General features: G+C 61.9%; 63 protein-coding genes and 2 tRNA genes (1 of these 65 only partly in view). 11 read left to right on the top strand and 54 right to left on the bottom strand.

The window, feature by feature from the left end; translation table 11 throughout:
* The 15 genes in view from ACFQU0_RS08545 to ACFQU0_RS08475 are tightly spaced (at most 25 nt apart) and all read right to left on the bottom strand, a layout consistent with a single transcriptional unit that may run on beyond the window.
* Nucleotides 1–319, bottom strand: partial view of a hypothetical protein gene (locus tag ACFQU0_RS08545; protein ID WP_382199765.1) — the 5' portion only. The gene continues 71 nt to the left of window position 1, outside the view; the window shows 319 of its 390 coding nt (coding positions 1–319); its start codon is at nt 317–319; its stop codon lies beyond the left edge, outside the window.
* A complete protein-coding gene (locus ACFQU0_RS08540) occupies nt 319–1,053 on the bottom strand; it encodes a phage tail tube protein (RefSeq protein WP_382199764.1) in 735 nt (244 codons plus the stop codon). The genes ACFQU0_RS08545 and ACFQU0_RS08540 overlap by 1 nt, the downstream gene beginning before the upstream one ends.
* A gap of 6 nt (nt 1,054–1,059) precedes the next feature.
* Nucleotides 1,060–1,260, bottom strand: coding sequence for a DUF7210 family protein (locus ACFQU0_RS08535; protein ID WP_382199762.1), 201 nt, complete (start codon nt 1,258–1,260; stop codon nt 1,060–1,062).
* 4 nt (nt 1,261–1,264) lie between these two features.
* Entirely contained in the window at nt 1,265–1,702 is a 438-nt protein-coding gene (locus tag ACFQU0_RS08530) for a hypothetical protein (protein WP_382199760.1), read from the bottom strand.
* Entirely contained in the window at nt 1,702–1,992 is a 291-nt protein-coding gene (locus ACFQU0_RS08525; RefSeq protein WP_382199758.1) for a head-tail joining protein, read from the bottom strand. The genes ACFQU0_RS08530 and ACFQU0_RS08525 overlap by 1 nt, the downstream gene beginning before the upstream one ends.
* Nucleotides 1,993–1,997: 5 nt before the next feature.
* Nucleotides 1,998–3,002 carry a major capsid protein gene (locus ACFQU0_RS08520; protein ID WP_173067090.1) on the bottom strand — a complete coding sequence of 335 codons (1,005 nt, stop codon included), beginning with the start codon at nt 3,000–3,002 and terminating at the stop codon, nt 1,998–2,000.
* Nucleotides 3,003–3,015: 13 nt separating this feature from the next.
* Nucleotides 3,016–3,408 carry a head decoration protein gene (locus ACFQU0_RS08515; RefSeq protein ID WP_382199756.1) on the bottom strand — a complete coding sequence of 131 codons (393 nt, stop codon included), beginning with the start codon at nt 3,406–3,408 and terminating at the stop codon, nt 3,016–3,018.
* Between the two features lie 3 nt (nt 3,409–3,411).
* A complete protein-coding gene (locus ACFQU0_RS08510) occupies nt 3,412–4,689 on the bottom strand; it encodes a S49 family peptidase (RefSeq protein ID WP_382199754.1) in 1,278 nt (425 codons plus the stop codon).
* Between the two features lies 1 nt (nt 4,690).
* Nucleotides 4,691–6,193 (bottom strand): phage portal protein, encoded by a 1,503-nt coding sequence (locus ACFQU0_RS08505; protein ID WP_382199752.1) that lies wholly within the window; start codon nt 6,191–6,193, stop codon nt 4,691–4,693.
* On the bottom strand, nt 6,193–6,414 hold the full coding sequence (locus tag ACFQU0_RS08500) for a phage head-tail joining protein (protein WP_382199750.1): 222 nt from the start codon (nt 6,412–6,414) through the stop codon (nt 6,193–6,195). Before ACFQU0_RS08500 ends, ACFQU0_RS08505 begins: the two co-directional genes overlap by 1 nt.
* A 6-nt stretch (nt 6,415–6,420) precedes the next feature.
* On the bottom strand, nt 6,421–7,017 hold the full coding sequence (locus ACFQU0_RS08495) for a hypothetical protein (RefSeq protein WP_382199748.1): 597 nt from the start codon (nt 7,015–7,017) through the stop codon (nt 6,421–6,423).
* A 14-nt stretch (nt 7,018–7,031) separates the two neighbouring features.
* Nucleotides 7,032–7,823 carry a hypothetical protein gene (locus ACFQU0_RS08490; RefSeq protein WP_382199746.1) on the bottom strand — a complete coding sequence of 264 codons (792 nt, stop codon included), beginning with the start codon at nt 7,821–7,823 and terminating at the stop codon, nt 7,032–7,034.
* Nucleotides 7,824–7,844: 21 nt separating this feature from the next.
* Nucleotides 7,845–8,210 (bottom strand): hypothetical protein, encoded by a 366-nt coding sequence (locus ACFQU0_RS08485; RefSeq protein WP_382199745.1) that lies wholly within the window; start codon nt 8,208–8,210, stop codon nt 7,845–7,847.
* Nucleotides 8,211–8,235: 25 nt separating this feature from the next.
* Nucleotides 8,236–10,203, bottom strand: coding sequence for a phage terminase large subunit family protein (locus tag ACFQU0_RS08480; protein WP_382199743.1), 1,968 nt, complete (start codon nt 10,201–10,203; stop codon nt 8,236–8,238).
* Nucleotides 10,203–10,754 (bottom strand): elements of external origin, encoded by a 552-nt coding sequence (locus ACFQU0_RS08475; protein ID WP_382199741.1) that lies wholly within the window; start codon nt 10,752–10,754, stop codon nt 10,203–10,205. The genes ACFQU0_RS08480 and ACFQU0_RS08475 overlap by 1 nt, the downstream gene beginning before the upstream one ends.
* Before the next feature lie 115 nt (nt 10,755–10,869).
* Here ACFQU0_RS08475 and ACFQU0_RS08470 point away from each other — a divergent pair, with 115 nt between their 5' ends.
* From ACFQU0_RS08470 to ACFQU0_RS08445, 6 genes are all read left to right on the top strand, one after another.
* Nucleotides 10,870–11,055, top strand: a complete 186-nt coding sequence (locus tag ACFQU0_RS08470; RefSeq protein ID WP_382199739.1) for a DUF6900 domain-containing protein — start codon at nt 10,870–10,872, stop codon at nt 11,053–11,055.
* 92 nt (nt 11,056–11,147) lie between these two features.
* On the top strand, nt 11,148–11,702 hold the full coding sequence (locus ACFQU0_RS08465; protein ID WP_382199737.1) for a DUF3489 domain-containing protein: 555 nt from the start codon (nt 11,148–11,150) through the stop codon (nt 11,700–11,702).
* A gap of 243 nt (nt 11,703–11,945) precedes the next feature.
* Nucleotides 11,946–12,191, top strand: coding sequence for a hypothetical protein (locus tag ACFQU0_RS08460; protein WP_382199735.1), 246 nt, complete (start codon nt 11,946–11,948; stop codon nt 12,189–12,191).
* Between the two features lie 179 nt (nt 12,192–12,370).
* Nucleotides 12,371–12,565: a hypothetical protein gene (locus ACFQU0_RS08455; RefSeq protein ID WP_382199733.1), complete on the top strand. Its 195-nt coding sequence runs from the start codon at nt 12,371–12,373 to the stop codon at nt 12,563–12,565.
* A 113-nt stretch (nt 12,566–12,678) separates the two neighbouring features.
* Nucleotides 12,679–12,882: a hypothetical protein gene (locus ACFQU0_RS08450; protein WP_382199732.1), complete on the top strand. Its 204-nt coding sequence runs from the start codon at nt 12,679–12,681 to the stop codon at nt 12,880–12,882.
* Nucleotides 12,883–12,893: 11 nt separating this feature from the next.
* Entirely contained in the window at nt 12,894–13,067 is a 174-nt protein-coding gene (locus tag ACFQU0_RS08445; protein WP_382199731.1) for a hypothetical protein, read from the top strand.
* On the opposite strand, the gene ACFQU0_RS08440 is transcribed toward ACFQU0_RS08445, so the two are convergent.
* The 21 genes from ACFQU0_RS08440 to pdxR all read right to left on the bottom strand — a co-directional run bounded on the left by ACFQU0_RS08440 (nt 13,008) and on the right by pdxR (nt 28,929).
* On the bottom strand, nt 13,008–14,306 hold the full coding sequence (locus ACFQU0_RS08440) for a site-specific DNA-methyltransferase (protein ID WP_382199730.1): 1,299 nt from the start codon (nt 14,304–14,306) through the stop codon (nt 13,008–13,010). The two genes, ACFQU0_RS08445 and ACFQU0_RS08440, sit on opposite strands and share 60 nt — an antisense overlap.
* Complete coding sequence (locus tag ACFQU0_RS08435; protein WP_382199987.1) at nt 14,303–15,697, bottom strand: site-specific DNA-methyltransferase; 1,395 nt, start codon at nt 15,695–15,697, stop codon at nt 14,303–14,305. Before ACFQU0_RS08435 ends, ACFQU0_RS08440 begins: the two co-directional genes overlap by 4 nt.
* A 339-nt stretch (nt 15,698–16,036) precedes the next feature.
* A complete protein-coding gene (locus ACFQU0_RS08430) occupies nt 16,037–16,435 on the bottom strand; it encodes a DUF6362 family protein (RefSeq protein ID WP_382199729.1) in 399 nt (132 codons plus the stop codon).
* Entirely contained in the window at nt 16,428–16,631 is a 204-nt protein-coding gene (locus ACFQU0_RS08425; protein ID WP_382199728.1) for a hypothetical protein, read from the bottom strand. The genes ACFQU0_RS08430 and ACFQU0_RS08425 overlap by 8 nt, the downstream gene beginning before the upstream one ends.
* A 1-nt stretch (nt 16,632) precedes the next feature.
* Nucleotides 16,633–17,097, bottom strand: coding sequence for a crossover junction endodeoxyribonuclease RuvC (locus ACFQU0_RS08420; RefSeq protein WP_382199727.1), 465 nt, complete (start codon nt 17,095–17,097; stop codon nt 16,633–16,635).
* A gap of 140 nt (nt 17,098–17,237) precedes the next feature.
* Entirely contained in the window at nt 17,238–19,520 is a 2,283-nt protein-coding gene (locus ACFQU0_RS08415) for a phage/plasmid primase, P4 family (RefSeq protein WP_382199726.1), read from the bottom strand.
* Nucleotides 19,513–19,728 carry a MerR family transcriptional regulator gene (locus ACFQU0_RS08410; RefSeq protein WP_382199725.1) on the bottom strand — a complete coding sequence of 72 codons (216 nt, stop codon included), beginning with the start codon at nt 19,726–19,728 and terminating at the stop codon, nt 19,513–19,515. The genes ACFQU0_RS08415 and ACFQU0_RS08410 overlap by 8 nt, the downstream gene beginning before the upstream one ends.
* The gene (locus ACFQU0_RS08405; protein ID WP_382199724.1) at nt 19,725–20,462 is read right to left on the bottom strand and encodes a PD-(D/E)XK nuclease family protein; all 738 of its coding nucleotides are present in this window, start codon (nt 20,460–20,462) and stop codon (nt 19,725–19,727) included. The genes ACFQU0_RS08410 and ACFQU0_RS08405 overlap by 4 nt, the downstream gene beginning before the upstream one ends.
* Entirely contained in the window at nt 20,459–20,953 is a 495-nt protein-coding gene (locus ACFQU0_RS08400; protein ID WP_382199723.1) for a DUF6511 domain-containing protein, read from the bottom strand. Before ACFQU0_RS08400 ends, ACFQU0_RS08405 begins: the two co-directional genes overlap by 4 nt.
* Nucleotides 20,950–21,162, bottom strand: coding sequence for a hypothetical protein (locus tag ACFQU0_RS08395; protein ID WP_382199722.1), 213 nt, complete (start codon nt 21,160–21,162; stop codon nt 20,950–20,952). The genes ACFQU0_RS08400 and ACFQU0_RS08395 overlap by 4 nt, the downstream gene beginning before the upstream one ends.
* A gap of 10 nt (nt 21,163–21,172) precedes the next feature.
* On the bottom strand, nt 21,173–21,793 hold the full coding sequence (locus ACFQU0_RS08390) for a hypothetical protein (protein WP_382199721.1): 621 nt from the start codon (nt 21,791–21,793) through the stop codon (nt 21,173–21,175).
* Between the two features lie 46 nt (nt 21,794–21,839).
* A complete protein-coding gene (locus tag ACFQU0_RS08385; protein ID WP_382199720.1) occupies nt 21,840–22,643 on the bottom strand; it encodes an ATP-binding protein in 804 nt (267 codons plus the stop codon).
* Nucleotides 22,643–23,392 carry a BRO-N domain-containing protein gene (locus ACFQU0_RS08380; protein ID WP_382199719.1) on the bottom strand — a complete coding sequence of 250 codons (750 nt, stop codon included), beginning with the start codon at nt 23,390–23,392 and terminating at the stop codon, nt 22,643–22,645. The genes ACFQU0_RS08385 and ACFQU0_RS08380 overlap by 1 nt, the downstream gene beginning before the upstream one ends.
* Nucleotides 23,389–23,679, bottom strand: coding sequence for a hypothetical protein (locus ACFQU0_RS08375; protein ID WP_382199718.1), 291 nt, complete (start codon nt 23,677–23,679; stop codon nt 23,389–23,391). The genes ACFQU0_RS08380 and ACFQU0_RS08375 overlap by 4 nt, the downstream gene beginning before the upstream one ends.
* Complete coding sequence (locus ACFQU0_RS08370; protein WP_382199717.1) at nt 23,676–24,179, bottom strand: hypothetical protein; 504 nt, start codon at nt 24,177–24,179, stop codon at nt 23,676–23,678. Before ACFQU0_RS08370 ends, ACFQU0_RS08375 begins: the two co-directional genes overlap by 4 nt.
* Nucleotides 24,176–24,454, bottom strand: a complete 279-nt coding sequence (locus ACFQU0_RS08365) for a helix-turn-helix transcriptional regulator (RefSeq protein ID WP_382199716.1) — start codon at nt 24,452–24,454, stop codon at nt 24,176–24,178. Before ACFQU0_RS08365 ends, ACFQU0_RS08370 begins: the two co-directional genes overlap by 4 nt.
* A 182-nt stretch (nt 24,455–24,636) precedes the next feature.
* A complete protein-coding gene (locus tag ACFQU0_RS08360) occupies nt 24,637–25,122 on the bottom strand; it encodes a hypothetical protein (RefSeq protein ID WP_382199715.1) in 486 nt (161 codons plus the stop codon).
* The gene (locus ACFQU0_RS08355; protein WP_382199714.1) at nt 25,119–26,537 is read right to left on the bottom strand and encodes a recombinase family protein; all 1,419 of its coding nucleotides are present in this window, start codon (nt 26,535–26,537) and stop codon (nt 25,119–25,121) included. The genes ACFQU0_RS08360 and ACFQU0_RS08355 overlap by 4 nt, the downstream gene beginning before the upstream one ends.
* The gene (locus tag ACFQU0_RS08350) at nt 26,534–27,004 is read right to left on the bottom strand and encodes a DUF2924 domain-containing protein (protein WP_382199713.1); all 471 of its coding nucleotides are present in this window, start codon (nt 27,002–27,004) and stop codon (nt 26,534–26,536) included. The genes ACFQU0_RS08355 and ACFQU0_RS08350 overlap by 4 nt, the downstream gene beginning before the upstream one ends.
* The gene (locus tag ACFQU0_RS08345) at nt 27,001–27,228 is read right to left on the bottom strand and encodes a hypothetical protein (RefSeq protein WP_382199712.1); all 228 of its coding nucleotides are present in this window, start codon (nt 27,226–27,228) and stop codon (nt 27,001–27,003) included. Before ACFQU0_RS08345 ends, ACFQU0_RS08350 begins: the two co-directional genes overlap by 4 nt.
* A 39-nt stretch (nt 27,229–27,267) precedes the next feature.
* Nucleotides 27,268–28,929, bottom strand: a complete 1,662-nt coding sequence (pdxR, locus tag ACFQU0_RS08340) for a MocR-like pyridoxine biosynthesis transcription factor PdxR (protein ID WP_382199711.1) — start codon at nt 28,927–28,929, stop codon at nt 27,268–27,270.
* Here pdxR and ACFQU0_RS08335 point away from each other — a divergent pair.
* Both ACFQU0_RS08335 and glyA read left to right on the top strand, forming a co-directional pair.
* Entirely contained in the window at nt 28,928–30,154 is a 1,227-nt protein-coding gene (locus ACFQU0_RS08335) for a benzoate/H(+) symporter BenE family transporter (RefSeq protein ID WP_382199710.1), read from the top strand. The two genes, pdxR and ACFQU0_RS08335, sit on opposite strands and share 2 nt — an antisense overlap.
* An 88-nt stretch (nt 30,155–30,242) precedes the next feature.
* On the top strand, nt 30,243–31,538 hold the full coding sequence (glyA, locus tag ACFQU0_RS08330) for a serine hydroxymethyltransferase (RefSeq protein ID WP_382199985.1): 1,296 nt from the start codon (nt 30,243–30,245) through the stop codon (nt 31,536–31,538).
* 66 nt (nt 31,539–31,604) lie between these two features.
* Here the strand turns inward: glyA and ACFQU0_RS08325 are convergent, their stop codons facing one another.
* Nucleotides 31,605–32,519: an ImmA/IrrE family metallo-endopeptidase gene (locus ACFQU0_RS08325; RefSeq protein ID WP_382199709.1), complete on the bottom strand. Its 915-nt coding sequence runs from the start codon at nt 32,517–32,519 to the stop codon at nt 31,605–31,607.
* A gap of 3 nt (nt 32,520–32,522) precedes the next feature.
* The gene (locus ACFQU0_RS08320; RefSeq protein WP_382199708.1) at nt 32,523–32,858 is read right to left on the bottom strand and encodes a helix-turn-helix domain-containing protein; all 336 of its coding nucleotides are present in this window, start codon (nt 32,856–32,858) and stop codon (nt 32,523–32,525) included.
* Nucleotides 32,859–33,103: 245 nt separating this feature from the next.
* Here ACFQU0_RS08320 and ACFQU0_RS08315 point away from each other — a divergent pair, with 245 nt between their 5' ends.
* From ACFQU0_RS08315 to ACFQU0_RS08305, 3 genes are all read left to right on the top strand, one after another.
* Entirely contained in the window at nt 33,104–34,339 is a 1,236-nt protein-coding gene (locus tag ACFQU0_RS08315; protein WP_382199707.1) for a hypothetical protein, read from the top strand.
* Between the two features lie 3 nt (nt 34,340–34,342).
* The gene (locus ACFQU0_RS08310) at nt 34,343–35,296 is read left to right on the top strand and encodes a hypothetical protein (RefSeq protein ID WP_382199706.1); all 954 of its coding nucleotides are present in this window, start codon (nt 34,343–34,345) and stop codon (nt 35,294–35,296) included.
* A gap of 126 nt (nt 35,297–35,422) precedes the next feature.
* A complete protein-coding gene (locus ACFQU0_RS08305) occupies nt 35,423–35,653 on the top strand; it encodes a DUF2188 domain-containing protein (protein WP_382199705.1) in 231 nt (76 codons plus the stop codon).
* A gap of 304 nt (nt 35,654–35,957) precedes the next feature.
* Here ACFQU0_RS08305 and ACFQU0_RS08300 read toward each other — a convergent pair.
* From ACFQU0_RS08300 to ACFQU0_RS08225, 16 genes are all read right to left on the bottom strand, one after another.
* Nucleotides 35,958–36,033 (bottom strand) — tRNA-Phe (locus ACFQU0_RS08300).
* Nucleotides 36,034–36,077: 44 nt separating this feature from the next.
* Nucleotides 36,078–36,758 carry a response regulator gene (locus ACFQU0_RS08295; protein WP_382199704.1) on the bottom strand — a complete coding sequence of 227 codons (681 nt, stop codon included), beginning with the start codon at nt 36,756–36,758 and terminating at the stop codon, nt 36,078–36,080.
* A 30-nt stretch (nt 36,759–36,788) separates the two neighbouring features.
* A complete protein-coding gene (locus ACFQU0_RS08290) occupies nt 36,789–39,080 on the bottom strand; it encodes a sensor histidine kinase (protein WP_382199703.1) in 2,292 nt (763 codons plus the stop codon).
* A 5-nt stretch (nt 39,081–39,085) separates the two neighbouring features.
* On the bottom strand, nt 39,086–39,757 hold the full coding sequence (locus ACFQU0_RS08285) for a DUF4390 domain-containing protein (protein WP_382199702.1): 672 nt from the start codon (nt 39,755–39,757) through the stop codon (nt 39,086–39,088).
* Nucleotides 39,729–41,087 (bottom strand): 16S rRNA (cytosine(967)-C(5))-methyltransferase RsmB, encoded by a 1,359-nt coding sequence (rsmB, locus tag ACFQU0_RS08280; RefSeq protein ID WP_382199701.1) that lies wholly within the window; start codon nt 41,085–41,087, stop codon nt 39,729–39,731. Before rsmB ends, ACFQU0_RS08285 begins: the two co-directional genes overlap by 29 nt.
* A complete protein-coding gene (locus ACFQU0_RS08275; RefSeq protein WP_382199700.1) occupies nt 41,084–41,641 on the bottom strand; it encodes a LemA family protein in 558 nt (185 codons plus the stop codon). The genes rsmB and ACFQU0_RS08275 overlap by 4 nt, the downstream gene beginning before the upstream one ends.
* 98 nt (nt 41,642–41,739) lie before the next feature.
* A complete protein-coding gene (gene rpoC / locus ACFQU0_RS08270; RefSeq protein ID WP_382199699.1) occupies nt 41,740–45,960 on the bottom strand; it encodes a DNA-directed RNA polymerase subunit beta' in 4,221 nt (1,406 codons plus the stop codon).
* Between the two features lie 26 nt (nt 45,961–45,986).
* Complete coding sequence (rpoB, locus tag ACFQU0_RS08265) at nt 45,987–50,114, bottom strand: DNA-directed RNA polymerase subunit beta (RefSeq protein ID WP_382199698.1); 4,128 nt, start codon at nt 50,112–50,114, stop codon at nt 45,987–45,989.
* Nucleotides 50,115–50,361: 247 nt separating this feature from the next.
* Complete coding sequence (gene rplL, locus ACFQU0_RS08260; RefSeq protein ID WP_382199697.1) at nt 50,362–50,736, bottom strand: 50S ribosomal protein L7/L12; 375 nt, start codon at nt 50,734–50,736, stop codon at nt 50,362–50,364.
* Nucleotides 50,737–50,774: 38 nt separating this feature from the next.
* Complete coding sequence (gene rplJ, locus ACFQU0_RS08255) at nt 50,775–51,302, bottom strand: 50S ribosomal protein L10 (protein ID WP_382199696.1); 528 nt, start codon at nt 51,300–51,302, stop codon at nt 50,775–50,777.
* Between the two features lie 253 nt (nt 51,303–51,555).
* Entirely contained in the window at nt 51,556–52,251 is a 696-nt protein-coding gene (gene rplA, locus ACFQU0_RS08250) for a 50S ribosomal protein L1 (RefSeq protein ID WP_382199695.1), read from the bottom strand.
* A gap of 1 nt (nt 52,252) precedes the next feature.
* A complete protein-coding gene (rplK, locus tag ACFQU0_RS08245; RefSeq protein ID WP_086121537.1) occupies nt 52,253–52,684 on the bottom strand; it encodes a 50S ribosomal protein L11 in 432 nt (143 codons plus the stop codon).
* Nucleotides 52,685–52,809: 125 nt separating this feature from the next.
* Complete coding sequence (gene nusG, locus ACFQU0_RS08240) at nt 52,810–53,337, bottom strand: transcription termination/antitermination protein NusG (RefSeq protein ID WP_382199983.1); 528 nt, start codon at nt 53,335–53,337, stop codon at nt 52,810–52,812.
* Between the two features lie 68 nt (nt 53,338–53,405).
* The gene (gene secE, locus ACFQU0_RS08235; protein WP_382199694.1) at nt 53,406–53,786 is read right to left on the bottom strand and encodes a preprotein translocase subunit SecE; all 381 of its coding nucleotides are present in this window, start codon (nt 53,784–53,786) and stop codon (nt 53,406–53,408) included.
* 140 nt (nt 53,787–53,926) lie between these two features.
* Nucleotides 53,927–54,002 (bottom strand) — tRNA-Trp (locus tag ACFQU0_RS08230).
* A gap of 11 nt (nt 54,003–54,013) precedes the next feature.
* On the bottom strand, nt 54,014–54,350 hold a 337-nt coding region (locus ACFQU0_RS08225), incomplete at its 5' end, for an EF-Tu C-terminal domain-related protein (protein WP_465262189.1).

Below are 54,350 nucleotides of genomic sequence, written 5' to 3'. Positions count from 1 at the left end.
GCACGCGCTGGATAAAAAAATCAGCATTCACCTCGAATACCGCTTCAGCCAAACGTACTGCGTCGTCGAGTGCCAGATTCGTCACCCACTCGGGCGGGCGACGACTGGCGATTGCGACCGCGTCGATTACCGCCTCACCATGCTCGGCCAGGAGCGCCAGCCAGTCGGGAGACGCCGACAGGCTGGCTACCACTGGTTGCAAGGCGCGAGCGAAGGCCGGCACATCGCCGACCTTGAGCGGCGTGAGATCGAGGCGTTCGCCGCCGATGACGAGCGTCACCGGCACCGGCGGCAGCGCAGCAAAAGTGTCGCCTCCCATCACAACAACACGATGCGGCCAAACTGACCCAGCGCACCGGCGGCCGCCTTGGTGAGATCTGCCAACACTTGACCCGACAATTCGAACTTCATTAATTCCGTGCCGATCACCGACAAGTCCTTCGTCGGATTGATGGCCACCCGATAGAGGTCGATCACGACTTCCTTGTTAGCGTCCGCCGTGTTCAGACCCTCGAAGCGCACCCAGCGCTCGGGCAGTGGCTGCGTGAACATCGCCGTGACGTTGGCCGCGCCGTAGCTGTAACTGGCGACGATGGCACCCGTGACGCCGGTGATGTCGTTAAACATGATCGAGCCGTGCTTGGCGTTGACCGTGTATTTTTCTGCCGCCACGGTCGCCGCCCCCGCCTTGATCACCACGGTGGAGACGTTTTGCTTGCCCAGCAGATAGAGCTTGCCGAGTTCGGCGGTGGCAATAACGGGCTCGTCGGTAACAGTGCCGGTGGTCACAACGGTGGTGGAACCGTAAAGCGCGAGTTCCAGATTCGACTGAATCAGTTCTTCCAGCGTGCAGGCAAACTCGCCCTTCTTGGTCTTGATGAGTTGCAGATCGGTTAGTCGCTGGCCGGATTGGGATTCCTGATGCTCCAGGGTTTCGACCGACAGCGAAACCTTGAGGTCGGGGACGTTACCGACGAAGGTGAGCCCTTGCGGATTACCGTTGATGTCACGCGAACCGATGAAGACGCGTCCTTGTCCAGAAAAATAGCTCATGAGGTGTTACTCCTTGTGTGAGGTGAGTGGAGAGACTGGGGTTGCTTCGTTGTGACGGGATCGTCGTGGCTCTGCTGCCGTGGCGGCCTGGCCAACGCCGTGCTCGATGAGCCAATTCGCCGTGCTGCCATCGACATCGATGACGGCACCTGCGCCATGCTCGACGCCGGCATGGGTGTGGATCTTGAGAAGTTCGATTTGCGGCATGGACTTATCCTTTCTGGGTGAGGTCGTGGGCAAATGTGCGGTAGGTGATGCGGTAGCGGGATGGCAGTGCCGCCACATCCATGTCGGCGTCGTCTTGCTGCCAGTCGGTGTCGGTTTCTTCCATCCCCAGCGCCAGGCCACCGAGCGTCACGTCGGCCAGTAACGCCGCGTGTGCGGCGGTCATCAGGCGATCGGCCATGGGCTCGGGGATTTCCGTCGCCGTTCCAACCGCCAGCGCCACGATGCGAATCACGAGTTCTCGCTCCGTGCGATCGTTGACGCGACGCACCGCTTCGGAGTCGGGAAACACAAGCAGCGTGGGCAGTTGTGCCCGATCAGTCGGCACCGTGGGTTGGCGACGGATCGTCGCTCCCTGTGCCGAGGCAACGAGCGTGAGCCTCGCCACCACGGTTTGAATGATCTGTTCGCGGATGCTCTGCATCACAACCTCGACAAGGTCGCCACCGACTCGGAACCATCCCGGATCTGGCGCACTTCACGCACACGGTAGGATTGGCCTGCAATTTCCACTGCATCGCCCTGGCTCAGCGTCAGACGCTCGCTCGGGTACTCGATCTGGTAGTCACGCGAGAGCGCCAGGCCATCGAGTACGCTGTCATCCGGCGCACGAAACGCCGCCTGCACCGTGACAGCTGCTGCCCCCGTTCCCACCTTGACCGGGGTCAGTAGTCCGCAGCGCGCGGCAGCGTCGTACAGATCAGCGACGTTCATTGGCGTCAGGCCGCTGTGAGTTTCACCAGCACACCCGGGCGATGGCACATCGGCAGCGGATTCGCTTGGGTATGCAGATCGGTGCCGCGATCAAACTTGCGGGGTTCCTGCTTGGCGTACAGCGGCTGGCCAAGTGTGTTCGCGGTTTCGTTGAAATCAGCCGGCGCAAAGTAGGTGCTGAAAGTGTCCACCGTGCCGATCGGGAAGCAATGTGCTTCACCCGCCGCGATGAAGCGACGCGTCGCACCCGTGGCATCGGTAGCCTGGCCGCGATACTCCTCGAAGGTCACGCCACCGAAGGTAAAACCGGCACGCATGTCGTTGATCAGCACGGCACCTTGCTGCCAGTACGTGTAAGCGTCCTTCACCTTGGCGTGGTCGGTCAGGGCATCGAAGAACTCCGGCGAGCACAGGCAGTGGATGCCGGTCATGAACTCACCCTTAAGGTTGTCCTCGAGGTGGCGCAGCACATCGGCACACTTCTTCTTGACGTTGGTGCCGGCGACGGCGAGTTCGAAATTGACGGTGGCCGGGGTGATGCCAAACTCGTCGTAGAGGTCGTAGATCACCGAGCCATCGGCATCCAGAATGACGCCCTTGAGCGCGCCCATGCGCAGGTGCTCCAGGGTGATCGAATGCTTGTTGCGCATGGTCTCCAGATGCCGCGCCATGACACCGGCCACGGACTCCATCTCAGTTTCCGAGCCAAAGGCACGAATGCCCTGAACTTCCTCGGGCAACACCACATCGTCGTGCGGGATGTGGGGAATGACGAAGGAGCGCACGGTGCGCTTGCCACGTGCGCCAACCGTGCCGGGCGACCCTGGCGGCATCGAGGGCAGCAGGTTGAGCACCCCGTTTTGCTCTTCGACGATGACCTGCCGGGTACGCACGGGTTTGGCCGGAAACAGATTGAGTGCTTCCATGCGACCGTAGCGGTTGGGAATGATATTGATGGCCGACGTGAGTGCCGCCATCGAGAAAGCCGGGGTGTTGAACACATTGTTCATGGTGATGAGTTCCTTAAGCGGATTGACGGATGAGGATGCCGCGCGCTTCGAGGGCGGCAATGGCGGCCGCTTTCTGCTCGGTGGTAATGCCGACAGGCCAGACCACAGCATTCGAGGCGACGATGGCGTGACGCGCGAGCAGCAAAGCGTCGTCGCGTTGAATTAGGGTGGCGTCGACCGCGCCCAGCAGAATGCCGGCGACGTCTTCGGTGCCATCAGTGGCGACCGGATCAAAGCGCTTCAGCTTGCCTGTGGCCGTGACGCGGCCAACGACCGCACCAAGTTCCAGGTTCTGCCCTGAGGCGACCGTGACCTGCTCGCGGGAGTAATTGAGGCGGCCTTCTTCGTACTTGAGGAGATCGCCGAGATTGACGGGTTCGCGTAGTGGCGTAAATTGGGCGTTCATGGATCAGTCCTTTCCAGTGAGTTTCTTGACGGCTTTCATGAGCAGGTTTTGCTCGGGAGAAGCCGCCTTGGTAGCGGCATCGGGATGGATCACCGAAGTGATCTCGGGGCTCTCGGCACGCGAGGCCAGCAAGACCCTTCGCACCTGAGATTCACTGGCACCTTCAGCGAGGAAGGTGGCAATGCGCTGTGGCTGACCAGCCAATTGGCAGAGTTCCGCGATCGCCAGAGCGTCGGCGCGGGCCGCTTGAGTCGCGGTTTTGATGGCATCGTCGACAACGTCATCAGTGGTCGCCGTGCTGGACGACTCGGCCGGGGATTCGGCAGGCGATTGCGTTGGGGGCAGTGTCGGTGCTTCGGGTGCAATGGGAACGTCGGGTGTTTCGAGCTTCATAGGAATCTCCTGTTGAGAGGGCGCGGAAACGGACAGGCTGTGGGCCGCCGCATTCCGCGAGCGACGTGCCGTGAGAAACGAACTAAAGTCAGTGAGAACGGTGTCGAAGCTGGCTTGCGCATCGGCGAGCCCTGCGGTCACAGCCTCGGGGCCGAAGTACAGCCCGGCTTGGGTGGAGCGAACGAAACGCGGTTCAAGGTTGCGCATCACGGCCACGTGATCGACGAAGATGCTGCAGAGCCGGTCCACCTCGGCCTGCAGTCGTACTGACGCCTCTTTGTCCAGCGGTTGGTGGGGCGAGAAATCGTTCTTCTGGTCGCCGGCGGTGATGGCCGTGTAGCGATAGCCCTCCTGGGCGTCACGCGCGGACTGATCGACGTGCATGGCAATAACGCCAATCGAGCCGACCCCGGCGGTCTGCGTCACATAGACCCGGGATGCCGCTGAGGCGATGGCGTAGGCCGCCGAGAATGCCGAGTCAGAAGCGATCGACCAGACGGGTTTCACGGCGTCGGCGGCACGCACTCGCCCGGCGAGTTCGAACACGCCACCGGCTTCGCCACCAGGGGAATCCACATCGAGCAGGATGCCGGTGACACTCGGGTCGGACAGAGCTGCGTCGAGCATCGCGCTGATCTCGCCATAGGACGTAAGTCCGGACGCTGCTTCCATGCCGAGCGAGCGACGAACCAGCGTGCCGTAGACCGGAATCACGGCAATACCGGGGGGCGGATCAGGCAGACCACGCGGGGGCGGAATTGGCAGCGCGGATTTCGGATCTGGCCAGCCGATGCGATCACCCAACACCGCCAGGATGATGTCGAGCTTGGAACGGGCGACAAGGAGCGGCGTCCCGTACAGACGGGACGCCAGGTGCGGTAGCTGCATTTCAGTTTCCTTGCGGTTGAGAATCGGGTGGCTGGACCACTGGTGCCGGCGTCGGCAATTCGTGACGCGGGTCGGAATCAAAGACCAGGCCGAAGGCATCCGCCCGGGCGTTGTCGGCAGCGATTTCGCGATCCACGTCCTCGGCGTCGTAGCCGTTGGCCGAGATGGCTTCCGAACGGGACATGAGGCCCGAGCGAATCGCCGCTTTCATGGCATCGGCCTCCTTCAATGGATCGACCCACTGCCAGCCTTGGGGAATCCATTTGACGGCCTGATACTCACGGCGCTTGGCAATCCCGCCACGGGCATAGCCTGTCAGCGTGAGTGCGCCTTCGAGAACGGCTTGGGCCATCCAGGCTTGCCAGATCGGACGGCACAGTTGATGGACGATCACGCCATGCTGCAAGGCTTCAACGCGGCGGCGAAACTCCAGCAGCCCGGCCCGGATCGAGGAGTAATTGACTTGAGTGAGATCCCCGGTCAGTTGCTCATAGGTAACGCCCATCGCTGCCGCCACTGCGCGAAACTGCATGCGCAGAAATTCCGAGTAAGAACCGCCGACATCCGCTGGCTGCGAGAACTTGATGTCTTCGCCCGGTTCCAGAATCTGCATGGTGCCGGGCTCGAGACCCGCGAGCGCCACACCGTTGGGGTCGGACAGGCCTTCGCCGAGCAGGTTGTCCTCGGGAGCGAGACGTGTCACAAAACCGGCGAACATCGCGGCGGTTTTTTTGCGCACCAGTTCGGCGTCGTCGTACTGGTCGAGTTCGTTCAGTTTGACGAGCGCACGCGCCAGCCACGGCTCGCCGCGAATCTGTCCCGGGCGCAGTGCTCGGAAAAGGTGAATGATCTCGGCGGCATCGACACGCACAGTCGTGAGCCCGCCGTCCCCGGACATCGGGGCCAACATGCCGTCCTCGGGATGCGAGCGGTAGAGGTGATAGGCCACGCGCCGTCCAAGCCGGTCAAACTCGATGCCGGCACGGATCAGGTTTCCATTTTCTGCCGTGGTGTTGAGTGTCACCGGCAGATGCTCGGCTTCAAGCACTTGAAGCTGCAGCGCCACCGGCAATCCATCTTCGGGTCGGCGATAACGTAGCCGCACCAGGGCTTCGCCACCTTCGAGCATCGCCCGACAGGCCAGCGCCTGCAGTCCATAGAAGTCGGTGAGCCCTGCGGCATCGGCGTCGACGGTCCAATCACGCCACAGTGCCTGAATGGCTTCGCGTACCGTGGCCTCCGGCACCATCGATTGCGGCTTGATGCCGGTACCGATGGCGTTGGCCACGTAGGACTCGAGCGCCGAATTCGCCCAGGCATTGCGACGAACCAGATCACGGCTCTTGGCCCGCAGTTCATGCTGGGTGAAAAGCAGCGCCGCGACGGCACCGGGATTGCCAACTGACCAGGCCAGCGCACGACGACCGCCGCCCACCCCATCATAGGTGGGCGAGCCGCCGAAGAGCTTCCGGCCCATGCTGCGAAAGGCTTTGAACAAGCGCATCACGTGCCCTTCGATGTAGTGACCCGGATCTGCCGAGGTGCGCGGGGCCACAGACCGGTGTCAGCCGCTTGCTCGTAGAGGCCACGTTCCACATCCAGAATGGCTTGGCGCAATTCCTCAACGGATCGGTACTCGACCGTCTTGTCGCCGAAGGTGACGCGCTTCTCGCCCTTGGCCAGCGCGGCTTCGAGGGCGCTGAGTTGTTCTTGCGTATAGGCCATGATTTTCTAGGCGACCTTGGTGGCCACGAGATTGCTGCCGGCCTTGACCACTGCGTTGGAGCCGGCAACCTCGGAGGCAAAGCGAATTTGTAGATTTCCGGCCGTCGCGCCAGTTATGACAAGGATCGAGCCGCTGGCCAGCGTGTTGGCATTCGCCACATCAACCCCGGTCGTGGCTGCTCCCGAATCGGCGGCGCGCTGATTGGCCAGCGTGCGGGCCGTCAGCGAAGTCGGCGTGTTCCACTGCGCCACGACTGTCGCTCCAGTAGGCACCGTCTGGGTGAGGCGTATGCCGGTAGCGGTCGCTGCCGTCTGGAACATCACCTTTGCGTCAATCGTGTAGGTGCTGTTGGCCGCCAGCGCAAACGCCAGCGAAGTGACGTCGGCAAGTGTCTTCGTATTGTTGATGACATCGGCCGCAAGGCGAACCGTTGTCAAGCGTGTATCGGTGCTGCCGAGCAAAGTCATGTCGACCCAGGTCGTACCGTTGCACCAGTACGGTTTGTTGTCGGTGGACAGCCGCACAATGACGCCGGCCAGTGCGGCTGATGCGGCGGGTAGCACGGAGACCACCGAAACTGCCCGGTAGGAGAGATCTTTCACCGATCAGCTTCCGATCAACCCATCACCACGACACGGTATGCATTGCTGGCCGGCGCGGCGGCAAAGTTGAGTCGTGCCGAATTGGCCGTGGGCAGACTCACGTCGCAGTTCACCTGCTCGTAGTTGCCGGAGGCTTGATAGACTTGAACGAGGACATCGCGCGTAGCAAAGTTGTGATTGACGTCGAACTGCGTGGCGCTGCCGTCCCCAATGGTTGCCTGTGCGCGGCGGGTTTTGTTGGCCCAGGTATTGAGCTTCAGGGGCGTGACGAAACGCAGATCGTCGGTGCCACCATCGGTTTCCGCCTGCGTCGCAATTTCGGCGATGCCGGAACTGGTTTCCGAGGCCGCGCCGATCGCGGCACCGAACTGCAACCAGGTCACCGACCCGGTATCGAGCACGAAATTGACGACCGACTGCCGCCAACTCGTACCCGCTGAAGTGCCTTCCTCGACCGTGGTGACCGCCTGTTCCAGTTCGCTACTGGTCGAAGCATCGAGACTGCGCGTCATGGCCACCGCTGCGCCGTTCCAGATGTAGAGTCCGTTTTCCGATCCAACGGTCTGGGCCTTGACCAGGATGCGGTCGCCGACGGTGAGCGTGATGCCGTCGATCGATGCGCCCGGCGACGAGAGGTTTACGTTGGCCTGACTCGCCACCCGGCACGAGTCCTTCCACGCCAAGCCTTCAACCGCCGAGTTGAGATCCTGCTGGCGTACTGGTTCATCCGGATTGACCGGGGCCGGTAGATTGCGGATGCGGGCGACGCCGCCAAAATCGAGATCAGAGAGTTGCTTGCGAGACATGGAGGTTTTCCTTTCAGGTGATCAGGTAAGACGAGCGATCCCGGCGATCGGGACGGCAAAGCGAATGACGAGTTGGTTGAAACTCGTGTGCACGACATCGGCCTCGACCTCGTTGCCGCCGGTGTCGAGAATCGTCACGGCGGGCCGCATGCCGAGGTTGTGGTTGATCGTCCAGACCGTGTTGGCCAGGGACTGCAAGTGCGTATAGGCCACGCCGCCGCTGGTGCTCCCGCCATTTCCTCGGGCGGCCAGTTCGTTGATCGCGGTGACCAGATTCGACTTGTCCAGCGTGTCCAACTGGTCGATGCCGCCGATCCGGGCATCGACGCCGGCAAACTTTTCGGCAACGCGTTCGACGAAGCTGAGGATCTGGGCTTGCAGCGACATGGCGCTCCGCTAAGTGGCGAGTTGGTTACGTAAGCCAGCGGCTGCGCACCAGGCGACGAGTTGGCCTCCGGTTGTCAGAAACAGCGAGGCCACCTCGCTGGGTGGCCTCGGGTTTGGCTTCGTGGTTAATCGGGTCGGGCGGTGGTGCCAGTCCGAGTTGCTTTTCCAGTTCTCGCCAGTGGCGTTCCTCGAAGCGATCAAGACCGGATGCGGCGGCTGCCGCGCGGGCATAGACGTAGCAGTCCAGTGCTTCGTTGCGCTCGCGCATCTTCTGCCACTCGCGAATCGCGAAGCCGTTACGGTCACGCCGGGTCACCAGTTGCTCGGCGCAGAGTTGCTGGATGAACTCGGCGTCGACTTTGGGCAGATGCACGAAGCCGGCTGGATAGACCGTGTTCACACCATCGTCTGCCACATCGGCTGACTTGCGCAGGTTGTTGTAGAACTCCAGTTTGGCAATACCACCCGCGACCGAGAACACCTTGATGCCCCTGCGCAGTTTCTTACCGCCGGTGGTCGCATCCACTGCCGTCGGGGTGCCGACCAGTGCCGCGCCACGCGCCACACCCTTGACCGCCATCACGCGGGAATCACGCACTGCGCGCACGAAGGCATAGGCTTCCTGTGTCGCAAAGCCGGTATCCAGCGCGAAGCGCACCAGCGGTACCGATGCCCCGGAGGTATGCGTCCAGGTTTCATCAAGCAGGCGAGCCAACTGATTCCAGACCTCGGGTCGCGCGGTGTCGCCCATCAGCACCCGGTGCTCGACAAGCCACGAAGCCTTGCCACGCCCGAACGCCCAGATGGAGACCTCGATGCGATCTTTCTGCACGTCGCCGCCACCCGTCAGGAGCAATCCACCTTCCTGAATGGAACCCATCCGGTAGTCTTCGCGGCGTTCCAGCAGGCGCTGCCAGTCGGGTGCTTCGCCTTCCTCGACCCACGTTTCACCGAGTTCAGTGTTCTTGAAGGTCTTGATGGCGGCGGCCGATCCGGCTTCCTTGCTGATGGCACTCTCCCATGCGGCGGCGATTTCCCGCCAGTTACGCCAACCAATCGGGCTGTACAGGCTCGACAAATGGAAACCGGCGGTCTTGCTCGGTACGTCAGCCATTGCTCGCCATTCGCCGTGTTCCAGCATCCACGTCTTGTGATGCTCAGGAATCGGTACCTCGCAGGACTCGCAGACGTAGGCGGCCGTGTCGGGCCGATTACCGTTTTCGTCACGCTCCCATCGTAATTGCTCGAAGCGCAACCACTGCCGATGCCCACAATGCGGGCAGGGAACGAAGTAGCGGCGCTGGTCGCTAGCTTCGTATTCGCGCTCGATGGTACTGACGCCAGCAATCGTTGGCGTCGATACGATAAAAATCTTCCGGCGCGCAAAGGTGCGGGTGCGGGCCTCGGCCAAGGCCACCGCGCTGCCCTCACTATCAACATCGATCGGATAGCCATCGACCTCGTCGAGGAACAAGTAACGCACCGGCATTGAGCGTAGCCCCACGGCGCTGTTGGCCCCGGTCATCACCAGGACACCGCCGCGAAACTCTTTCGCCAGAATCGTATTGCCTGAGTCGCGACTGCGTGCCGGCGCAATCAGTTCTTTCAGGATGGCCGACTCCTCGATCAACGGATCGATCCGCTGCTTCGAGTTCCGTTTGGCCATCTCGACGGTTGGCCACACCGCCATCATCGGGCCGGGTGCATGGTGAATGACGTAGCCGATCCAGTTGCTGCCCATCTCGGTCGCACCCAACTGGGCAGCTTTCATGAACACCACTCGCTCGACAGGCGAGGTCGGCGACAGGCAATCCATGATGGCTTTCAGGTACGGCGTGCGGCTGGTGCGCCAGCGCCCCGGCTCACTGGACGCCTTGGAGGACAGCATCCGATGCCGATCCGACCATTCCGAGACCGAGAGCAATGGATCCGGAATCAGACCTTCGCGCCAGGCACGCTCGATATCGAGTTCGCCGTCGTAGTCTGTATCCATCAATCCACCCGGGCGCGCAGTTCGCCCAACTCCATCAAGTGCTCACGCACGGCCGCCTCGATCGCGACATGCAAAGCATGGGCATCCACTTCGAGCTTTGCGGCCATCTGCGCTGAGATGCGTGCCGGCCAGTTGAGCCACGCATCGCGTTCGGTGCGGGCCAGTCGAAACACATGGGCGATCGCTTGCGAGCGATCAACCAGATCACCTTTGAGCCGCGCCAGCCGCACCTTGTTGGTCTGTGCCTTGACGACCTCGTTGACCGTGCGCGCCTGCAGAAGCGAGGTGCCGCCAGTAGAGAGTGTCGGCGTAGGCGATTCGGGCGGCGGTTCCTGAGCAACGGCACGTGGTGTTTTCGGTGCGACCGCGACTTTTGGCGCAGGCGATGGCTTGCGCGGTGACGCAGTGTTCTGTTCCCACTGCCGATCGGCTTGCTCAGGATCAATCGTGCCATCCGCCCCCTGAGTAATTCGACCCGTGTCGATGGCCTTCTTGACGGCAACGTGAGAGACGCCGCGATGCCTGGCGTAGGCGCGAATCGACAGACCCATGATTTACCTCAAGCCGGGTGCAGATGTCCTCAAACAGATGCAATTTCCCGCTTGGCTTTCCTCCCGAACAGCGCGTTCATGCAATCACCATCAACGACGTCACAAGGACATCACCATGAGCCAGATCGACACCCTCCTGACCCGCATTGCCCTCGATCACCTTTTTGTCGACACCCTCGAAACACGCAAATCCGATCGCCTCGATTTTCACGAAGTGACCGTGTGGGGCATCAAGAGCGCCCTCGAAGCCGCGTTCAAGGCTGGCGTAGAGGCCGGTGGCAATCCGCCGAAAGATGACTAAAAAAGATTCGGAAGCCGGGCAGATAAGGCTTGGCTTCTGTATTGAACAGCGCGTTCATGCAATCACCATCACCAACGATCAAGGAGATCACCATGACTACCGAAATCAAACTCACCGACACCCAGCGCGAAGTCCTCGAGCACGCTGCTGATCAACCCGATGGACGCATCATCTGGTTTCCCGATGGGGTCAAGGGTGGGGCTCGGCAGAAAGTAATTGCCGGCCTCTTCAACAAGGCCCTAATTACCAGCAACGGCGGTCAGGACTGGTTCGTCGCCGCAGAGGGGTACGACGCCCTTGGACGCGCACGGCCAACGCCGGCTACTAAGCACCCCGACCCAGAAATCGAGGCCGCCGTGTCGACCGCTGAGGCCAACTGGGCGCAAGAAAAAGAGAGTTCGGCCAAGCGACTGCTGAAAGTTGGCGTCGAGGGCAAGCCACGCCGCCGCGAGCACAGCAAGCAGGCTACGGTTATCCAGATGCTGCAACGTCTCGAGGGCGCGACGATCCAGCAGATCATGGACGCCACCGGCTGGCAGGCGCACACGGTGCGCGGCACATTCGCCGGCACGTTAAATAAGAAGCTCGGACTGATCATCGTGTCCGAAAAGCCGCAGGGCGGCGAACGGATCTACCGGATCGCCTGAGCAGAAAGATCTACGAAAGGGCCAAGCGGCTGGCTTCTCCACCAAAGCCTCAATCGATCTGCCTGGAGTGCATAGGCGCGATTTCCGGCGAATTCGTGCCTATGCTAGTATCGAATGAGTCTACTGACATCCCTGCGGAGAATCCCTTTGTCCCAGCCAGAACCCCCTCGCCTCGTAGGTCGAAGGAAGCTTAACGGTTGCCTGAATCTCTGCGCCGAGACCCGACACGTCCACAGCAAGTCCGTGCAGTACGAACGCGGCACCGGTGGCGTGACCGTCGACATTTTCCGTGCACAGGACCCAAAGGATGTCGGCGTCGTGCTACGAATCACGAGTACTGGCGATGTGGGTTTCATCGCACACGCCGCAGTGATCGACGGTGGCGTCGAATTGCACTTAGCAGGCGACCAGGCAGAGCGCTGCCTTCTGGACGCGCTACATGCGGCGATAGGCGAGTTTCGCGTTATTACGGACTTGCTCAAAGGTTAGGGCCTCTGTTTATCTGAGATTACATGCCCGTGCAAGGCCTAGGGCCAAATCCGAAGGGCTGGCGAGTGTCGCACCGCGAATAAACCAACGACCAGGATTACTTCAATCTTTCGCTTGGCTTCTTGATTGAACAGCGCGTTCATACGCATGTCGCATCAATCAACCAGAAGGAGATCCTCATGCAAACGAACGACGCCCTCCAGCAGCATGCCAATTATGACGCCGACGATTACGCCTACCTCACCGCCAAGGGCTGGACGGATGCTGAAATCGCAGCGCGATGGGACGCAGAAGCAAAGAGCGGCAAAGGTCCGTGCCGGTGGCAGACCGAGTCGGCGCGCAGCAAACTGGCCGCCGTGACGGGTCACCGCTAGTACGCAATCAGGCCAAGCAGAAAGATCGAAAATAGTTCAATCTTCCGCTTGGCTTCTCAATCTAACAGCGCGTTACTACGGGTGTCGCAACGATCAACCCGCAGGAGACACAAATGACCATTAGCACCCTCAAGACCCTGATCAAGAGCACGATGTTCCGGTTCAACACCCTGGCCAACGCCTCGAATTTTGCCAACCGAGCCACCTACCCGATGCGCATCGTCCTGGGCGACCACGACGGCGAGCGCGGTGAGTTTTGGGTGGTGACCCCGGCCGATGCATCGCGCCTCGAGTGCGCCGGCTACGAGATGGCATAAAGGGGATTGCAATGACAACCACCATCGACCAACGAATCAACGGCCTCGAACCCGGCCAGGAAATCCGCATCTCTGGCACCGACGAGCTCTGGGTCACTGCCGAGCGCAGCGGCAACGGCAAGTGGCTACGTTTCGTTCGCCACACACCCAACGGCTTCACGGTTTTCAAGACCACCCGGTTCTGACACCAAGGCATCGAACGCCACTCCGTCCGATTGGCGGGTGGCCTGCGCTCCGGCATACTCTTGCCAACGACGCACGATCACATCGACGTACTTCGGATCCAACTCGATCAGCCGGGCCTTGCGGTCTGACTTCTCGGACGCAATCATGGTTGTTCCCGAGCCGCCGAACGAGTCCAGCACGATGTCGCCCGGGCGACTGGAATTTCGCACCGCACGTTCGACCAACTCGACCGGCTTCATGGTCGGGTGCAGATCGTTCTTGTGCGGCTTCTTGATATTCCAGACGTCACCCTGGTCGCGTGCACCGCACCAGTGCCGTATTCCATCGGCAGGCCAGCCGTACAGGATCGGCTCAAACTGTCGCTGATAGTCGGCATGCCCCAGCGTGAAGGTGTGCTTCGCCCAGATGATGAACGTCGACCACTTGCCGCCCGCCGAGCGAAAGGCCGACTGCAGAACATCAAGTTCGGAGGAGGACATCGCCACGTAGATACCGCCACGGCAGTGGGCCAACGTGGGCGTCAGTGCTGTCAGCAAGAAGTCGTGGAAGCCAGCACCGAGGTTGTCGTTCAGGATGGGGCGATCCGTTCCCCGCATCTTGTCCTTGGCGGTGTTGGCGTAGTCCACGTTGTAGGGTGGGTCGGTAAATACCATGTCAGCAATCTCACCGGCCATCAGCGCATCGTAGGTGCTGGCATCCGTCGAATCACCACAGATCACGCGGTGGTTGCCGCAGATCCAGACATCACCCGGGCGCGTTATCGACGGGCCGACGTTAGGAACAGAATCCTCATCGGTCTGACCATCAGACGTCGTCTCCTCTCCGGCGAGAAGATCAGCGAGTGCATCGGCATCGAAGCCCGTCAGCGATAAGTCAAAGTCATCGCCCTGGAGATCGGCCAGTTCGACCTGCAGCATGGCCTCGTCCCACCCGGCATTCTCGGCGATGCGGTTATCCGCGATTACCAGAGCGCGACGCTGGGTCGGCGTCAGGTGGTCGAGGATCACGACAGGTACGATAGCGATACCGAGTTTCTGGGCTGCAGTCAGGCGACCATGCCCGGCCACGATGACGCCATCGCTACCCGCCAGGATCGGATTGGTGAATCCGAACTCAGCGATTGAGGCAGCGATCTGGGCCACTTGCGCATCCGAGTGCGTGCGCGCATTCCGCGCATAGGGCACGAGTTTGTCGGTCGGCCAATGTTCGATCTTGTCGGCCAGCCAGGAGATCGTCATGCTGGTGCTCCCAATCGTTCTGCGGCAACCGCACTAAAGGTCTGCCCAGTAGTCGCCAGCGTGACCGGCACCTCCGGGAAATTCTGCTGGAAGCGTTTGACAGTTACTTCGACATACTCGGGTGCAATCTCGGTGGCTCGTACCACCCGGCCAGTTCGCTGTGCCGCAAGGAGCGTCGTACCAGAGCCGCAGAACGGTTCAAACACAATGTCACCTGCGTCGGTATACGTTTCCATGACGTGCTGCGGTAACGCCACCGGGAACACGGCCGGGTGATCGATGTCCTGTCCGATCTTGCCCTTGTGCCGCATGACACGAATCACCGAATCAGGGATCTTGGTCTCTTGCGTGGGCGTGCCGGCGGCAGTCCAGCCACCGATCGTTCCATCTTTCTTGCGCATGGCCGTGGAACTGCCATCCTTGCGTAGATGCGTTTCCTGACCCGCAAACTTGCAGGGCATGATCTTGTTGGCCTGACGTGCCTGGCGGTTGAAGTGGAAGACAAACTCAAACGAAGGTGCCAGCCGACCATTCCAGTCGCCGGGCAATCCCGGCCCCTGATCCCAGACGTACCAGGCAAAACGCCGCCAGCCCTGCGTGCGCATCCAGTCGAGCCAGCCATCCCAGTACGGAATGACTTCGTTGTCACGGTGGATCAGCCCGAGATTGACCAGCACTTGGCCATTGGCGGCCATGGGCAATTGATTGAAGACGCCGCGCATCAGGGCGTCCCAATCAATGATGGTGTTCGTGTAGTCCCGTTGATTGCCATACGGTGGCGACGTGAAACAGAGCGCTGCCTTGTCGCCGGCCATCAAAGCAGCGACCACGGTGGCATCGGCGGCATCACCACAGATCACGCGATGCGCACCCAGTTGCCAAATGTCGCCAGAACGCGAGACGGGATTGGCAGACGCATCGGGCACCTCGTCAGCGGCGTCATCGCCGGTATCAGTCGAGTCATCTTTGCCCGTACGTTCCTCGGCATCGACCAACAGCTGCTCGATCTCGTCGTTGGAGAATCCGGTGAGTGTCAGGTCGTAACCCGACTCAGACAACTCGGCCAGTTCAATCGCCAGCATTTCCTCATCCCACCCGGCGTCGAGCGCCAGGCGGTTGTCCGCGATCACGTAGGCGCGCTTTTGCGCCAAGGTGAGGTGACCCAGTTCGATGACCGGCACTTCGGCCAGCCCCAACTTTCGTGCAGCGGCCAGACGACCGTGGCCAGCAATGACTCCCTGGCTTCCATCCACCAGAACGGGATTGGTCCAGCCGAATTCGACAATGCTGGCAGCGAGCTTCGCCACCTGGGTATCGGAATGCGTGCGTGGATTACGCGCAAAGGGGATCAGCGTTTCGACCTTCCGGTACTCAACGCGCAGGGATTCGATCATAGGAATGCAAAAACCCGCTCAGTGTTTTGCACTGGGCGGGTCGTAAATTGGGTGGAAACTACTGGGGGCGGTAACCGAGGTGGTAACTGGTAACCGTGGTAACCACGTTTCACGGCCTGACGCTATCGAAATGCCGCGCTGTCGCCCCCCGCATGGGTTTTTGACCAGGAAGGACCCGTCGAATTTTCTGACTGAGAGCGATGTGGTTTCACACCCACACCGCTCGCCAGATCATAGCTGTCATGCTACCGAAAATACGGGGTAGATGTTGCATGGTCAAAAACCGCTGATTGCCGTTGATTGCAGCTCTTGCACACCCATTCCCGCCAATTCACGTCAAAACACTACCGCGCGATGAGCCTGCTCGTTGAGGCGTTCGGCAACGATCTGCAAGGCCCGTTGCCACCGTCTCCACGCCGTTGTTCGCTCGCAGCCGAAGCGACGACAGATGACTTTCCACTCGTATTGCTTGGCCCGCATCCAGACAAGGTGTCGCTGTTCCACCTCGAGCCATTGCACCCATCGCATCGTTTCCATCATTCGATCGATGGCCTGCGGGGTGGGCGGCAAGGGTCGGTAGACGTGCTCGTCATCGGGGCAGGACTCCCATACCTCCCGAGCGAAGGCAGGCCAGACATTGAAGTAGCCCTGCACCCTGACTCGAGGCAGCCGCCGTCCGGTCTCTGCCGCATCAGAAAATCGTGCTGCCACATCCTCCATCGTCCATTCAGCCATGACGTTTCCCTCCGTAGAGGCGCTCGCCGATCCGTCGCACGAACTCCCGCTCGACGAAGTCCAGACGGTCGTCCTGCTCGGACACCACGAGGATGTGCTGGTCGCGCCAGCCGGACTGCTTGATAGTTTCCAGGTCGGTGGTCTGCGGTTGCAGGCGGCCGAGAGGGCAGCGGTATTGCTGTGCCGGGATCTTCACGTCACACCTCCTGCGTCTCGATGGCCCAGTGCAGCAGTGCCAGGGCATCGGCTTCGTTGTCGTCCTTGGGGTCGTGACCACGTGACCGTGCGGCTGCGATCATCTCGTCCTTGCCGGCATTGCCTTTACCGGTCGCGTGCTTCTTGATCGTGCCGACTGGCACGCCCTGATAGGGGATGTTCTGGTGCTCGCACCAGGCAGTGAGGTGGCCCATGAACCCGCCGTAGGCGTGCGCGGCATCGACGCCTGCGTGACGCCGTACCTCTTCGAAGTACACCGCGTTGATGGAATGGCTGGCCGACAGCAGTTCGTTGAGCCAGCGCTTGAAGCGCAGGAAGCGCATACCGCCGCCCTCGAAGCGCTGCGGCTTGAAGCATTGTGTGCCGCTGATGATGCTGCCGTCCAAGTGGTGCAGCGCCCACCCGGTATTCGTGCCCAGATCGAGGGCCAGGATCGTCGTGTTCATGTGTTCAGTCCTTTCTTGCTCTGGGTCTGACGCAGCCGACACGGTTTGTCGAAACATTCCATGAGGCGCGCACGCGCACACGTGTGGCGAGTTACGTGAAAGAGCGTCGGCTGCGTCAGGCAGATGGTTTTTCATGAGCGTCAGTTGTCGGCGTAAGGGGTGTAGGCGGGCGCTGGCGGGTTCTTGAGGCCGATCCCCTGAAATCCCCGCACACCCATGCTGTTGCGCCACTTCTCGATTCCGCGTGTGATGAGCAGATCGGAAAAACGCCGCTGCGACCCGATGAATTCGCCCGCCGCTTCCGCCCATTGCTTCCAGTCGGTGAACAGTTCGGCGGTCAGCGACTTGGCGTTGGGCTCACGCACACAGCTTTCCTCCAGCCAGCGGCCCAAAGCATCCTCGGCTTCGAAATACTCCTCGGTTGCTTCCACCACCCGCTGAGGAGGGTCGAGCCGTCCCAGGCGTTGCCAGTCGAGGCAGCCCTGCACGGCCCAGGCCAGGATGCCGTCACGCTCGGCCAGCAATTTCTGCTGCAGATGTTTATCGCGGCGCTCGGGCGGCACGGTGATCGTGAACGGGATCAGGTGCAGTCGCCGCTTCATCGCCTCGTCGATGTTGCGAATCGCGGGCTTGTGGTTGCCGGCCACAAACAGCTTGAACTGTGGGAAGAACTCGAAGAAGTCCTGGCGCATGAAGCGCGCGGAGATCTTGTCTCCACCGGTCAGGTTTTTGACCTTCGATTCGGCCCAGCGTCGCCCCTGTTCAGTTTCGATGGCCGCCACGAAGCGTGCACCGCGTAGGCCAGCCATATCGGTCGGATGCCGGTCGGTGCGCGTTTCCATGAAGGTATCCATCGGCGCGTTGGTGGCGTAGTCGCCAAGGATGGTGGCCAACGTGTTCACGAACACCGACTTGCCATTCGCACCCGTGCCGTACAGGAAAAACAGTGCATGCTCGCGCGTCGAGCCGGTCAGTGCGTAACCGACCATTCGCTGCAAGTAGCTCTGCAACTCCATATCGCCACCCGTGACCTCGTCGAGGAACTGACGCCAGGTCGGACAGTCCCCTCCGGGCGTGGCCGTGGTGATTTTCGTCATCCGGTCAGCACGGTCATGGGGACGCTGGCGTCCGGTCTTGAGATCGACCACGCCCCCCGGGGTGTTGAGCAGCCACGGATCGGCATCCCACTCTTCGGTGGTGGCGGCATGCCTGCGATCCGCCCGTGCCAGCCGTTCCACGCCGCCGACCGTGCTCGAACTCGCGAGCTTGGCGGCCACCTTGGGATTCTCGGCACGCACGGCGGCATGCCGGCAAACGCTGCGGATCAGATCAGTGGCGGCCAGTGTGTCTTCGGTGCGCCAGCGATTGCCGTCCCACACCAGCCAGCGGCCCCAGGTCGCCACGTATCGCCAGTCGCGGTGGTAGCGCCGAGTGAAGGCCAGGGCCAGTGCATCCTCTGTGCCCCATACCGACTCGTCGCTGCTGGCTACCGGCTCGGCATCAACCGTAACGTCGTGCATCTGCAGACGTGGGCCATGAGCGAGAAATGCCGCAACGTCAAAGCCCTCGGCGATGGCGTCAGCCGCATCCCACCCTTCAGCCGCTTCCTCTGGCGGGTACAGGATGTGGCAGGTTTTCGCGCCCGCCGACAGGATGGCCTGCGCTGCCTGCGTCGCATAGTCCCAGCCCGGCTTGTCGCGGTCAGGCCAGATCAGTACGGACTTGCCGGCTAACGGCGACCAGTCGGTTTTCTCCACCGGGGCATTCGCGCCGTGCATCGCCGTCGTGGCAGTGACGCCCGTATCGATGAGCGCCTGCGCGCATTTCTCGCCCTCGACCAGTATCACCTGGCTGGCCAATGCCAAGCCGGGCTGATGGTAGAGCGGGCGCGGCTCGGGTGGCGTCATCTTTCGGCGTTTGGCGTCCCACGGACGAAACTCCTTCTTCCGTCCGGGTGGGTCGTAGCGGTAGACCACCGCGATCAGATTTCCGGCCGCGTCGAAGTAGTCCCACTTCGCGGTGGCCGGGCCGAGGTCATCGACGGGTGGCTCCTTCTTGGCCTTGCGGGAGGTCGTCGACGGTGCTTGCCCAAGCAGATCTGCCGCGTGCTGAAGCACACGCGGAAAATCCGTCTGCACATTGGCACCCAAGTGGGCAGCGATGAGATCGAAGATGTCACCGCCATCCCCGGTCGCACGATCGGTCCACAGCCCGGCCTTCTCACCATCGAGAACGACCTCGAGGCTATCGCCTGGGCTGCCAAGCACATCGCCGATGAGGAATTTCCCTTTGCGCTTCTTGCCCGCAGGGAACAGTGTGGCCAGGACCGATTCCAGTCGAGCGACGAGATCGGTCCTTAACGACTCTCGTGTCACTCCGCTGTCCTGTGGCAACTCAACATGGGCTTCGTTGAAATCAAGCATTCGACGCGCCCCCCTGTGCCAGCATCCAAGCTTCCAACTCCTGCAATTTGAAGCGCACGAGCTCGCCGACCCGGTAATGCGGTATGCCAAGCCGCTGACGCTCCTTGGGATGAGTGAGCAAGTACATCGGCAGATTCAGGCAATGGGCGGCCTCGCTTGCATCAACTAAGCGCTCGCCAAGTACATCGGTGATGGACGAAGGGTTCATGGTGTATTCCTCCAGCACCGGTCCTGCCATGCGCACATCCGGCACTCAAAGTGGGTGGATTCGAGAAAGCTGCGTGGCAGCAACTCTCCGGCATCCGTGGCCGAAATAATCCTCAGCGCTCGGTCGGACATGCGCTGGGCCAGTGCAGCATCGAACGGCACCAGTTCGGTGTAGATCTCCATGGTGTCGGCATTGATCGCCGTGAAGATTGCCGGCTGTTCATGCAACTCCAGATAGGCCTGGTAGATCGCTACCTGCGCGGCATAGATCGGTTTGGCCACGGCCAGCCGGTTTTTCTCCAGGTCACGCCACGACTTCGATCCGAGGCACTTGCACTCCCATAGAGATGGGTAAGCAAAGCCCTCGGGGCCATCGACTATGACGCCGTCGATGTGCCCCTGCAGGCGTCCGCCGACCGCCGAGAAACCGAACTGATCGCCACTGGGTTTACGGGTGCGCAGATCGAACCCGGCTGCCCGCAACCACTCGACCATGCAGTCCTCCATGACATGGCCACGCTCGAAGATGCGTAACAAGCGCCCATCGGTTTCTCGACCGTGATCGACCGGCGCCTTAGCAAACTCGTACTGCAGGGCACGTTCGCATGACGTCCCGAGGCGCGAAGCACCCAGGTACTCACGCTGCACCTCAGTGGAGCGCACGCGCTGCATTCCGGCATCGACCAGTGCGGCGATCTGTCCAGAAATGCTGGAAGAGGAGTTGAAGTCCATCATGACTTGCCTCCCTTCCCGTCTTCCCAAGGCAGGTCATCCTCCAGATCGGCGAACGGACTCGCCAGCGGATCGCGGGTAGGCGCCATGCCCCGCACCGGTGGGAATTTGGTCGCCTCGTGGTGCACGACCATCGCATCGGTGTAGCAGGTCACGATGGCATCGATCACGCGCAGCGCCTCGGCCTCGGAGTAGTTGCCGAGCGGCTTGGTGAACCCGATCGCGCCGGCTGCCTCGCCGAACGCTTTGAGACAACTGCGCATGGCTGCCAGCTCGACATCAGACGGATCGATCATGACGACCTCCCTGATGCCCTTGCCGCCATCCTTGACGCGCAGCCAGTTGCCATACAGTGCGTGAAACGCGTCCTGGCAGCGTCGGGAGCAGAACACCCAGTCGATGGGGTAGCGCCGAGGGTTGCCGATGCGATGCCGGCTGTCGGAATAGCCGAATCCCCTGGCCTGGCGCTTGCAGACCCAACACTTTCCGCTCATACATGACCGCCTCCCGGCTGCGATCCACGCCGGGCACGGACGACATGCTCAGAGCAGAAGGCATCCAACTCGACGTAGTCGTTCCGAATGGCGGTCGTGCCGATGCGCACACCCTTCGGATGGCGGCAGCGAGCGATACGCAAGCCGCCAATATCGCTGGCACTTGTTGGGTCGAGATGATGGCAATTGCCACAACGTTTTCCGTTCATGCCCACGCTCCTACTGTGCCCAGGCTGGCTTGCCAGTGGCAGCCGGACGCTGAGGAGTCGCATGGGGCGGAGTCGCCTGCGCTGGCGTAGCGGAACTGCCTCCGGTCGGCACCTTGGGCGCCATTCCCATCAGCGCCGCGTAGTCCTTGTGATCGGGTTCGACGGCCAGCTTGACCACGTTGCGGTTCTCGCCCTTGGCGTCCTTCTCGACATCCACGCGGGCCAGAAACTCGATGCCATCCAAGTCGGCGAAGCCGTTGATGCGCCGGGCAGTGGCGGCTTGGGGTGAGTTGTCCTGAGGCGAGACATTGCGAGCGGAATTGAGGATGCCGCGAATCATGCTGCGGCCCATCTGACCCCAGGCTGGCCCTTTCCGGGATTGCAGGCCGATGTTCGACCACATCTTGCGTTTGGCAAACGGGCCTTCCAGCACGACGAATTCGCAGGCGAGGTAGACGCTGCCGGTGTCGAAGCTCTCTGTGGCATAACCCCCGGTCCAACCCTGGGCAGGATCGTCGTGACCACCCGGCTTGATCGTCATGCGCACCTTGACGAGCGCGCCCTTGGGGATGAGATCGAAACCCTGTTGCTGTTCTGCATCGTTGAAGTCCTGCCAGGTGTTCTGGTTCATGTGTTTCTCCTTGAATTGGGTAAATGCGATGGATTGGCCTGCGGCCTCAGTTGCTCTGGGTGCCGAGGCATTTCTGGATGAGCTTGCCGAGATCCGGCTCCTCGATAGCGTCGAGGCGGCCACTACGGTCCTTGCTCGGGTAGCCGAAGGTGTTGTCGGCGCGGGTGACAAACCCCCGGTAGGTCGTGCCGTCGTCGGCCTTGAGAATGGCCAGGGTCACGACCTCATCAAGGACACCCGGTAACTCCAATGCGGTTTTGCTGCCTTCCAGTTGCAGCTGGTAGTAGCGCCGGTTGAAGTCATCGGTCTTCTCCTCGAGGATGGCGACGTAGATGACGTGCTTGTCCCGGACGTGTTGCAGGTGCGTGAGCGCCGTGATCATTTCCTGGCCCAGCAGGCCGTAAGCGCCCCGACTATCCGGTTTGCCGTTCTTCTCGCTGAAGGCCTGCGGCTGGGTCTTGCACCAGGCGAAGCACAGGCGCGAGAGCACGGTCAGGCTGTCGACGAAGTAGGTGTCGTATTTGGCCAGCTGTGCCGGGTCGCCATACCGGGTGCAGACATGCTCGAAGTGGGCCTGCGAGAACGACTGTTCGGCGGTGGCGGTCGGCATCGGGCCGGCGAGGAACACCACGAGGTCGCGGAACTCTTGCCAAGTGCGCGGCCGCACGGTGTCACCCGGCCAGTCGCGCACCGAGAGATCGCCAGCCTCGAGATCGACGAACAGCGTGGAATCGGCAGGTAGGGTCTTGAGTTGTGTGGTCTTGCCGACACCGGGAAAGCCGACCAGGCCGACCTTGGCGCTATGCCGCTCGCGCATCCGTTCGTCGGCTGAAATAATGGGTAGAGACATTACGCGGCCTCCTTGAGCAGATCGGCGACTTCAGGCCGCCAGAGGATTTGGTAGCCGGAATGCCCGTTGCGGGAGTACGGCAAGGCTTCGCCCCATGCCTGGCCGGTATCGGTCAGTTCCCACTCGTCGCGGTCGTTGCGATTCTGGAAACCCAGGCCCGCCAGCCGGAGGTTGACCGCCCTGGCCGACAGACCGATTTGCTCACCGAGCTTTGTCGGGTTCACTGCTGCCAGAGGATCGTTGCAGGCGGGCAGCGCCAGACGCATCGTCTCCACCGACAGGCCAGTGTTCTCCTGGATACAGGTGAGCGTCGCTGCCATGGCGATGCCTTGCTTGACGCCGGGCACCTTCGCCACTGCTTCGCCGATCATCAGGATGGCGGTGACGCGGTCCTGAGTCGGCGCCGGCAGTGCGGCCACGGAGCCGGGCACCGCATAGGAACCGGTCTTGCGGACCGAGGGCAGCACCTCGTGTGTCACCCAGCGCTTGAAGCGCTTGGCCTCGGGCTTGCGGCTGCCGAGCACCAGGTTGAAGAGACCGGACTCGTTGACCACGGTCATCTCCTGCTGCCCGCCAGGGGTGTGAATTGAACTCACACCCTTCTCGTCGTCGTCCAGGCGCTCCAGCGCCTTACGATCGAGGTTCAGGGTGGAGAGCAGGTCGGCGGCGACGAACATCGGCTCGCCGTCCTGGCCGAGGACGACACGCACGTCATGCGACTCGAAGTCGAAGGCGACGATCTGGTTCATTTCGTCACCTCCACGGCGATCACGCCCACCGTGTCCGAGCCGAGGCAGCCATTCTCACGGGCCAGGGTGTAGAGGCTGTCGAGCGCACTGCGGCGACGGTGGATGCTCGCGCTCTCGGCATTGAGGGTCTGGATGGCGAAGGCCACTTCATCCAGGGTGGCGTCGAGCAGTGGCTTCTCCACCAGATTGCCGTAGCGGTCCTGATAACGGATCGCGGCGGTCAGGTGTTCGCCGGTATAGGCGCCGAGCTTGGCTTGCAGGGATTGATGCAGGGTCGAGGTTTTCATTCGTGATGCTCCTGGACGAGGGCAATCCGATAGCTGGTCTTGCCGGGTTTGACGGTACGGGCCTTGGCGAACGTCTCCTTGAGGGTCGAAGGCCAGGCGTTGAAGCGGGTCTCGGGAATCGAGTAGTCGGTATCGATGTAGTCACCGACCTTGTCGCCAGCAGCGGCGATGCGCTGGGCGATTTCGGCCAGCTGCGGCTGATCCCAGACGACCTTCTTGGGCACGTCGACCGTGATGCGCAGTGGGCCATCGGAGAGATGGCAGACGCCGAAGTCCTTGCCGGATGCCTGCCTGACTGCCACGGCCTGCTCGGCATAACGTTGGTCGAGCGCAGCATGGAAGCGATCGAGCACGCCCTTGACCAAAGACTGCAGGGTCAGCAGATTGGTGTGTGCCTCTTGCAGTTGTTCCGGCGGCAGCGCGGCGATCTGAGCAATGCTCATTTCGGCCAACGGCATGGCCTGCTCGATGTCGACAGGTGAAGTGTGGGAAGTCATCATGCTTGCCCTCCTGACTTCGCCACGCGCTCGGAGGTCGAGTCGTGCAGCGCGCTATATTCGAAGTCGATGACGGCTTCGAGGGGATAGCTGACTCTCTTCGACAACTTGAGGTAGCGAGGTCCGCGACCTTCACTGCGCCAGCGCTGCAAAGTTTTGGGGCTGACCCCCCAACGCTGTGCAAGCTCGTTTTCGTTCAGGACCCGGCGGTCGCCAGGTGCCAGGCTGTTGATCGCCGGGTGGGGCGATCGAGGGGTGTTGCTGACTGGTGTCGGCATGTAAGCCTCCTATGACGTTGATGAGGAATTGCAGGCCTCATTTCAGTCGTCGGGTGGCGAACATAAGAGGGACGGAATGGCGAACCACGAGGAAACTTCTAGTTCGCCATTGCTCGGGGCGCAGAAGCAGAAACGGCGAGCGCAGGGCTCGCCGTCGTGGCAGGTGTATCGGCGTCAGTGGTTCAGTTCGCGAACCCCAGCGCTTTGCGTTGCTCGCCCCAATCACGTGGCAGTTGGTCACGGCGACCGCGCAAGGTATGAAGATTCAGGTCACGGGGCTGGCGACCGTCGAGAACGGACTCGATGATGTCCGGCGCCAGCGTCGTCAAGCGCAATACTTCTGCCACCCAACCAGGCTCGAGCTTCAACGATCGGGCCAGGTCATTCGCGGTGGGATAGCGCCCATCGTCGAGCAATCGCTGCCAGTAGAAAGCTTTGCCCAACATCCTGATCATCGGCAGATCGTGGCCACCGGTACCCAGCACCGAGTCGTCGCCGGCCGGCGGAATCATGACCTTGCGATTCTGTTTGCGACGGATGGTCAGCGGCACCACCGTTACCCGCTGTTGGCCGGTGGTGTAGTTGCGGGCATCGCCGCCGATGTCGATACGAACCATCCGCAGCCGAGGATTGTCAGCCTTCGTGGCCGGTTTAGTTGGTTGCCTCATGCGAACGCCTCCTCGGTGGATTCCTTCATCTCCTCGACCAAGGGGTGTGAGGCAATGTCAGCCCCCAGCCCGAGCCAACCATCCTCGCGCCAAAGAATGTCCAGTCCTTGCCCGTGTAGTTGGATGCGCTCGATCAGCAGTTGAGTGATGCGCTGCTGCTCGATCGGAAAGAGTTGCTCCCACACGGCGCCGATGCGTTGCATGGCAATCACCACATGCGCTTCATCGAGATCGGCGCCCGCAGCATGCCTCTGGCAGGAACGCCATGTGGCCACCAAAATCTCTGGTGAGCGCAGGGCCATGTGAATCTGCCCCAGAACAGCAGCCTCGATCTCGGCTGCGGGCAGTGCACCTACATCCGTAGCCCCTGGTTGCAGCGTGGCTCCGGCATTTCGCCGCTTGTGCAGGTAGGGTACGTAATAGCGATAGATCCGTCCGTTTTTCTTTTTGGTGAAATGGTGAATCATGCGCTGCCCATCAGGTGCAAACAGCAGACCCGCCAGCAGTGCCGGGTGTTCGGTGCGATGCTCGCGCGGGCCCTGCTTCCGCCGTTCGATGAAAGCGTGGGCGGCATTCCAGAGTTCTGGAGAAACGATCGCTTGGTGCTGCCCCGGATAACTCTCGCCCTTGTGCACCATCTCGCCAAGGTAGATGCGGTTACGCAGCATGGCGAACAAGTATTGCTGATCGATCGGGCGCCCTGGCCGATGCAGACCACCCTGCGTGACCCAAGACTTCGTGGTCTGGCCTTCGATGGCAAACTCACGGACAAGCTGCGCCGCAGAACCATGCTCGGCATACCGACAGAAGATGCCGCGCACCAGATCGGCTTCGGCGGCATTGACGACCAGTTTGCGATCGACGACGTCGTACCCGAGTGGCGGCATGCCACCCATCCACATCCCCCTGGCCTTGCTGGCAGCTATCTTGTCGCGGATGCGCTCACCAGTGACCTCGCGCTCGAACTGGGCGAATGACAGCAGGATGTTGAGTGTGAGCCGCCCCATGGAGGTGGTGGTATTGAACTGCTGGGTGACAGAGACGAACGACACCCCGTTGCGATCGAACACATCGACCAGTTTGGCAAAATCCGACAAGGCCCGGGTTAAGCGATCGATTTTGTACACCACGACAATATCGACCTCGCCGGCCTCGATATCGGCCATGAGGCGTTTGAGGCCGGGACGATCCAAGTTGCCACCGGAGTAGCCACCGTCGTCATAGCCATCACCAACAGCAACCCAACCTTCGTGGCGTTGGCTGGCGACAAATGCCAAGCCGGCATCCCGCTGCGCTTCAAGACTGTTGTACTCCTGGTCCAGTCCTTCGTCGGTGGATTTGCGCGTATAGATGGCGCAGCGTTTTTTGGGGACGATAGGCTGCGAAGGCGTCGCCATGGTGCGGTTCGCTCTCATGGTGCCTCCTGTTTGCTGCGCGTCTTGAGTCCGAAAAATAACGGGCCTGACCATGGACATCCTGTGATTACCTTGGCCACCGCCGTCAGGCTCGTGAAACGCTGCCCCCGGTATTCGAAGTCGCGCACGCCGCGCACCAGAACATGGTGTTCGACATCATCATAGATGCGCGTCAGGATGGTTCCCGGCAGGAGGCGATCAGCTTCGCGCTGAAGATTCTTGGGCAGCACTCCGGTCTCGCCGATGCTCTCCAGTTTGCGCCGTACCGATACCTTGAGTCCGCCGAAAGCCCGCTCCTGTAGCTTGTAAGCCAGTCGGCTCTCCAGCCAGGTACGGTGATGGTGATTCGGTCGCTGATCGAAATGCTCGTCCCACAATGCCCAGATGCTGTCCATGGGCAGCAGGGGAAGTTGAGCGATTCGAGCCGAGACCGTTGCTGTATCGGGCAGTGGTGCGTGTGTCGTCATGGGCGAACTCCTTCTTGCTGATTGGGGTTCGCATTCACGCGCTGTGGGTGGGAGAAGCCAAGGCAAACCGGCTCTCTACGACCAGATTTATCTGGATCGTCTGACGCTGATTTTTTGGTGCGCAGTCGCAACAATGCGGCAGAGAGCAAGTCGGCGATTTCTTCGTGCGCGTGTCGGGGGCTTGGGGTTCCCCGGTCGATGGAGATGAGTTCGATGTCGTGCATGATGGCGAGCGCTCCATGAGGTAACGCTGCTCATGCTATTTACGAAGGCGACTCCGGGTAACGCGTTTTAGCGGAAATCAGCGCGTTGGTGGTAGCCACGCTCCCTGCTTCGACCAGACGACATAGCGCCTGTATCGCTCCCTTCATCGATTCCGGACGAGTATTCCCAAATCCCATCAGCAGCCCCGGTTGTGTCGTTCGGGCGGCATCGACAAAATATCCCGAGAGGGGCATCACGCCAATCTGCCGCGTCCGCGCGGCGGCCGCCAGCGCCTGATCGTTGCAACAGTAAGGCAACTCGGTGACCATGTGTAGCCCGGTTGAAGCTGTCGGCATGGTCAGCCACCCGCTGCCTTCCGAATTGATCGCGGACAGCAACGCGGCGCGCCGTTCGGCGTAGATCGCCTTGGAGCGCCGAATATGCGCGCCCAGATGACCATTGCCGATGAAGTCGGCTGCCGTGGCCTGGAGCGGCATCGGAACACGATGGTCAGTGCCATTGCGCACGGCGCATAGCGCATCGATCAAGTTGTCGGGAGCGACCAGGAAGCCCAGCCTCAAACCGGGGGCAAGCAGCTTGCTGAGCGTGCCGATGTAAATCACGCGTCCGTTGTCGCCATCAAGCGCCTTGAGCGCGGGTGTCGGCGCGCATTCATAGCGAAATTCGCTGTCGTAATCGTCTTCGAGGATGAATGCGCTGGCCTCGTTGGCCCATTGCAGCAACGCGAGACGGCGTGCCAGACTCATGGTGACGCCCAGCGGGTATTGATGCGATGGAGACACCATGGCGAGTCGTGCGTCGGGAGCGCGATTCCGTCCATCGTCAACATCCAGCCCTTCGGCATCGACACCGATACCCACCGCAGCCACCCCGGCAAGAATCAGGCTACGGTAAGCGGCATCGTATCCGGGGTCTTCGACCCAGACGCGATCGCCCATATCGGTCAGCGCCAGCGTTGCGATTGAAACCCCCGCTTGCGCACCGGGCGCGATGATGATCTGGTGCGCATTGCAGACAACACCACGCGCGGCGCCCAGATACTCTGCCAAGGCCTCGCGCAACGGCAGAAAGCCCTGAGGATCGCCGTAAGAGAGATCGGGAGTCGGTCGGCGACGCCAGAAGCGGCCTTCGAGGCGGCCCCAGAGCGCATAGGGGAACGCATCCAGTGCCGGCAGACCGGGCGTGAGTGGCCATGCCGCACGCGCCATCGACATTGAATCCACCCCTGCCAGACGACGCGCCCGTACCGATACTGGCGCGCGCTGTCGTTCCTGGGACGCAGGCGTAGATGAAAGTGGCTTTTGCTCGGCAATCCGTGCCGCCACATAGGTACCGGCTCCCCGTCGCGCTTCCAGAAAGCCCTCTGCGACAAGTTGCTCATAAGCCCCGGAGACGGTAATCCGCGACAAACCGAGTTCCTGCGCCAGCACGCGCGAGGCCGGCAGCCGAATACCGGGTTGCAAGGTGCCGTCGGCCACCCCTTTGCGAAAGAACCGCACCAGTTGCTCGCGCAAAGACAGCGAGTCATCAGGCGACCGCTGAAAGCGGTTCCAGATCGGATAAGCGGTGGCACGCGTCTTCATGCGGGATACCCGTTCAAAGTGGCCTTTTATATTTTGATAAGTGGATATTTCAATGAGGCCATTTTGCAGGCATTCTGTGCGCCATGCAATCCAATCACATTCAAGGACACTGCGCATGACTACCGCTTCCATCCGGCCTGCGGACCTGACGCACCCGATCATCGCGGCGCTCATCTCCGTCATCGTCAATTACGGCGGCACCTTCATCCTGGTGTTTCAGGGAGCGAAGGTGGCGGGGCTCAGTCCCGAGCAAACGGCTTCGTGGATATGGTCGATTTCGATTGGCGTCGGCTTGACCGGCGCCTGGCTGAGTTTCCGCTATCGCGAGCCGATCATCACCGCTTGGTCCACGCCGGGCGCGGCCTTCCTCATTGCCGTGCTGCCGAATACGCCCTACGCGGAAATGATCGGCGCCTACATGTTGTCCGCCATCGGCTTCATCGTGCTGGGAGCGTCGGGCTATTTCGAGCGGGTCGTGAAAATGATTCCGCCCGGTATTGCCGCCGGGCTGCTCGCCGGCATTCTGCTGCGCTTCGGTATCGGCGCCTTTGGCGGCGCGGGCATGGACCCTTTGCTCGTCGGCGCGTTGATACTCACCTATGCCTTGCTGCGGCGGTTCACCGCGCGCTACGCGATTGTCGGCGTGCTGATCGCCGGCATTGCGCTCCTGCTTGGGATGGGACAGGTCAGCTTCGAAAGCGTGGCGCTGGAACTGGCCATGCCGGTCTTCACGCCCCCCGCCTTCTCGATGGCCGCGCTGCTCAGTGTCGCCTTCCCTCTGTTCGTCATCACGCTGACCGGACAGTACATGCCGGGCATGCTGGTGCTGCGCAACGACGGCTTCAAGACCAGCGCCAATCCAATCCTCACCGTGACGGGCTTCGGCTCGCTGTTGATGGCGCCATTCGGCTCGCATGCGTTCAACGTCGCGGCGATTACGGCGGCGATCTGCACCGGCAAGGAATCGCACGAAGATACCCAAAAGCGATATATCGCCGGCCTTGCCTGCGGGGTGTTTTACATCCTCGTTGGCGTCTTTGGCACGACGCTGGCGGCCTTGTTCGTGGTGCTGCCGCCGACCTTTATCACCACGCTGGCCGGTCTAGCTTTGCTCGGTGCGATTGGCGGCAGCCTTGCCACGGCACTGGTCGATCTGCGCGGCCGCGAAACGGCGCTGATCACCTTCCTCGCAACGGCGGCCAATATCACGCTGTTCGGACTGGGCGGTGCGTTCTGGGGACTGGCGGCAGGTCTGGTAGCGCACGGACTGATCCATGGTGACTTTCGCCTGTCGCGGTGGTTTCCGCGCTTGAGTCGCTCCGGTGTAGGGGGTGGACGATAGGCCCGGACACGCAATCACATCAGACCCATTATTAGCTACCCACACAGGAGAAAGTATCTTGAACCAGCAAGCCGACATCCAGCATTCCATGGCCCCACCAGCGGCAAATACATTCCGCGCCCATGCATCAGGGCCGCTGACCGAGGCTGATCCGGACGTGGCATGTCACGTCCTGCGCGAGCACGAGCGGCAGCGGCACTCGATCGAGTTGATTGCATCGGAGAATTTCGTAAGCCGTGCCGTGCTCGAAATACAGGGATCGGTACTAACCAACAAATATGCCGAGGGGTATCCCGGCCGACGCTACTACGGCGGCTGCACGCATGTCGATGCGATTGAAATACTGGCCATCGAACGCGCCAAGGCACTGTTCGGCTGTACCTATGCCAACGTGCAGCCCCACTCGGGCAGTCAGGCCAATCAGGCGGTCTATCTCGCCCTGCTGAAGCCGGGCGACACTATCCTGGGCTTGGGATTGGCGGCCGGCGGGCATTTGACGCATGGTGCGCCAATGAACATCTCGGGCAAATGGTTTCACGCCATCGCCTACGGCGTGCGACCGGACGACCATCGTGTCGACATGAAGGAGGTGGAACGACTCGCGCGCGAACATCACCCCAAGCTCATCATCGCCGGCGGCTCAGCATACTCGCGGATACTCGATTTCGCCGAATTTCGGCGTATCGCCGACGCGGTCGGCGCGCTACTGATGATCGACATGGCGCACTTCGCAGGCTTGGTCGCAGGTGGTGCCCATCCGTCGCCGTTCCCCCACGCCCATGTCGTGACGTCAACCACGCACAAGACGCTCCGTGGCCCTCGCGGCGGACTCATCCTCAGCAACGACCCCGAACTCGGCAAGGTCATCAATTCGGCCATTTTTCCGGGACTGCAAGGCGGGCCGCTCATGCATGTGATTGGCGCCAAGGCCGTTGCCTTCGGCGAGGCCTTGCAGCCTTCCTTTCGATCCTACGCCGCCCGTGTTGTCGAAAATGCCCAAGCGCTGGCCGAAACCCTCGCCGCAGACGGACTGCCGATTGTCACCGGCGGCACGGATACTCATTTGTTGGTGGCTGACCTCCGCCCGTTCAAACTCACCGGTAACGTTGCAGAGAAAGCTCTCGAACGTGTCGGCATCACGCTCAACAAGAATGCCATTCCTAATGACCCTGAAAAACCTATGGTCACTTCAGGCATCCGCGTCGGGAGCCCATCCGGGACAAGTCGTGGATTCAGCACTGCCGAATTCCGTGCCATCGGTTCGATGATCATGTGCATGCTTCAAGCTGTTTCGGAAAATCCAGCGCACCCCAACGAACTGGTTGTACAAGCGGTGACAGATCAGGTGGGCGGTCTCTGCCAACGATTTCCATTGCCGTACTGATGCTTGTGTGTTGATTTCCGCAACATCTAAAGCATGGTATTCAGTCTACCTATTACCGAACCAGTACTAACCAGTCGAGATGAACTGGTCGTAGCTATCGAAACTTTCCTCGTCTTGCCACGACCGATCCCATGATCGCGGCTCGGCGTTTTCGAGCAGGAGCAGCGTGAGGATGCGATCACGTGCGCTGTAGCTGTGTTTGAACTCCCACAGCTTCATATGGGCTGTCTCTTCCGGGCACCAGATCGCGGCGGACATTTCTGTGCCATCCCATTCCTGATCGATGCTGGCATCAGCTGCCAGCGTGCCCGGCAATGGCTCCTGTGGATCACCATTGCGCCGGATGCGCGCCCGCGTCCTGACGGCACTGTTACTGCGCCATTCGTACTTCACGAAGCCATTGTCCCAATAGACGAGGATCGCACGCTGCTTGGTGAACTTGATAAAGCGGATGCACAACGCCTCGAACGATACCTGGAAGCGCTTGGCGATGGCACTGAGAATATGTAGATCGATGCGCTGGTCCGAAATCCACTCACGCAGCAGATCGCCAGGCATCAGCAGGTTGCCGGCGAACTCGTCGGCTTCGCGCTCAATCTGGCGAAGGCCATCAATGCCGGTGTGAACGCTCTGGCTGTCGCAGTTGAAACTCTTCTGCTGACTGCGATGCAAGATGAAGTGGCCCAATTCATGGGCAATGGTGAAGCGTTGCCGCTCACGTCGAGCCTTGCCGTTGTAGGCAATGCCCCAGACAGCGTAGTCATCGGGATCGCGGGCCAGCACCCCTTCGAAGGCATCACCATTGATTTCCACTGGCGGCCTGATCTCCCGAACGCCCACGCCATAGGGTGTGGACGGCAGCATCTGCCGGACGATTTCCAAATCGATGGCGTCGGGCATGCCCTCGCTGTACCACGCCCGCAGCCACTTAATGACATGGCTGGAGGCAATGGAACCCGTCAGGGCTTGCGCTGCGCTCAATCCTCAGTCCCCGCTCTTGCGCGAAAACATCATCTTGAGAACGTCTTGATAGTGCTTTTTCTCTTCTTCTGACATCCCTGCGTACTCACGGAAGAAGGCCACATCCTCAAGGCTGGCTTCGGGAACCTCCTGGACTGGCTCCCCCATGATGTCCTCCATCGTCACGCCCAGCAGCTTGGCCAGTGCCTGAACCCGTTCGGCGGACGGGCGTTGGCCGTCCTTCATTTCCAGTTCCCAGATGTACGCCTTGGTACATCCGACCGCGTCGGCGACCTGCTGCAGAGTCAATTTCTTTGCCTCGCGCAAACGCCGCAGGCGTACTCCTAACGCCGAAGCCATGGCGATGCTCCTTAAGTTGAAAGACAGTCAGTGAATGAAATCAAGGACGATAGTATAGCCACGTGATACATGAAAGGTCTAGATGTGCTTATTTGATTGACAAGCGGAAATCTGCGGTTCAGAATCGCGCCTGTATCTCGCAGCTTTACTTATACGAGATGTGTGTTCAGTAACCATGTCGCTGGCCAGTGCATTCCGAACATCGGTCGCAGACCTCCGACGCCGATCCAGAAAGGACGAACAAGATGAAGAAGACCTTTGTCGACGTGATGCTCGAGCTGCCGGTGGACGCCACGCTACGCGACTTCCTGACCTCCCACGGCCTGCCAGTGCCTGATGGTTTTGCATGGGACGATACGCCAGAGACCAGTCAGTCCTTGGTCGAGGCGGTCAAAATCTGGCCCGACACCGACGCACGCGACCGGATGACTGCCAACCTCCTGGCCAGCGTCCAGTTGGGCGATGCGGCGGGCAAGCAGGCAATGTTCGAGGCGGTTGTGGCAGACGGTGCCGCACTGGCGGGGCTGACGCTGTGCCAGAGCGACATTCACCGCTCGTTCTGGCTCTACGTCCACCATCCGGCACTATTCGACCGTGCCTACGATTTCAGCTTCTGGGAAAACCACGGGCCTCAGACCCAGCAATACGACTTGGGCCTGAAACGTCAGCCAATCATGGCAGACAGTGCGCTGGTTGCGCTGCGCCAGGCAATCTCGGCCTTCTACAAGCGCGAACTGCAATGCGGCGACGGCAGCGAGGCGCACTTGGTCGAGCGCAGTCCGGGCGTGTTCCTGCTGTCCGTCCACATCAAGGATATGGCGATGCTACGGTTGGAATTCGAGGGCTCGACCCTGAAGCGCCGCGTCGGCAATCCCAATATCCACATGGTGCTGGAGTACGCCAAGTCCACCGGCGTAGTGCGTACTCTGGTGCGCGGCGGTGCGAAATACCAGCAGATGCTGGTCGAGGCATTCGCCGAGCATGTGCTGGGCGTCAAAGCGAACGCGCACCGGATCAAGTCGCCGACCCTGGATTTGTCGATGCTGCGCACCGGCTTCGACGTGCCTGAAGCGTTCGATGATGGGTTCTCGATGGTACAGCTCAAGGCGCTCACGCTCCTCAGCCCGGACAGCGCACTGAAGATCGACTGCACCGCGATGCAGTCCAGCCAGCAACGCTCCGTACATGAACTGTTGAAGGAGAAGCTGCCTGGCCCGCTCGAAGGCCAGTGGGCAGTGACGGCAGCACAGGTCAATCTTTACTACCCGCCCGAACCAGGAAGGACGCGTCCCAAGGTGGTCACCATCGAAGTGACCAGCAAGGGGCGTCTGAACCTGCATAAGTTCGACGCCAAGATGCAGGCGCAACTGGAGGGCTATCTGGTCGCGGTGGGTATCTTGCAGAAGGGCCAAACCTTGAGCGTGCAGGAGCCGCCTCCGGAAACGGATGTGATGAATTCGTCGTCGGTGCTGGAGGATTGATCGATGACGGGGCACGATGCCTGGGCCCTGGTCTGCCGGTTGTTCGCCGGCGGCACATCGGTGCTGCGCGCGACGCTGTCGCCGCGTGAGGCGGCCGCACTGTCGCTCCTCGGCAAGGCGATCAAACCGACGACGCTCGATCCACAGTTCGCGCTCTGCCCCCACTGCCAGCAGCATCGGGCGCAGGTTTGGGGCGACGGCCATGGCGAGCGAGTGTGCCGTTGCCCGGATTGCGGGCCGGTCACCGTCGAGGCCGACGACGTCGCGGCACTGACCCTGGACGAAGATTGGCTGCGGCAGAAAATGCGTCTCGCGCTCGGGATCGAGAGTCGCGACGGCATCGATGATCTGGGCGACGGGGTATGGCGGCTTGGCGATGCTCGCCGTTCGCCCGTGCTGTTGGCCCGCGACCTGACGCGGGTATGGCAAGAACCTGCACTGCTGGATCGGGTGCGGGTGGCCGGTGGCGACATCCGCGTGATTTCACCAAGGCCACGCACCACGCGTGGATCGCCATTCGGGATTGGCGTGGAGTGGCTGGCGCTGGAGGAACGTTTCACGTTCTACGGTGGCGGGATCTCGTTTATCGGCAGTGCATCACCATCCACGAAACCAGTAGTTGATGATCCAGCCACGCCGGTGAACGGGCCGTTCTCGGCGGACTTCAAATGGGCGACGCTGCCGAATGGAAATGGCACTCCGATCCGATTCACCGACGGTCAGGCCAAGGTGTTCGCGGCGCTGTGGTCGTTCAAAGGGGGAGCCACGACGGCGGACCGGATCATGCAACGAGCGGGGCTGGATAGCGCCAAGCCGAGCGACCTGTTCAAGATCAAGCAGAAGGACAAGGGCAAGCCAGAGCCCGAGGCGCAGCACGCGGCCTACGGTGCACTCGTGGTCACGCAGCAACGTTCAGGGCTGTACTCGATGCCGTGCGCAGCAGGTGCGTTGGCGTGATCCCTACGGCACCATGAAACCAGACATCAAGAAAGGAGATTTATGGCATAAGCCCAATACCCGATGCGCCCAGGCTCGCGCTGATTTCCAGAGCCTGTACTTTTTTCATCTCTTGGAGTATTTGACATGACCGGAAAGAACCAATGGGTTGTACCCATCAATGGCGGTGATCAGTGGGGTGTTCGCGGAGAAGGTAACGAACGCATCACATCGATCCATGATACGCAACGAGAGGCGATTGACCGCGCAAGGGGCATCGCCGTCAACCAACAGAGTGAGTTGCTCATCCAGGGACGAGACGGGCAGATCCGTGAGCGCAACAGCTACGGCGATGATCCGTTTCCGCCCAAGGGGTGACTCTGGGGTTGGCCTCGCCACCTTGCTGTTTGATGCACGACAATTCTGCTCGTGCAAACACGCAAGCAAACCACTCCCGATGGCACGCGCATAAGTGTTTGACGAACAACGCAGACTGCGCGTGCCACCGCGAAAGAGTTGGTGGAGATTTTGAGAGAACAGAGGGCAGAAGAGAGTCAAACCGGCTGCCCTGCGGCCCAGACCGTGCACACCCCCGGCACACGCAGAATAGGCGCGAACCCCGCGTGGTTTGCGGGAAGCAGAAATAGAAACGCCCAACCGAGAAGGGTTGGGCGTTAAATTCTGGTGGCCTGGGACGGAATCGAACCATCGACACGCGGATTTTCAATCCGCTGCTCTACCAACTGAGCTACCGGGCCATCAAGACAAAAATTATAGCACGGAAATCAGCGCATTGCGCCCATCAATGTCCGTTGCGTTTGCCGCGCGACAGATCGACACCCAGTTGCTTTAGCTTGCGGTAAAGGTGGGTGCGTTCCAGGCCGGTTTTTTCGGCGACCCGCGTCATGGAGCCTCCCTCTTTGGCGAGATGGAACTCGAAGTACGCCTTCTCAAAACCGTCGCGGGCCTCGCGCAGTGGCGCGTCCAGTTCGAAACTCTGCACCCCTTGTGGCCCCACCGGCAGCAGTGGCTCCACGGCAAGCACGTGCGGCGCCACCACCGCTCCCGAGGGCTCTTGTGGACCCGGCAAGGGCATGCGCATGGGCGCGGGTTTGGCCGGCGTCTTGTTCAGACCAAGCTCCACCGCCTTGAGCAATTTCTGCAAGGTGATGGGTTTTTCGAGAAAGGCCATGGCACCGATGCGCGTGGCTTCGACGGCGGTATCGATGGTGGCGTGCCCGCTCATCATGATCACCGGCATGTTGAGCAATCCGGCACTCGACCACTCCTTGAGCAGCGTGACACCGTCGGTGTCAGGCATCCAGATGTCGAGCAGGATCAGATCAGGCCGCTGTGCGTTGCGCAGGGCCCGTGCCTGTGCCGCGTTTTCGGCCAGATCCACGCTGTGCCCTTCGTCGTTCAGAATTTCGAACAACAAGTCGCGTATGCCCAACTCGTCGTCTACCACCAGTATGTTTGCCATGGCCGCGCGCGGATGTCCTCGCTGATGTTGTCAATTTGCAACTGCGAATGATAGCGACACTTGAGCCCCCACCAGCCGCCCCTCGCTCATGCGGTTGCTCAGGTCGATGCGGCCACCGTGTTCGTCCATGATTTTTTTCACCACCGCCAGGCCCAGGCCGGTGCCTTTGGTTTTGGTGGTGACGTAGGGCTCAAACGCGCGCTGCAGGATGTGCTCGGCGAAACCACTGCCTTCGTCGCTTACAACCAGCCGCACCCAGCGCCCCGACTCGGACCGGCGCGTGCGCAAGCACACCACGCCTGCGCTGCCCGGCGCGGTGGCATCCTGCGCGTTTTGCACCAGGTTGTGCACCACCTGCCGCACCTGCTGGGGATCGGCCATCACAGGTGGACACAGCGGGTCCAGCTCGTGCCGCACCGGCACCTCCGCCTGGTCGTACAGCGACAGGATGTCGAGCACCAAGGCGTTGAGATCCAGCGGGGTGAGTTGCGCCGCCGGCAGGCGGGCGTAGTCGCGGAATTCGTTGACCAGGCGCTTCATGGCATCGACTTGGTCGACGATGGTCTTGACCGATTTGTTGAGCAACGCCAGTTCGGGACCGCTCACCTTGTGCTCCAGCTTCATGGCCAAACGCTCGGCCGAGAGTTGTATGGGCGTGAGGGGGTTTTTGATTTCGTGCGCCAGACGCCGCGCCACCTCGCCCCAGGCCTTGGAGCGCTGGGCAGAAATCATGTCGGAGACGTCGTCAAACACCAGCAGGCGTTCGTTGTGGGGCAGGATGGCGCCGCGCGCAATCAGGGTGAGGTGGCTGCGCAGGTCTTCGGTCATAGAGGCCTGCGCGCCATCCACGGCCAACTCGAACGATTGTTGCCAGTGCCCGCCTTCGTGGGCGGTCTGTTCCGAGAGAAAACGATCGAACTGGGCCATCACCCCTTGCCCGAACACCTCCAGCCCGGGCACGGTGGCCAGCGCCTGGCCCAGGTGCAGCGACAGGCTGCGGTGCAGGATGCGCGCCGCGCCTGGGTTGACGCTGAGGATGGCGCCCTGTTCGTCCAACACCACCACACCGGCGGTCAGGTTGTCCAGAATGGTCTGCAGGTTGGCGCGCGCGGCGTCCACCTGCTCCAGGCCGCGCTGCACCTCGGCGCGGGCGTCGGCCAGGTCCTGTGTCATGTGGGCAAACGTGCGGGTGAGCCCGGCCAGTTCGTCACGTGCCGTCAACGCCGCTTTGGGGCGCAAGTCGCCTTTGGCCACTTCGCGCATGCCTTCGGCCAACACGAGCAGCGGGCGCACCAGCTGGTTGCCCAGCAGCACGGCCAGCAGCACCGCACCAAACACGGCCAGAAACAGGGCCAGCGTCAAGGTACCGATGTACATGCGGCGCAGGCCCTGCCGCGCCAGTGCGCGTTCCTGGTATTCGCGGTGTGCGGCTTGCACCGCCAGGGCATCGGCCACCAGCAAGGGCGACAGTGGCACCACCACCTCCAGATACCGCAACTCGCTGGACAGCCCCAAAGAGGACACGTTCACCACGGCCAGCGCGCGGATGCGGGCCACCTCCGATGGCGGCGCCGGCGTCGAAGGGATGTCACCTGCCACCACGCCGTTGCCGCCCTCCTCCAGCCCTTCGACCGACGCCAGGGCACGTTGGGCGCGCACATTGCGCAACAAGGCCGCCGGCGGGCGTTCGGGCTTGAGGGCAAAACGCGAATCGCCGGCGGCGGCGATGGCCTGCCCACCGGCACTCCACAGGATCACGTCCTTCACACCCAACTGCTCACGGATGCGCTCCAGGGCCAGACCCGCGCCGGCATTGCTCACGTCAGAAAGCGCGTTGGCGGCCACCCGTGTTTTGGTGGCCAGGTCATCGCTGAGGACATCCAGCGTGTTGCGTCCCAGGTTGAGCCCCGCGGTGAGCGCGGACTCCACCCGCACGTCGAACCAGCTTTCAATGGAGCGCGAGACAAACTGGTACGACACCGTGTAGATCAGCAGGCCTGGAAGGAAGCCCACCAGGCCAAAAATCAGGGCCAGCTTGACCAGCAACTGGCTGCCAAATTTTTTGCGGCGCATGCGCAGTGTCAGGCGAACCACCACCCAGCCAATCACCGCCAGCAACACCCCCGCCACAGCGATGTTGATGCCCACCAGCCAGCCGAAATAGGTTTCGTACAACACGCGGTTGTTGGTGGCCACCGTCAGCAAAAACAGCAGCACCATCACCACACCTGCCACAAACACCAGGCCCGTGCCCAGCGCCCAACGCAGCGGCGCCGACTGGCGCCAGGGGGTGCGCGGTGCGGGTGGGGTGGTCGTGGCCATGTGGTTCAACGGGCGGGCTCTGCCACCGATTCCGAGGCCGCCGGGGCCGGCGCGTCGCCCGATTCGGCGCTGGCCGAGGTGCGCAACTGGCGCGTGATGTCGATGTTCCAGTCGGGTTGGTTGGCCATGCCGATCTGGAACGGCCGAGGCAACAGCGAAAGGTCCAGGCGAAAACGGAAGGCCACGCTGTAGCGTTCACCGTCGTCGAGCCGGCTGTCGTCGGCCACTCTCCAGCGCGCCAGGCGGCCCAGGGCGGCCACCGCTTCCGACAGGGTTTCAAAGTTCTGGTGCAGTGCGTATTGCTGGCTGTTGGCGCCGCCCGGCCCGGGCGCTGCGCTCAAACGCCAGCGGCGTGTCAGCGGCTGGTAGGCCAGGCGCAGGGTGCGCGTGGCGGTCGCGATCCGCTTGTCCGTCCAGTACCAGCGGGGCTCATACACGTCAGCCTGGTAGACAAAATAGACCGGCACGGCCTTGAACAAGGCGTCTTCCACCGCCGGCCCCAGTTCCAGCGGCAAACGCGCGGTGATGAACAGGCCGTCGGTGCTGCGCTGCACAGCCACGGCGGCGTCAGTCGCCGGCTGCTGGGCCTGGCTGGGGGTGCCCCACCACAGGCCAACCCACAGCAACACCCCCCAGACCACCAGGCGGTCAAGTCGTTGCCTTCTCCAGGCAGGCATAAAAAAAGCCGTCGTGCTCACCCGGATCATTGTCGTTGAACTGCCCACCTGCCTCCGGCAGACCGGGCAACAAATGCCCCGGTGCCACACCGGCACGCGCACCACTGTGGCGTTCAAGAAACGCTTTCACCTGGTCGCTGCCCTCGGCGCGAAAGACCGAACACGTCGCATACACCAGCCGCCCACCAGGTCGCAGCAAAGGCCACAAGGCGTCGAGCAACACGCGCTGCTGGTGGGCCAGCTGGGCCACGTCCGCTTCGCGCCGCAGCCAGCGCACGTCGGGGTGGCGCCTGACGATGCCCGACGCTGTGCAGGGCGCATCGAGCAAGATGGCGTCAAACGGCTTGCCGTCCCACCAGTCGGCAGGGCGCGCGGCATCGGCCGCACGCACCTGCGCCGCCAGGCGCAAGCGGCGCAGGTTGTCGTGGATGCGCTCGCAGCGCTGCGCGTCTTTGTCCAGCGCCAGCACGTCCACGTCGGCGTGCTCCAAGAGGTGGGCGGTTTTGCCGCCGGGGGCAGCGCAAGCGTCCAGCACCCGCAGGCGTTGCTGGCTGTCGTGCCCTGCCAGCAGCAGCGGCGCGGCCTGTTGCGCCGCCAGGTCTTGCACCGACACGTCACCGTCTGAAAAACCGGGCAAACGTTCAACCGGCACACCGTGGTCCAGCAGCACGCCATACCCGTCGCCCGCCGCGCGCGCCGGCAACCCGGCGGCGGTGAGGCGCTGCAAATAGGCCTCCCGGCTGCCGTGGCGGCGGTTCACCCGCAAAGCCATCGCCCCCGGGCGGTTACTGGCCGCCAGAACGGCCTCCCATTGCTGGGGGTGGTCTTGCTGCACACGGCGCACCCACCACGCGGGGTGGTTCCAACGCGCCTCAGGGTGGCGGCCAGCTTGCACCAGCAAGGCCGCCGCCTCGCGTTGGAAACGCCGCAAGCAGGCGTTCACAAACCCGGCCTGCGCCTGGGTATCGTGCGCGGTTTTCGCCGCCTGCACGGCTTGGCTCACCAGCGTGTGCGCGCTGTAGTGGGGGGCGCCTTCGTCGGCGCTGAGTTCAGGCATGAGGGCCAACGCCAGCTGCAACAAGGCCCGCACCGGGGGTGATGGCGCGCGGTTGGCCAACAGCTTGACCAGGGCGGCGGTCATGCCGGCCTGACGCAGGGCGTGGAACACCAGGGCCTGTACACCCGGGCGCTGCGCGCTCGGCACCTGCGGCAAAACATCAGAAAGTGAGCGCCCGCTCTGCACTGCAAGCAGACATTGCGACGCTGGTACCAGTTGTTGCGAAAGCGCGGGCGCCTGCGCACGCTGGGTCATGGGTACAAGTTGGATCATGGCAGCGCCACCAGGGGCTCCAGCGGGAAGAAGCCGAACACGCGCGCCAACACCACCGTGGGGAACTGCGCAGTGGCGTCGTTGAATGCCTGCACGTGGTCGTTGTAGGCCAGACGCGCAAAGCCGATGCGGTGGCGGGTGTCGAGCAAGGCCTCGCCGATTTCCCGCACCGCCGCATCGTGCTGCAGGTCCGCATGGTGCTCCACCAGGGCCAACACGCGCTGCAGGCTGGCGGCCAACATTTGCTCCGCCCCGGCCAGGGCACCTAGCGGGCCGGCCAGCAAGGGGGTGGCGCGAGCGCGCTCTGCCGCTTCACGGGCTTGGGTGCCGGCGGCCGTCAAGGCATCCAGCGCACCGCTCTCCTGAGACAAGGGCCCTGCCACCAAAGTCATCAACCGCACGATCAGATCGTGGCGGCGGCGCAGTTGTTCATCGAGCTGGGCGAACGCCGCGCCAATGGCGTTTTTCAGCCGCACCAGGCGGTTGTAGGCGCCCACAACCCAGAACACGAGGATGGCACTGGTCGCGATCAATACCCATAAGCCGGAAGTCATGAACGGCATTCCTTGTCAACACACGGTGAAACAGGCAGAAAAACGCCCCGGGCCGAACCCGGGCCGGGGCGCTTTTCGGGCCAAAGGCGCGAGGCGACTTATTCGCCAGCAGCGCCTTCGGCAGCAGCGGCCGCGTCGGCCTGGTCAGAGGCCAGCTGCATCGCATCGGCTTCGGCGATGGCGCGACGCTCTTCGTCGTCCATCTTCTCGCGGGCCTTGCGGGCATCGTGGTAAGCCATGCCGGTACCGGCCGGGATCAGGCGGCCCACGATCACGTTTTCCTTCAGGCCACGCAGCGGATCGCGCTTGCCCATGATGGCGGCTTCGGTCAGCACACGCGTGGTTTCCTGGAAGGACGCGGCGGAGATGAACGAGTCGGTGGACAGCGAGGCCTTGGTGATGCCCAGCAGCACGTTGCTGTAGGTGGCGGGGATCTTGCCCTCGGCCAGCAGCGCGTCGTTGGTGTTGAGGATCTCGCTGCGCTCGACCTGTTCACCCGCGATGTAGCTGGACTCGCCCACGCTGTCGACGACCACACGGCGCAGCATCTGGCGAACAATCACTTCGATGTGCTTGTCGTTGATCTTCACGCCCTGCAGGCGGTAGACGTCCTGCACTTCGTCGACGATGTAGCGGGCCAGCTCTTCCATGCCCAGCAGGCGCAGGATGTCTTGTGGATCGGCCGGGCCGTCCACCACGCTTTCGCCCTTGTTGACCACCTGGCCTTCGTGCACCAGGATGTTCTTTTCCTTGGGCACCAGGTCTTCCCAGACCTTGCCGTCCGGATCGGTGATCTGCAGGCGGATCTTGCCTTTGGTCTCCTTGCCGAAGGACACGGTGCCGGTGAGTTCGGCCAGCACACCCTTGTCTTTGGGGCTGCGTGCTTCGAACAGCTCGGCCACACGCGGCAGACCGCCGGTGATGTCTCGCGTCTTCTGGCCTTCGACCGGGATACGCGCCAGCACCTCGCCGGGGCCCACGTCCTGACCGTCACGCACCTGGATCAGCGCGCCGACCTGGAAGCCGATGGTCACCGAGTGGTCGGTGCCAGGGATCTTCACCTCGTTGCCTTGGGCATCGATCAGCTTGACCTGCGGACGCACGACCTTGGCCGCACCACGGCGCTTGGGATCGATCACCACCAGCGTGCTCAGGCCGGTGACATCGTCCACCTGCTTGGCCACGGTCAGGCCCTCTTCCACGTTCTCGAACTTCACCTGACCGGCGAATTCCGTGATGATGGGGCGGGTCAGCGGGTCCCAGTTGGCCAGGATGGTGCCGGCCTTGATGGTCTGGTCGGCCTTGATCGACAGGATGGCGCCGTAAGGCACCTTGTGGCGCTCACGCTCACGGCCGTGTTCGTCGTGGATGACGATTTCGCCGGAACGCGAAATCACCACCAGTTCGCCCTTGGTGTTGGTCACGTAGCGCATCGTGGCGTTGAAGCCGATGATGCCGCTGGACTTGGCTTCCACGCTGGAGGCGATGGCCGCACGCGAGGCCGCACCACCGATGTGGAAGGTGCGCATGGTCAGCTGGGTGCCGGGTTCGCCGATGGACTGCGCAGCGATCACACCCACCGCTTCGCCCATGTTCACCAGGCCACCACGGCCGAGGTCGCGACCGTAGCACTTGGCGCAGATGCCAAAACGGGTTTCGCAGGTCAGCGCGGTGCGGACCTTGACCTCGTCCACACCAGCGGCTTCCAGCATGTCGAGGATGTCCTCGTCCAGCATTTCGCCGGCGGGCAGCAGCGTGGCGCGGGTTTCGGGGTGGATCACCTCTTCGGCGGTCACACGGCCCAGCACGCGGTCGCGCAGCGATTCGATGACTTCACCACCTTCGACGATGGCGCGCATCAGCGTGCCATTGGAGGTGCCGCAGTCGTTCTGGTTGACCACCAGATCCTGTGTCACGTCCACCAGACGGCGCGTCAGGTAGCCCGAGTTCGCGGTCTTCAACGCCGTGTCGGCCAGACCCTTGCGGGCGCCGTGGGTGGAGATGAAGTACTGCAACACGTTCAGACCTTCACGGAAGTTCGCCGTGATGGGGGTCTCGATGATGGAGCCGTCAGGCTTGGCCATCAGGCCGCGCATGCCGGCCAGCTGGCGAATCTGGGCGGCAGAACCCCGCGCGCCCGAGTCGGCCATCATGTAGATGGAGTTGAACGACTCCTGATCGACTTCCTTGCCGGAGCGGTCGATGGTCTTTTCCTTGGCCAGCTGGGCCATCATGACCTTGGAGACTTCGTCACCGGCCTTGCCCCAGATGTCCACCACCTTGTTGTAGCGCTCGCCAGCGGTCACCAGACCCGACGAGTACTGCTGGGCGATTTCCTTCACCTCGTTCTCGGCGCGCTCGATGATGCCGTGTTTCTCCTTGGGCACGAGCATGTCGTCCACGCAGATGGAGATGCCGGCCTTGGTGGCCAGGCGGAAGCCGTTTTGCAGCAGCTTGTCGGCGAACACCACGGTTTCCTTCAAGCCACATTTGCGGAAGGAGGTGTTGATCAGGCGCGAGATTTCCTTCTTCTTCAGCGCCTTGTTCAGGTTGCTGAAGGCCAGGCCCTTGGGCAGGATTTCAGACAACAGGGCGCGACCGACGGTGGTGTCCACCATCTTGGTTTCGGCCACAAATTCACCGCTGTCCTTGTCCTTGACCCACTCGGTCAGGCGCACGCTGATCTTGGCGGTCAGTTCCACCACACCGGCTTCCAGCGCGCGCAGCACCTCGGCCAGGTCGGAGAAGACCATGCCTTCGCCCTTGCCGTTGATGCGCTCGCGGGTGGTGTAGTACAAGCCCAGCACCACGTCTTGCGACGGCACGATGGAGGGTTCACCCGAGGCCGGGAACAACACGTTGTTGGAGGCCAGCATCAGGGTGCGGGCTTCCATCTGCGCTTCCACCGACAGCGGCACGTGCACGGCCATCTGGTCACCGTCGAAGTCGGCGTTGAAGGCCGAGCAGACGAGCGGGTGCAGCTGGATGGCCTTGCCTTCGATCAGGATGGGTTCAAACGCCTGGATGCCCAGACGGTGCAGCGTGGGCGCACGGTTCAGCAGCACCGGGTGCTCTTTGATGACCTCTTCGAGGATGTCCCACACCACGGGGGTGCCGGCTTCCACTTCTTTCTTCGCCGCCTTGATGGTGGTGGCGATGCCCATGGCTTCCAGGCGCGAGAAGATGAAGGGCTTGAACAGCTCCAGGGCCATCAGCTTTGGCAGGCCGCACTGGTGCAGCTTGAGGGTCGGGCCCACGGTGATGACCGAACGACCGGAGTAGTCGACGCGCTTGCCCAGCAAGTTCTGACGGAAACGACCGCTCTTGCCCTTGATCATGTCGGCCAGCGACTTCAGGGCGCGCTTGTTAGCGCCCGTCATGGCCTTGCCACGGCGGCCGTTGTCCAGCAAGCTGTCCACGGCTTCCTGCAGCATGCGCTTTTCGTTGCGCGCGATGATTTCCGGGGCCTTCAGCTCCAGCAGGCGGCGCAGACGCGAGTTGCGGTTGATGACGCGGCGGTACAGGTCGTTCAGGTCGGAGGTCGCGAAGCGGCCGCCGTCCAGGGGCACCAGCGGACGCAGGTCCGGCGGCAGCACGGGCAACACGTCCAGCACCATCCACTCGGGCTTGATGCCGCTCTTCTTGAAGGCTTCCAGCACCTTGAGGCGCTTGGCGTTCTTCTTGATCTTGAGCTCGGAGCCGGTCAGGTCGTTGCGCAGCTTCTCGATCTCGATGTCGAGGTCGATGGACTCCAGCAGGTCCTTGATGCCTTCGGCGCCCATCTTGGCCTCGAACTCGTCGCCCAGCTCCTTGCGCTTGGCGTCGTAGTCGTCCTCCGACATGATGCTGAACTTCTTCAGCGCGGTCATGCCGGGGTCGGTCACCACATAGGCTTCAAAGTACAGCACGCGTTCGATGTCGCGCAGCGTCATGTCCAGCACGAGGCCCAAACGCGACGGCAGCGACTTCAGGAACCAGATGTGGGCGCAAGGCGCGGCCAGATCGATGTGGCCCATGCGCTCGCGGCGCACCTTGGTCTGCGTGACTTCAACGCCGCACTTCTCGCAGATGACACCACGGTGCTTGAGGCGCTTGTACTTGCCGCACAAGCACTCGTAGTCCTTGATGGGGCCAAAGATCTTGGCGCAGAACAGGCCATCGCGCTCGGGCTTGAAGGTGCGGTAGTTGATGGTCTCGGGCTTTTTGACTTCACCGAAGGACCAGGAACGGATTTTTTCCGGCGAGGCCAGACCGATGCGGATGGCATCGAAATGCTCGTCGGGCGTGAACTGCTTGAACAGGTCGAGCAAGGATTTCATTTGTCGGTTTCCTTTTCTTCAGTGAATCACGAACGCTCGAGTTCGATGTCGATACCCAGCGAGCGGATTTCCTTGACCAGCACGTTGAACGATTCCGGCATGCCGGCTTCGATGGCGTGTTCGCCCTTGACGATGGACTCGTACACCTTGGTGCGGCCCTGCACGTCGTCGGACTTGACGGTGAGCATTTCCTGCAGGATGTAGGAGGCGCCGTAGGCTTCCAGCGCCCAGACTTCCATTTCGCCGAAACGCTGACCACCGAACTGCGCCTTGCCGCCCAGCGGTTGCTGCGTGACCAGCGAGTACGGGCCGGTGGAACGGGCGTGCATCTTGTCGTCCACCAAGTGGTGCAGCTTCAGGTAGTGCATGTAGCCCACCGTGGTCTTGCGCTCGAAAGCGTCGCCGGTGCGGCCGTCGAACAGCTGCGCCTGCGTGCGGGTCGCGGTCAGGCCCTTGGCGTTCGCAATGTCGTCGGGGTAGGCGAGCTGGAGCATGTCCATGATCTCTTTCTCCGACGCGCCGTCGAACACGGGCGAGGCAAACGGCACACCCGTGGTCAGCTCCTGCGCCATGGCGCGGACTTCGCTGTCGCTCAGAGCAGCCAGGTCTTCCTTGCGGCCGGTGGAGTTGTAAATCTGCTCCATGAAACCACGCAGCTCGCTGGCTGCCGCTTCACGCTGCAGCATGTCGCCGATGCGCTGGCCCAGGCCCTTGCCGGCCCAGCCCAGGTGGACTTCCAGCACCTGACCGATGTTCATGCGCGAAGGCACGCCCAGCGGGTTCAGCACGATGTCGACCGGCGTGCCGTCGGCCAGGTGGGGCATGTCTTCCACCGGGGTGATCTTGGAGACCACACCCTTGTTGCCGTGGCGACCGGCCATCTTGTCGCCAGGCTGCAGGCGGCGCTTGACGGCCAGGTAAACCTTGACCATCTTGAGCACACCAGCGGGCAACTCGTCGCCCTGGGTGAGCTTCTTGCGCTTTTCTTCAAACGCCAGGTCGAAGCTGTGGCGGGTCTGCTCCATGGAGTTCTTGATGGACTCCAGCTGAGCGGCCACGTCGTCTTCGGCGGGGCGGATGTCGAACCAGTGGTACTTCTCGACTTCGGCCAGGTAGGCCTTGTCGATCTTGGTGCCCTTGGACAGCTTCTTGGGACCGCCGTTGGCGACCTTGCCCAGCAACAGCTTCTCGATGCGGTCGAACGCGTCGGCTTCCACGATGCGCAACTGGTCGTTCAGGTCCAGGCGGAAACGCTTGAGTTCGTCGTCAATGATCTGCTGTGCGCGCTTGTCGCGCTGGATGCCTTCGCGGGTGAAGACCTGCACGTCGATCACGGTGCCGCTGGAACCCTGGTCCACACGCAGCGAGGTGTCCTTCACGTCGGACGCCTTCTCGCCGAAGATGGCGCGCAGCAGTTTTTCTTCCGGCGTCAGCGTGGTCTCGCCCTTCGGCGTGACCTTGCCCACCAGCACATCGCCCGGCAGCACTTCGGCACCCACGTAAATGATGCCGGAGTCGTCCAGGCGGTTGAGTTGCTGCTCGGCCAGGTTGGGGATGTCGCGGGTGATTTCCTCGGCGCCCAGTTTGGTGTCGCGCGCCATCACCACCAGTTCCTCGATGTGGATGCTGGTGTAGCGGTCGTCGGCCACCACCTTTTCGGAGATCAGGATCGAGTCTTCGAAGTTGTAGCCGTTCCAGGGCATGAAGGCGATCAGCATGTTCTGGCCGATGGCGATTTCGCCCAGGTCGGTCGAAGCGCCGTCGGCGATCACGTCACCCTTGGCCAGCAGATCGCCCTTCTTGACGATGGGGCGCTGGTGGATGTTGGTGTTCTGGTTGGAACGCTGGTACTTGATCAGGTTGTAGATGTCCACACCCACTTCACCGGCCACGGCTTCGCCGTCGTTGACACGGATCACGATGCGGGTGGCGTCCACGTAGTCCACCACGCCACCGCGTTTGGCGGTGACGACGGTGCCCGAGTCCACAGCGGCCACGCGCTCGATGCCGGTGCCCACCATGGGCTTTTCCGGACGCAGCACGGGCACGGCCTGGCGCGACATGTTGGCGCCCATCAACGCGCGGTTGGCGTCGTCGTGCTCCAGGAAGGGCACCAGCGAGGCTGCCACCGACACGATCTGCGCGGGCGACACGTCCATGTACTGGATGGTGTCGGCAGGGGTCAGGATGGATTCACCCTTTTCACGTGCCGAGATCAGGTCACCGGTCAGGCGGCCGTCGGCGTCCAGCGCGGCGTTGGCCTGGGCGATGACGTACTTGCCTTCTTCGATGGCCGACAGGTAGTCGATCTGGTTGGTCACCTTGCCGTCCACCACGCGGCGGTACGGGGTTTCGATGAAGCCGTATTCGTTCAGGCGGGCGTACAGCGCCAGCGAGTTGATCAGACCGATGTTCGGACCTTCAGGCGTTTCGATCGGACACACACGGCCGTAGTGGGTGACGTGCACGTCGCGCACTTCGAAGCCAGCACGTTCGCGGGTCAGACCGCCCGGGCCCAGGGCCGACACGCGGCGCTTGTGGGTGATCTCGGCCAGCGGGTTGGTCTGGTCCATGAACTGCGACAGCTGCGACGCACCGAAGAACTCCTTCAGCGCAGCCGAAATCGGCTTGCTGTTGATGAGGTCGTGGGGCATCAGCGGCTCTTGTTCGGCTTGGCCCAGGCGTTCCTTCACAGCCTTCTCGATACGAGCCAGGCCGGTGCGGTACTGGTTTTCGGCCAGTTCGCCCACGCAGCGCACGCGGCGGTTGCCCAGGTGATCGATGTCGTCCACTTCGCCACGGCCGTTGCGCAAGTCAACCAGGATCTTGACCACGGCCAGGATGTCCTCGTTGGACAGCACCATGGGGCCGGTGGATTCGTCGCGGCCCACGCGGGCGTTGAACTTCATGCGGCCCACGCGCGACAGGTCGTAGGTGTCCGGGTTGTAGAACAGGCGGTGGAACAAGGCCTGCACGGCGTCTTCGGTCGGCGGCTCGCCGGGGCGCATCATGCGGTAGATGGCCACGCGGGCGGCAAATTCGTCCACCGTTTCATCGATGCGCAGGGTCTGGCTGATGTAGGCGCCCTGGTCGAGTTCGTTGGTGTAGATGCAAGGCAAGTCTTGCACACCCGAGGTGCGCAGCTTCTTCAGCAGCGCTTCGGTCAGTTCTTCGTTGGCCTTGGCGATGATTTCGCCGGTGTCGGCGTCAACGATGTTCTTGGCAACCACACGGCCCAGCAGGAAGTCTTCCGGCACGCTGATGTGCGTGGTGGCAGACTGCTCCAGCTCACGGGTGTGGCGCGCGGTGATGCGCTTGTCCTTGGCCACCACCACGTTGCCCGATTTGTCGGTGATGTCGAAACGCGCGACTTCGCCACGCAGGCGCTCGGCCACAAACTCCATCTGCGCGCCACTGTCCATCAGGCGGAAGTGGTCGTTGACGAAGAAGTTGGCCAGGATGGATTCCGGGTTCAGGCCAATGGCCTTGAGCAGGATGGTGACCGGCATCTTGCGGCGACGGTCCACACGGAAGAACAGCACGTCCTTCGGATCGAATTCGAAATCGAGCCACGAGCCGCGGTAGGGAATGATGCGAGCCGAGAACAACAGCTTGCCCGAGCTGTGGGTCTTGCCCTTGTCGTGTTCGAAGAACACGCCCGGCGAACGGTGCAGCTGAGACACGATCACGCGCTCGGTGCCGTTGATGATGAACGAGCCCTTGTCGGTCATCAGGGGCACTTCGCCCATGTAGACCTCCTGCTCCTTCACTTCCTTGACCACCTTGGACTGCGCGGTCGAGGACTCACGGTCATAGATGATCAGCTGGACGCGAGCACGGACGGCCGAGGCGAAAGTCAGACCACGCGTCTGGCATTCGCGCACGTCAAACGCCGGCTTGGCCAGGTTGTACTCGACGAACTTCATCTCCACAAAACCGTTGTGGGAGACGATGGGGAAGGCGGCTTCGAACGCGGCCTGCAGGCCTTCTGGCGAGCGTTTCTTGGGCAGCTGGTCGGCTTGCAGGAAGGCGGTGTAGGCGTCCTTCTGCATTTGCAGCAGGTAAGGAATCTCGAGCACGTTTTCGCGGCTGCCAAAGCTTTTGCGAATGCGCTTGCGTTCGGTGTAGGAATAGTTCGTCTGTGCGGATGCCATGAGATCTCCGGGCTTGAGGTCTGCGGCGACTGTCTTGCCAGCGCTGTGGCATTGCTTGGTGGCTGGCCTCTACCAACCATTGGCGGACGGTGGCGCATTGCACGCCACCCGAACCAAGTCGTCTTCTGCAGTCGGGGTCAGAAGACACTCAGGAAACGGCGCATGGGGGCCGGCTCTTGAATGTGCTCTGAAAGCACCAAAGGCTGGAGGCCCTTATCGGACACTCCAGCCTCGGAACAGAACCGAATTACTTCAGTTCGGCCTTGGCGCCGGCTTCCACCAGCTTCTTCACAGCGGCTTCGGCATCGGCCTTGGCAACGCCTTCTTTCACGTTCTTCGGTGCGCCGTCGACCAGGTCCTTGGCTTCCTTCAGACCCAGACCGGTGATTTCGCGCACGGCCTTGATGACGGACACCTTGTTGGCGCCAGCTTCGGTCAGCACAACGTTGAACTCGGTCTTCTCTTCAGCGGCCGGGGCAGCAGCGCCACCGCCAGCAGCGGGAGCGGCCATGGCGGCAGCGCTCACACCAAACTTCTCTTCGATGGCTTTCACCAGGTCGTTGAGTTCCATGACCGACATGCTGTCCAGGGCGGTCAGAAATGCGTCTTTATCGAATGCCATTTTGATTTCCTAACAATTGGTTAACAGGGGCTGCGCACTCAGGCGGCAGCAGCTTCCTCGGCTGCCGGAGCGGCAGCGCCTTCGCCTTTTTTCGCCGCCAGGGCACCCAGCACCACAGCGGTGCGGGAGATGGGCGACATAAGCAAGCCACACAACTGGGCCAGCAGCACTTCCTTGGACGGGATGCTTGCCAGTTGCTTCACGCCGTTGGCGTCCAGGGCCTTGCCCGCATACACGCCGCCTCGGATGACCAACTTGTCGTTGGTCTTGGCGAACTCGGCCACCACCTTGGCGGCGGCCACTGCGTCTTCGGAAAAGCCATAGATCAGCGGACCGGTCATCTGGTCTGCTGCCACTTCAAAACCGCTGCCAGCCACAGCACGGCGTGCCAGGGTGTTCTTCAGAACACTCAGGGAAACACCGTTGCTGCGTGCGTTGACGCGCAGTTTGTCCATGGCCGCGACCGTGATACCACGGTACTCCGCCATCACGAGCGTTTGAGCTTTAGCTGCGAGGCCGGTCACTTCGGAAATGACCGCTTCTTTCTCACTGCGATTCAGACTCAAGGTCTACTCCTTCAAAATGCACCTCAGGGCGTGCCCCTTGGTGCGCGGGATTGCAGCGACCAACTGTGTCAGGAAAATTCCATCTGCAGCGGGATCGCCATCTGCGCTGGCGTTGCGTTCATTAAGCGGTTCGGGGTTTGCACCCTTGGCCGCGCCAGCGGTCTTGGATGGCCCCACCCACACTTTCGTGCAAGCGGGCCCACCACATTCAGGTGACCAGCCCAAAGACCGGCCACCCAAAAATCTCACACGATCAAGCCGAGATGGATTGCATGTCGACGCGAACGCCCACACCCATGGTCGACGACACCGCCACTTTGCGCAGGTACACACCTTTGCTGGTGGCCGGCTTGGCCTTGTTCAGGGCATCGATCAGCGCCACCAGGTTGCCCTGGAGCTTGTCGGAATCAAACGAGCGGCGACCGATGGTGCCGTGGATGATGCCGGCCTTGTCGACACGGAACTGCACCTGACCGGCCTTGGCGTTTTTCACAGCCGTGGCAACGTCGGGGGTGACCGTACCCACCTTGGGGTTAGGCATCAGGCCACGGGGACCCAGGATCTGACCCAGGGTACCCACCACGCGCATCGCGTCGGGCGAGGCGATGACCACATCGAAGTTGATGTTGCCGGCCTTGACTTCAGCCGCCAGGTCGTCCATACCCACCACGTCGGCACCGGCGGCCTTGGCCTCTTCGGCCTTGGCACCTTGTGCGAACACAGCGACGCGCTTGGTTTTGCCGGTGCCGTTGGGCAACACGACGGCGCCACGCACCACCTGGTCGGATTTCTTGGCATCGATGCCCAGCTGCACCGCCACGTCGATGGACTCATCGAACTTGGCGTTGGCACATTCCTTGATCAGCGCCAGCGCGTCCGTCAGGGCATACAGCTTGGTGCTGTCAACCTTGCCTGCAAAGGCTTTTTGTTTCTTGGTCAGCTTGGCCATGTCACACGCCCTCCACAATCACGCCCATCGAGCGGGCCGAACCGGCGATGGTGCGCACAGCGGCGTCCAGGTCGGCAGCGGTCATGTCCTTCATCTTGGTCTTGGCGATCTCTTCGAGCTGTGCGCGCGTGATCTTGCCGACCTTTTGCTTGTTGGCCACAGGCGAGCCCTTGTCGAGCTTGATGGCTTTCTTGATCAAGGTGGTCGCCGGAGGCGTCTTGATGATGAAGGTGAAGCTCTTGTCGGCAAAAGCGGTGATCACCACGGGCAGCGGCAGGCCGGGCTCGACACCTTGGGTCTGGGCGTTGAACGCCTTGCAGAATTCCATGATGTTGAGGCCGCGCTGACCCAGCGCCGGACCGATCGGGGGAGAGGGGTTGGCCTTACCAGCTGGCACTTGCAGCTTGATGAAGCCGACGATTTTTTTCGCCATGTTTTAGCTCCTGCGAGTGCAAACGACCGCCCCTTTTCAGGTGGACAGTCTCCTCGCGGTTGGGGACCCGGTTGATGAAAGGAGGCGTTTGCGTCGGGCCTGTCCCGCAAACACCACGTTCAGGCTCAGGTCTTTTCGACCTGGGCAAATTCCAGCTCGACCGGCGTGGCGCGACCAAAGATGGTCACCGACACCCGCAGCTTGTTCTTTTCGTAGTTGACTTCTTCGACGGTGCCATTGAAGTCGGCAAACGGGCCCTCCTTCACGCGGATGTACTCACCCACCATGAATTCGACCTTGTGGCGAGGCTTGTCCGAGCCTTCCTGCATCTGGTTGACGATCTTCTGAACGTCTTCCTCGGAAATGGGCACGGGGCGGTTTTTGGCCCCACCCACAAAACCCGTCACCTTGTTGGTGTGCTTCACCAGGTGCCAGGTGTCGTCATCCATCACCATTTCCACCAGCACATAGCCAGGGAAAAACTTGCGTTCGGTGGTGCGCTTCTGGCCATTCTTGACCTCCACCACCTCTTCGGTCGGCACCAGGATGCGACCGAACTTTGCCTGCATGCCGGCACGGTTGATGCGTTCGACGATGTTGCGCTCGGCTGCTTTTTCCATGCCCGAATAGGCATGCACCACATACCAGCGCATGCCTGCAGCCGCATTGGCCGCAGCCACCTCGGCATCGGCCGCCAAAATACCCTGCTCAGTGGTCATTGTTATCTCCAGCCCAGAACGAGGTCATACAACACCCATTCCAGGGTCTTGTCGGCGAACCACAGGAACAAGGACATCACAAACACAAACGCAAAAACGTAGGCCGTCATCTGCATGGCCTCTTTGCGCGCCGGCCACACCACTTTTTTGACTTCCCGCACAGAGTCGCGCCCATAAGCGATCAACTCTTTGCCAGCCTCCGAAGTGAAGAACACCCCCACCGCCGCAGCCAAGGCCACCAACAAGGCCAGCCAACGCACGTAGGAAGCCTGCTGCGCCAACAAGTAGAAGGCCACAAAGCCACCCAGCAGCAGCAGCACAGCCGCTGCCAGCTTGGCTTTGTCAGCGCCCGTGCTGACAGTTTCGATTTGCGAAGTGGCCATCTGAACCTGTAACCTAAAAAATGAAACGCACACCAAACAAAACGCTTGAGGCACGCAAGCCCACCTGAAGCCTGAGGCTTCGGCGGGCTTGAAAACCACCACAAAGAGGGAAGACCTTCAGATCTTCGCCACTTGGTCAGTGGCAGGGGCAGTAGGAATCGAACCTACAACCTTCGGTTTTGGAGACCGACGCTCTGCCAATTGAGCTATACCCCTACAGATCGAAATCAAGCAATGATCTTGGCCACCACGCCGGCGCCCACGGTGCGGCCGCCTTCGCGGATGGCGAAGCGCAGACCCTCTTCCATGGCGATCGGGGCGATCAGCTTGACGGTGATCGACACGTTGTCGCCAGGCATCACCATTTCCTTGCCTTCGGGCAGCTCGATGGAGCCGGTCACGTCGGTGGTGCGGAAATAGAACTGCGGACGGTAGTTGTTGAAGAACGGGGTGTGACGGCCACCTTCGTCCTTGGACAGCACATACACCTCACCGGTGAAGTGGGTGTGCGGCTTGATGGAGCCGGGCTTGCACAGCACTTGGCCGCGCTGCACGTCTTCGCGT

This window comes from Hydrogenophaga defluvii, from assembly GCF_042665235.1.
GTDB classification, from domain to species: Bacteria; Pseudomonadota; Gammaproteobacteria; order Burkholderiales; family Burkholderiaceae_C; genus Hydrogenophaga; species Hydrogenophaga defluvii_A.
Note: the sequence above shows the minus strand (reverse complement) of the source record. Positions and strands in the feature narration are given on the sequence as shown.

Bases quoted from the DNA above. Each gene is read 5' to 3' on its own strand.
- ACFQU0_RS08540 (WP_382199764.1), bottom strand. From the start codon at position 1,053: ATGAGCTATTTTTCTGGACAAGGACGCGTCTTCATCGGTTCGCGTGAC.
- ACFQU0_RS08535 (WP_382199762.1), bottom strand. From the start codon at position 1,260: ATGCCGCAAATCGAACTTCTCAAGATCCACACCCATGCCGGCGTCGAG.
- ACFQU0_RS08530 (WP_382199760.1), bottom strand. From the start codon at position 1,702: ATGCAGAGCATCCGCGAACAGATCATTCAAACCGTGGTGGCGAGGCTC.
- ACFQU0_RS08525 (WP_382199758.1), bottom strand. From the start codon at position 1,992: ATGAACGTCGCTGATCTGTACGACGCTGCCGCGCGCTGCGGACTACTG.
- ACFQU0_RS08520 (WP_173067090.1), bottom strand. From the start codon at position 3,002: ATGAACAATGTGTTCAACACCCCGGCTTTCTCGATGGCGGCACTCACG.
- ACFQU0_RS08515 (WP_382199756.1), bottom strand. From the start codon at position 3,408: ATGAACGCCCAATTTACGCCACTACGCGAACCCGTCAATCTCGGCGAT.
- ACFQU0_RS08510 (WP_382199754.1), bottom strand. From the start codon at position 4,689: ATGCAGCTACCGCACCTGGCGTCCCGTCTGTACGGGACGCCGCTCCTT.
- ACFQU0_RS08505 (WP_382199752.1), bottom strand. From the start codon at position 6,193: ATGCGCTTGTTCAAAGCCTTTCGCAGCATGGGCCGGAAGCTCTTCGGC.
- ACFQU0_RS08500 (WP_382199750.1), bottom strand. From the start codon at position 6,414: ATGGCCTATACGCAAGAACAACTCAGCGCCCTCGAAGCCGCGCTGGCC.
- ACFQU0_RS08490 (WP_382199746.1), bottom strand. From the start codon at position 7,823: ATGTCTCGCAAGCAACTCTCTGATCTCGATTTTGGCGGCGTCGCCCGC.
- ACFQU0_RS08485 (WP_382199745.1), bottom strand. From the start codon at position 8,210: ATGTCGCTGCAAGCCCAGATCCTCAGCTTCGTCGAACGCGTTGCCGAA.
- ACFQU0_RS08480 (WP_382199743.1), bottom strand. From the start codon at position 10,203: ATGGATACAGACTACGACGGCGAACTCGATATCGAGCGTGCCTGGCGC.
- ACFQU0_RS08475 (WP_382199741.1), bottom strand. From the start codon at position 10,754: ATGGGTCTGTCGATTCGCGCCTACGCCAGGCATCGCGGCGTCTCTCAC.
- ACFQU0_RS08470 (WP_382199739.1), top strand. From the start codon at position 10,870: ATGAGCCAGATCGACACCCTCCTGACCCGCATTGCCCTCGATCACCTT.
- ACFQU0_RS08465 (WP_382199737.1), top strand. From the start codon at position 11,148: ATGACTACCGAAATCAAACTCACCGACACCCAGCGCGAAGTCCTCGAG.
- ACFQU0_RS08455 (WP_382199733.1), top strand. From the start codon at position 12,371: ATGCAAACGAACGACGCCCTCCAGCAGCATGCCAATTATGACGCCGAC.
- ACFQU0_RS08450 (WP_382199732.1), top strand. From the start codon at position 12,679: ATGACCATTAGCACCCTCAAGACCCTGATCAAGAGCACGATGTTCCGG.
- ACFQU0_RS08445 (WP_382199731.1), top strand. From the start codon at position 12,894: ATGACAACCACCATCGACCAACGAATCAACGGCCTCGAACCCGGCCAG.
- ACFQU0_RS08440 (WP_382199730.1), bottom strand. From the start codon at position 14,306: ATGACGATCTCCTGGCTGGCCGACAAGATCGAACATTGGCCGACCGAC.
- ACFQU0_RS08430 (WP_382199729.1), bottom strand. From the start codon at position 16,435: ATGGCTGAATGGACGATGGAGGATGTGGCAGCACGATTTTCTGATGCG.
- ACFQU0_RS08420 (WP_382199727.1), bottom strand. From the start codon at position 17,097: ATGAACACGACGATCCTGGCCCTCGATCTGGGCACGAATACCGGGTGG.
- ACFQU0_RS08415 (WP_382199726.1), bottom strand. From the start codon at position 19,520: ATGCTTGATTTCAACGAAGCCCATGTTGAGTTGCCACAGGACAGCGGA.
- ACFQU0_RS08410 (WP_382199725.1), bottom strand. From the start codon at position 19,728: ATGAACCCTTCGTCCATCACCGATGTACTTGGCGAGCGCTTAGTTGAT.
- ACFQU0_RS08405 (WP_382199724.1), bottom strand. From the start codon at position 20,462: ATGATGGACTTCAACTCCTCTTCCAGCATTTCTGGACAGATCGCCGCA.
- ACFQU0_RS08400 (WP_382199723.1), bottom strand. From the start codon at position 20,953: ATGAGCGGAAAGTGTTGGGTCTGCAAGCGCCAGGCCAGGGGATTCGGC.
- ACFQU0_RS08395 (WP_382199722.1), bottom strand. From the start codon at position 21,162: ATGAACGGAAAACGTTGTGGCAATTGCCATCATCTCGACCCAACAAGT.
- ACFQU0_RS08390 (WP_382199721.1), bottom strand. From the start codon at position 21,793: ATGAACCAGAACACCTGGCAGGACTTCAACGATGCAGAACAGCAACAG.
- ACFQU0_RS08385 (WP_382199720.1), bottom strand. From the start codon at position 22,643: ATGTCTCTACCCATTATTTCAGCCGACGAACGGATGCGCGAGCGGCAT.
- ACFQU0_RS08380 (WP_382199719.1), bottom strand. From the start codon at position 23,392: ATGAACCAGATCGTCGCCTTCGACTTCGAGTCGCATGACGTGCGTGTC.
- ACFQU0_RS08375 (WP_382199718.1), bottom strand. From the start codon at position 23,679: ATGAAAACCTCGACCCTGCATCAATCCCTGCAAGCCAAGCTCGGCGCC.
- ACFQU0_RS08370 (WP_382199717.1), bottom strand. From the start codon at position 24,179: ATGATGACTTCCCACACTTCACCTGTCGACATCGAGCAGGCCATGCCG.
- ACFQU0_RS08365 (WP_382199716.1), bottom strand. From the start codon at position 24,454: ATGCCGACACCAGTCAGCAACACCCCTCGATCGCCCCACCCGGCGATC.
- ACFQU0_RS08360 (WP_382199715.1), bottom strand. From the start codon at position 25,122: ATGAGGCAACCAACTAAACCGGCCACGAAGGCTGACAATCCTCGGCTG.
- ACFQU0_RS08355 (WP_382199714.1), bottom strand. From the start codon at position 26,537: ATGAGAGCGAACCGCACCATGGCGACGCCTTCGCAGCCTATCGTCCCC.
- ACFQU0_RS08350 (WP_382199713.1), bottom strand. From the start codon at position 27,004: ATGACGACACACGCACCACTGCCCGATACAGCAACGGTCTCGGCTCGA.
- ACFQU0_RS08345 (WP_382199712.1), bottom strand. From the start codon at position 27,228: ATGCACGACATCGAACTCATCTCCATCGACCGGGGAACCCCAAGCCCC.
- ACFQU0_RS08335 (WP_382199710.1), top strand. From the start codon at position 28,928: ATGACTACCGCTTCCATCCGGCCTGCGGACCTGACGCACCCGATCATC.
- pdxR (WP_382199711.1), bottom strand. From the start codon at position 28,929: ATGCGCAGTGTCCTTGAATGTGATTGGATTGCATGGCGCACAGAATGC.
- glyA (WP_382199985.1), top strand. From the start codon at position 30,243: ATGGCCCCACCAGCGGCAAATACATTCCGCGCCCATGCATCAGGGCCG.
- ACFQU0_RS08320 (WP_382199708.1), bottom strand. From the start codon at position 32,858: ATGGCTTCGGCGTTAGGAGTACGCCTGCGGCGTTTGCGCGAGGCAAAG.
- ACFQU0_RS08315 (WP_382199707.1), top strand. From the start codon at position 33,104: ATGAAGAAGACCTTTGTCGACGTGATGCTCGAGCTGCCGGTGGACGCC.
- ACFQU0_RS08310 (WP_382199706.1), top strand. From the start codon at position 34,343: ATGACGGGGCACGATGCCTGGGCCCTGGTCTGCCGGTTGTTCGCCGGC.
- ACFQU0_RS08305 (WP_382199705.1), top strand. From the start codon at position 35,423: ATGACCGGAAAGAACCAATGGGTTGTACCCATCAATGGCGGTGATCAG.
- ACFQU0_RS08295 (WP_382199704.1), bottom strand. From the start codon at position 36,758: ATGGCAAACATACTGGTGGTAGACGACGAGTTGGGCATACGCGACTTG.
- ACFQU0_RS08290 (WP_382199703.1), bottom strand. From the start codon at position 39,080: ATGGCCACGACCACCCCACCCGCACCGCGCACCCCCTGGCGCCAGTCG.
- ACFQU0_RS08285 (WP_382199702.1), bottom strand. From the start codon at position 39,757: ATGCCTGCCTGGAGAAGGCAACGACTTGACCGCCTGGTGGTCTGGGGG.
- rsmB (WP_382199701.1), bottom strand. From the start codon at position 41,087: ATGATCCAACTTGTACCCATGACCCAGCGTGCGCAGGCGCCCGCGCTT.
- ACFQU0_RS08275 (WP_382199700.1), bottom strand. From the start codon at position 41,641: ATGACTTCCGGCTTATGGGTATTGATCGCGACCAGTGCCATCCTCGTG.
- rpoC (WP_382199699.1), bottom strand. From the start codon at position 45,960: ATGAAATCCTTGCTCGACCTGTTCAAGCAGTTCACGCCCGACGAGCAT.
- rpoB (WP_382199698.1), bottom strand. From the start codon at position 50,114: ATGGCATCCGCACAGACGAACTATTCCTACACCGAACGCAAGCGCATT.
- rplL (WP_382199697.1), bottom strand. From the start codon at position 50,736: ATGGCATTCGATAAAGACGCATTTCTGACCGCCCTGGACAGCATGTCG.
- rplA (WP_382199695.1), bottom strand. From the start codon at position 52,251: ATGGCCAAGCTGACCAAGAAACAAAAAGCCTTTGCAGGCAAGGTTGAC.
- rplK (WP_086121537.1), bottom strand. From the start codon at position 52,684: ATGGCGAAAAAAATCGTCGGCTTCATCAAGCTGCAAGTGCCAGCTGGT.
- nusG (WP_382199983.1), bottom strand. From the start codon at position 53,337: ATGCGCTGGTATGTGGTGCATGCCTATTCGGGCATGGAAAAAGCAGCC.
- secE (WP_382199694.1), bottom strand. From the start codon at position 53,786: ATGGCCACTTCGCAAATCGAAACTGTCAGCACGGGCGCTGACAAAGCC.